Source organism: Microbacterium sp. NPDC057944 (assembly GCF_042887445.1).
In the GTDB taxonomy this organism is placed as follows: domain Bacteria; phylum Actinomycetota; class Actinomycetes; order Actinomycetales; family Microbacteriaceae; genus Microbacterium; species Microbacterium natoriense.
In genome coordinates, this window is record NZ_JBHVPJ010000002.1 from 413165 (window position 1) to 470835 (window position 57671).

The 57671-nt window shown below is 69.4% G+C and carries 54 protein-coding genes (2 of these 54 running past the window's edge); 47 read left to right on the forward strand and 7 right to left on the reverse strand.

The genetic code is table 11. From position 1 onward, the window contains the following. On the reverse strand, window positions 1–743 hold the 5' portion of the coding sequence (locus tag ACFVRO_RS11380) for an aminotransferase class I/II-fold pyridoxal phosphate-dependent enzyme (RefSeq protein ID WP_386952327.1). The gene continues 562 nt to the left of window position 1, outside the view; the window shows 743 of its 1305 coding nt (coding positions 1–743); its start codon is at window positions 741–743; the stop codon falls past the left edge of the window. A 93-nt stretch (window positions 744–836) separates the two neighbouring features. Between ACFVRO_RS11380 and pdxS the strand changes: the two genes are divergently transcribed. The 10 genes from pdxS (at window position 837) to ACFVRO_RS11430 (ending at window position 10981) form a co-directional block, all read left to right on the forward strand. Then, on the forward strand, window positions 837–1730 hold the full coding sequence (gene pdxS / locus ACFVRO_RS11385) for a pyridoxal 5'-phosphate synthase lyase subunit PdxS (protein WP_105677367.1): 894 nt from the start codon (window positions 837–839) through the stop codon (window positions 1728–1730). After that, window positions 1720–2319 carry a pyridoxal 5'-phosphate synthase glutaminase subunit PdxT gene (pdxT, locus tag ACFVRO_RS11390; RefSeq protein ID WP_386952330.1) on the forward strand — a complete coding sequence of 200 codons (600 nt, stop codon included), beginning with the start codon at window positions 1720–1722 and terminating at the stop codon, window positions 2317–2319. Before pdxS ends, pdxT begins: the two co-directional genes overlap by 11 nt. A gap of 62 nt (window positions 2320–2381) precedes the next feature. Beyond that, the gene (locus ACFVRO_RS11395) at window positions 2382–3140 is read left to right on the forward strand and encodes a YebC/PmpR family DNA-binding transcriptional regulator (protein ID WP_223586398.1); all 759 of its coding nucleotides are present in this window, start codon (window positions 2382–2384) and stop codon (window positions 3138–3140) included. A 60-nt stretch (window positions 3141–3200) separates the two neighbouring features. After that, the gene (gene ruvC / locus ACFVRO_RS11400) at window positions 3201–3773 is read left to right on the forward strand and encodes a crossover junction endodeoxyribonuclease RuvC (RefSeq protein ID WP_386954449.1); all 573 of its coding nucleotides are present in this window, start codon (window positions 3201–3203) and stop codon (window positions 3771–3773) included. Between the two features lie 9 nt (window positions 3774–3782). Beyond that, the gene (gene ruvA / locus ACFVRO_RS11405; RefSeq protein ID WP_105677362.1) at window positions 3783–4388 is read left to right on the forward strand and encodes a Holliday junction branch migration protein RuvA; all 606 of its coding nucleotides are present in this window, start codon (window positions 3783–3785) and stop codon (window positions 4386–4388) included. Then, complete coding sequence (gene ruvB, locus ACFVRO_RS11410) at window positions 4381–5406, forward strand: Holliday junction branch migration DNA helicase RuvB (protein WP_105677361.1); 1026 nt, start codon at window positions 4381–4383, stop codon at window positions 5404–5406. The genes ruvA and ruvB overlap by 8 nt, the downstream gene beginning before the upstream one ends. Window positions 5407–5480: 74 nt before the next feature. Further along, window positions 5481–5879: a preprotein translocase subunit YajC gene (gene yajC / locus ACFVRO_RS11415; protein WP_105677360.1), complete on the forward strand. Its 399-nt coding sequence runs from the start codon at window positions 5481–5483 to the stop codon at window positions 5877–5879. Between the two features lie 57 nt (window positions 5880–5936). Continuing rightward, window positions 5937–7667, forward strand: coding sequence for a protein translocase subunit SecD (gene secD / locus ACFVRO_RS11420; RefSeq protein ID WP_386952333.1), 1731 nt, complete (start codon window positions 5937–5939; stop codon window positions 7665–7667). After that, on the forward strand, window positions 7667–8656 hold the full coding sequence (gene secF, locus ACFVRO_RS11425) for a protein translocase subunit SecF (RefSeq protein ID WP_386952336.1): 990 nt from the start codon (window positions 7667–7669) through the stop codon (window positions 8654–8656). The genes secD and secF overlap by 1 nt, the downstream gene beginning before the upstream one ends. A gap of 69 nt (window positions 8657–8725) precedes the next feature. Next, window positions 8726–10981, forward strand: coding sequence for a bifunctional (p)ppGpp synthetase/guanosine-3',5'-bis(diphosphate) 3'-pyrophosphohydrolase (locus ACFVRO_RS11430; protein WP_105677356.1), 2256 nt, complete (start codon window positions 8726–8728; stop codon window positions 10979–10981). On the opposite strand, the gene ACFVRO_RS11435 is transcribed toward ACFVRO_RS11430, so the two are convergent. Together ACFVRO_RS11435 and ACFVRO_RS11440 are read right to left on the reverse strand one after the other, a co-directional pair. Further along, window positions 10968–11519, reverse strand: a complete 552-nt coding sequence (locus ACFVRO_RS11435; RefSeq protein ID WP_386952338.1) for a hypothetical protein — start codon at window positions 11517–11519, stop codon at window positions 10968–10970. The genes ACFVRO_RS11430 and ACFVRO_RS11435 overlap by 14 nt on opposite strands. 62 nt (window positions 11520–11581) lie before the next feature. Then, the gene (locus tag ACFVRO_RS11440) at window positions 11582–12946 is read right to left on the reverse strand and encodes a DUF349 domain-containing protein (protein ID WP_386952341.1); all 1365 of its coding nucleotides are present in this window, start codon (window positions 12944–12946) and stop codon (window positions 11582–11584) included. Between the two features lie 214 nt (window positions 12947–13160). Between ACFVRO_RS11440 and nirB the strand changes: the two genes are divergently transcribed. Genes nirB through ACFVRO_RS11460 form a run of 4 tightly spaced genes read left to right on the forward strand, consistent with a single transcriptional unit; the run spans window position 13161 to window position 17990 of the window. Then, complete coding sequence (gene nirB / locus ACFVRO_RS11445) at window positions 13161–15737, forward strand: nitrite reductase large subunit NirB (protein WP_386952344.1); 2577 nt, start codon at window positions 13161–13163, stop codon at window positions 15735–15737. Beyond that, window positions 15734–16105, forward strand: a complete 372-nt coding sequence (gene nirD, locus ACFVRO_RS11450) for a nitrite reductase small subunit NirD (RefSeq protein ID WP_386952347.1) — start codon at window positions 15734–15736, stop codon at window positions 16103–16105. The genes nirB and nirD overlap by 4 nt, the downstream gene beginning before the upstream one ends. Before the next feature lie 11 nt (window positions 16106–16116). Then, the gene (gene cobA, locus ACFVRO_RS11455; protein ID WP_386952350.1) at window positions 16117–16866 is read left to right on the forward strand and encodes a uroporphyrinogen-III C-methyltransferase; all 750 of its coding nucleotides are present in this window, start codon (window positions 16117–16119) and stop codon (window positions 16864–16866) included. Beyond that, window positions 16863–17990: a uroporphyrinogen-III synthase gene (locus tag ACFVRO_RS11460; RefSeq protein ID WP_386952353.1), complete on the forward strand. Its 1128-nt coding sequence runs from the start codon at window positions 16863–16865 to the stop codon at window positions 17988–17990. The genes cobA and ACFVRO_RS11460 overlap by 4 nt, the downstream gene beginning before the upstream one ends. A gap of 54 nt (window positions 17991–18044) precedes the next feature. On the opposite strand, the gene ACFVRO_RS11465 is transcribed toward ACFVRO_RS11460, so the two are convergent. Both ACFVRO_RS11465 and ACFVRO_RS11470 read right to left on the reverse strand, forming a co-directional pair. Then, on the reverse strand, window positions 18045–18932 hold the full coding sequence (locus ACFVRO_RS11465) for a formate/nitrite transporter family protein (RefSeq protein ID WP_386952356.1): 888 nt from the start codon (window positions 18930–18932) through the stop codon (window positions 18045–18047). Between the two features lie 143 nt (window positions 18933–19075). Continuing rightward, a complete protein-coding gene (locus ACFVRO_RS11470; RefSeq protein ID WP_105676345.1) occupies window positions 19076–19372 on the reverse strand; it encodes a hypothetical protein in 297 nt (98 codons plus the stop codon). Window positions 19373–19460: 88 nt separating this feature from the next. On the opposite strand from ACFVRO_RS11470, the gene ACFVRO_RS11475 reads away from it, so the two are divergent. The 15 genes from ACFVRO_RS11475 to ACFVRO_RS11545 all read left to right on the forward strand — a co-directional run bounded on the left by ACFVRO_RS11475 (window position 19461) and on the right by ACFVRO_RS11545 (window position 36494). Continuing rightward, entirely contained in the window at window positions 19461–20804 is a 1344-nt protein-coding gene (locus ACFVRO_RS11475; protein WP_341942121.1) for a replication-associated recombination protein A, read from the forward strand. Between the two features lie 49 nt (window positions 20805–20853). Then, complete coding sequence (locus ACFVRO_RS11480) at window positions 20854–22149, forward strand: acyltransferase (RefSeq protein ID WP_386952359.1); 1296 nt, start codon at window positions 20854–20856, stop codon at window positions 22147–22149. 162 nt (window positions 22150–22311) lie between these two features. Continuing rightward, a complete protein-coding gene (gene rpsD, locus ACFVRO_RS11485) occupies window positions 22312–22941 on the forward strand; it encodes a 30S ribosomal protein S4 (RefSeq protein WP_052674772.1) in 630 nt (209 codons plus the stop codon). Window positions 22942–23049: 108 nt separating this feature from the next. Then, window positions 23050–23238, forward strand: coding sequence for a hypothetical protein (locus tag ACFVRO_RS11490; RefSeq protein ID WP_105676339.1), 189 nt, complete (start codon window positions 23050–23052; stop codon window positions 23236–23238). A 64-nt stretch (window positions 23239–23302) separates the two neighbouring features. After that, complete coding sequence (alaS, locus tag ACFVRO_RS11495) at window positions 23303–25963, forward strand: alanine--tRNA ligase (RefSeq protein WP_386952361.1); 2661 nt, start codon at window positions 23303–23305, stop codon at window positions 25961–25963. Continuing rightward, entirely contained in the window at window positions 25960–26433 is a 474-nt protein-coding gene (gene ruvX, locus ACFVRO_RS11500; protein ID WP_386952364.1) for a Holliday junction resolvase RuvX, read from the forward strand. Before alaS ends, ruvX begins: the two co-directional genes overlap by 4 nt. A gap of 2 nt (window positions 26434–26435) precedes the next feature. Then, window positions 26436–27971: an endolytic transglycosylase MltG gene (mltG, locus tag ACFVRO_RS11505; RefSeq protein ID WP_386952366.1), complete on the forward strand. Its 1536-nt coding sequence runs from the start codon at window positions 26436–26438 to the stop codon at window positions 27969–27971. Next, window positions 27971–28783 (forward strand): shikimate dehydrogenase family protein, encoded by an 813-nt coding sequence (locus tag ACFVRO_RS11510; protein WP_386952369.1) that lies wholly within the window; start codon window positions 27971–27973, stop codon window positions 28781–28783. The genes mltG and ACFVRO_RS11510 overlap by 1 nt, the downstream gene beginning before the upstream one ends. Before the next feature lie 54 nt (window positions 28784–28837). After that, complete coding sequence (gene aroC / locus ACFVRO_RS11515) at window positions 28838–30067, forward strand: chorismate synthase (protein ID WP_341942126.1); 1230 nt, start codon at window positions 28838–28840, stop codon at window positions 30065–30067. Beyond that, window positions 30051–30569 (forward strand): shikimate kinase, encoded by a 519-nt coding sequence (locus ACFVRO_RS11520; RefSeq protein WP_386952372.1) that lies wholly within the window; start codon window positions 30051–30053, stop codon window positions 30567–30569. The genes aroC and ACFVRO_RS11520 overlap by 17 nt, the downstream gene beginning before the upstream one ends. Beyond that, on the forward strand, window positions 30566–31654 hold the full coding sequence (gene aroB / locus ACFVRO_RS11525) for a 3-dehydroquinate synthase (protein ID WP_386952375.1): 1089 nt from the start codon (window positions 30566–30568) through the stop codon (window positions 31652–31654). The genes ACFVRO_RS11520 and aroB overlap by 4 nt, the downstream gene beginning before the upstream one ends. Beyond that, window positions 31651–32094 carry a type II 3-dehydroquinate dehydratase gene (locus ACFVRO_RS11530; RefSeq protein WP_341942129.1) on the forward strand — a complete coding sequence of 148 codons (444 nt, stop codon included), beginning with the start codon at window positions 31651–31653 and terminating at the stop codon, window positions 32092–32094. The genes aroB and ACFVRO_RS11530 overlap by 4 nt, the downstream gene beginning before the upstream one ends. 75 nt (window positions 32095–32169) lie before the next feature. Next, window positions 32170–32730, forward strand: coding sequence for an elongation factor P (efp, locus tag ACFVRO_RS11535; RefSeq protein ID WP_386952378.1), 561 nt, complete (start codon window positions 32170–32172; stop codon window positions 32728–32730). 3 nt (window positions 32731–32733) lie between these two features. Further along, window positions 32734–33144: a transcription antitermination factor NusB gene (nusB, locus tag ACFVRO_RS11540; RefSeq protein WP_105676323.1), complete on the forward strand. Its 411-nt coding sequence runs from the start codon at window positions 32734–32736 to the stop codon at window positions 33142–33144. A 56-nt stretch (window positions 33145–33200) separates the two neighbouring features. After that, a complete protein-coding gene (locus ACFVRO_RS11545) occupies window positions 33201–36494 on the forward strand; it encodes an SNF2-related protein (RefSeq protein WP_386952381.1) in 3294 nt (1097 codons plus the stop codon). Between the two features lie 44 nt (window positions 36495–36538). Here ACFVRO_RS11545 and ACFVRO_RS11550 read toward each other — a convergent pair whose 3' ends face one another. Next, window positions 36539–37441, reverse strand: coding sequence for a DUF4349 domain-containing protein (locus ACFVRO_RS11550; RefSeq protein ID WP_386952384.1), 903 nt, complete (start codon window positions 37439–37441; stop codon window positions 36539–36541). Between the two features lie 184 nt (window positions 37442–37625). Between ACFVRO_RS11550 and ACFVRO_RS11555 the strand changes: the two genes are divergently transcribed. The 14 genes from ACFVRO_RS11555 (at window position 37626) to ACFVRO_RS11620 (ending at window position 54707) form a co-directional block, all read left to right on the forward strand. Continuing rightward, entirely contained in the window at window positions 37626–39203 is a 1578-nt protein-coding gene (locus ACFVRO_RS11555) for a Rieske 2Fe-2S domain-containing protein (RefSeq protein ID WP_386952386.1), read from the forward strand. 82 nt (window positions 39204–39285) lie between these two features. Next, window positions 39286–39816, forward strand: coding sequence for a bifunctional pyr operon transcriptional regulator/uracil phosphoribosyltransferase PyrR (gene pyrR, locus ACFVRO_RS11560; RefSeq protein ID WP_105676318.1), 531 nt, complete (start codon window positions 39286–39288; stop codon window positions 39814–39816). Next, window positions 39813–40778 (forward strand): aspartate carbamoyltransferase catalytic subunit, encoded by a 966-nt coding sequence (locus ACFVRO_RS11565; RefSeq protein WP_386952389.1) that lies wholly within the window; start codon window positions 39813–39815, stop codon window positions 40776–40778. The genes pyrR and ACFVRO_RS11565 overlap by 4 nt, the downstream gene beginning before the upstream one ends. Next, window positions 40775–42079 (forward strand): dihydroorotase, encoded by a 1305-nt coding sequence (locus tag ACFVRO_RS11570; protein WP_386952392.1) that lies wholly within the window; start codon window positions 40775–40777, stop codon window positions 42077–42079. Before ACFVRO_RS11565 ends, ACFVRO_RS11570 begins: the two co-directional genes overlap by 4 nt. Continuing rightward, on the forward strand, window positions 42076–42585 hold the full coding sequence (locus ACFVRO_RS11575; RefSeq protein ID WP_386952394.1) for a hypothetical protein: 510 nt from the start codon (window positions 42076–42078) through the stop codon (window positions 42583–42585). The genes ACFVRO_RS11570 and ACFVRO_RS11575 overlap by 4 nt, the downstream gene beginning before the upstream one ends. Further along, window positions 42582–43724 carry a glutamine-hydrolyzing carbamoyl-phosphate synthase small subunit gene (gene carA, locus ACFVRO_RS11580; RefSeq protein WP_386952397.1) on the forward strand — a complete coding sequence of 381 codons (1143 nt, stop codon included), beginning with the start codon at window positions 42582–42584 and terminating at the stop codon, window positions 43722–43724. The genes ACFVRO_RS11575 and carA overlap by 4 nt, the downstream gene beginning before the upstream one ends. Then, on the forward strand, window positions 43724–47011 hold the full coding sequence (carB, locus tag ACFVRO_RS11585; RefSeq protein WP_386952400.1) for a carbamoyl-phosphate synthase large subunit: 3288 nt from the start codon (window positions 43724–43726) through the stop codon (window positions 47009–47011). Before carA ends, carB begins: the two co-directional genes overlap by 1 nt. Then, the gene (gene pyrF, locus ACFVRO_RS11590) at window positions 47008–47853 is read left to right on the forward strand and encodes an orotidine-5'-phosphate decarboxylase (protein ID WP_386952403.1); all 846 of its coding nucleotides are present in this window, start codon (window positions 47008–47010) and stop codon (window positions 47851–47853) included. Before carB ends, pyrF begins: the two co-directional genes overlap by 4 nt. Continuing rightward, window positions 47846–48754, forward strand: coding sequence for a guanylate kinase (gene gmk, locus ACFVRO_RS11595; protein WP_341942138.1), 909 nt, complete (start codon window positions 47846–47848; stop codon window positions 48752–48754). The genes pyrF and gmk overlap by 8 nt, the downstream gene beginning before the upstream one ends. Window positions 48755–48819: 65 nt before the next feature. Continuing rightward, on the forward strand, window positions 48820–49077 hold the full coding sequence (rpoZ, locus tag ACFVRO_RS11600; protein ID WP_045258544.1) for a DNA-directed RNA polymerase subunit omega: 258 nt from the start codon (window positions 48820–48822) through the stop codon (window positions 49075–49077). Window positions 49078–49165: 88 nt separating this feature from the next. Continuing rightward, entirely contained in the window at window positions 49166–50359 is a 1194-nt protein-coding gene (metK, locus tag ACFVRO_RS11605) for a methionine adenosyltransferase (protein ID WP_386952406.1), read from the forward strand. A gap of 16 nt (window positions 50360–50375) precedes the next feature. Continuing rightward, a complete protein-coding gene (locus ACFVRO_RS11610) occupies window positions 50376–52334 on the forward strand; it encodes a primosomal protein N' (protein ID WP_386952409.1) in 1959 nt (652 codons plus the stop codon). Between the two features lie 19 nt (window positions 52335–52353). Beyond that, window positions 52354–53268, forward strand: coding sequence for a methionyl-tRNA formyltransferase (gene fmt / locus ACFVRO_RS11615; RefSeq protein WP_386952411.1), 915 nt, complete (start codon window positions 52354–52356; stop codon window positions 53266–53268). Window positions 53269–53357: 89 nt separating this feature from the next. Next, entirely contained in the window at window positions 53358–54707 is a 1350-nt protein-coding gene (locus ACFVRO_RS11620; RefSeq protein WP_386952414.1) for an RsmB/NOP family class I SAM-dependent RNA methyltransferase, read from the forward strand. Here ACFVRO_RS11620 and ACFVRO_RS11625 read toward each other — a convergent pair. Next, the gene (locus tag ACFVRO_RS11625; RefSeq protein WP_386952417.1) at window positions 54688–55452 is read right to left on the reverse strand and encodes a hypothetical protein; all 765 of its coding nucleotides are present in this window, start codon (window positions 55450–55452) and stop codon (window positions 54688–54690) included. The two genes, ACFVRO_RS11620 and ACFVRO_RS11625, sit on opposite strands and share 20 nt — an antisense overlap. 100 nt (window positions 55453–55552) lie before the next feature. On the opposite strand from ACFVRO_RS11625, the gene rpe reads away from it, so the two are divergent. The 4 genes in view from rpe to hisF are tightly spaced (at most 38 nt apart) and all read left to right on the forward strand, a layout consistent with a single transcriptional unit that may run on beyond the window. Further along, window positions 55553–56236: a ribulose-phosphate 3-epimerase gene (gene rpe / locus ACFVRO_RS11630; RefSeq protein ID WP_105676299.1), complete on the forward strand. Its 684-nt coding sequence runs from the start codon at window positions 55553–55555 to the stop codon at window positions 56234–56236. Further along, a complete protein-coding gene (locus ACFVRO_RS11635; RefSeq protein ID WP_105676298.1) occupies window positions 56233–56496 on the forward strand; it encodes a phosphoribosyl-ATP diphosphatase in 264 nt (87 codons plus the stop codon). Before rpe ends, ACFVRO_RS11635 begins: the two co-directional genes overlap by 4 nt. A 38-nt stretch (window positions 56497–56534) precedes the next feature. After that, complete coding sequence (gene hisG / locus ACFVRO_RS11640) at window positions 56535–57374, forward strand: ATP phosphoribosyltransferase (protein ID WP_105676297.1); 840 nt, start codon at window positions 56535–56537, stop codon at window positions 57372–57374. Beyond that, window positions 57374–57671, forward strand: partial view of an imidazole glycerol phosphate synthase subunit HisF gene (hisF, locus tag ACFVRO_RS11645; protein ID WP_386952420.1) — the 5' end (the start) only. Its footprint extends 464 nt past the window's final position; only the first 298 of its 762 coding nucleotides appear in the window; its start codon is at window positions 57374–57376; its stop codon lies off the right edge, out of view. Before hisG ends, hisF begins: the two co-directional genes overlap by 1 nt.

The window sequence follows — 57671 nt, forward strand, 5'->3', positions numbered from 1 at the left end:
TACGGGTGCGCGGCGAGCACGGTGCGCAGCTCCGCCGCTCGGCGGGCGCTGAGGCTGGCCCCGGTGGGGTTCTGCGCGCGCGGTGTGCAGATCACCGCGCGGACGCCGGCGTCGAGTGCGGCCCGCAGACCGTCGACCGTCATGCCCTCCTCGTCGACGGGCACGGGGACGGCTCGGTATCCGCCGAGCCGGACGGTGTGGATGCTGGCCAGGAAGCACGGATCCTCGAGCGCGACGGCGTCGTCGCGCATGAGAGCCTGCGCGAGCAGGCGCTCCACGGCATCCACGGCACCGCTGGTGATCGTGATGCGGAAGTCGGCGTCGCCGAGGTCTGCGGCGACCCAGTCGTGCGCCCACTCGTCGAGCCCGCGGTCGATCACGGGCTCTCCGTAGAGCACCGGGCGGCCGGCAAGGGTGGCGAGCGCGGGGGATGGGTCCGGGATCAGCCGAGGATCCGGGTTTCCGGTCCCGACATCGCGGAGCACCGTGTCGGCGGCGTACCCCTCCTGGGCGACGGACTCGTGTCCGGCGACGACGGTCCCCGCGCGGCCACGCGACACCACGAGTCCCGCCTGGGCCAGCTGACGATACGCGGCGACCGCCGTGTTGCGATTGACGCCGAGGGTCGAGGCGAGCTCGCGCACCGGAGGCAGGACGCTGCCCGCACGCAGCAGGCCGCGGTCGCGCAGCCCGCGCACGCTGTCGGCGATCTCCGCCGCTGTGCTCCCTGTGATGTCCGTCATGAGTCCTCGTGACCGATTCTAGGTCGTTCCGGACAGTGCTATCTTTTGACATAGATCAAAACGAGCTTTGGTTCATCCTGACAGGAGCCCCTTATGACCGAACAGACCACCACCGGATCCTCGCGCGTCAAGCGCGGGCTCGCCGAGATGCTCAAGGGCGGCGTCATCATGGACGTCGTCACCGCCGAGCAGGCGAAGATCGCCGAAGACGCCGGCGCCGTCGCCGTGATGGCCCTCGAGCGCGTTCCCGCCGACATCCGCGCCCAGGGCGGCGTGTCGCGCATGAGCGACCCCGACATGATCGACAGCATCATCGACGCGGTCTCGATCCCGGTCATGGCCAAGGCTCGCATCGGCCACTTCGTCGAAGCGCAGGTGCTGCAGGAGCTGGGCGTCGACTACATCGACGAGTCCGAGGTGCTCTCCCCGGCCGACTATGTCAATCACATCGACAAGTACGGCTTCACGGTGCCCTTCGTGTGCGGCGCCACCAACCTCGGCGAGGCGCTGCGCCGCATCAACGAGGGCGCGGCGATGATCCGCTCCAAGGGCGAGGCGGGCACCGGAGACGTCTCCGAGGCGATGAAGCACATCCGCAAGATCCGCGGCGAGATCGCCGCGCTCACCGCGCTCCCGAAGGACGAGCTGTTCGTCGCCGCCAAGGAGCTGCAGGCGCCGTACGAGCTGGTCGCCGAGATCGCCGAGACCGGAAAGCTCCCCGTCGTGCTGTTCGTGGCGGGCGGCGTGGCCACTCCCGCGGATGCCGCCATGATGATGCAGCTCGGTGCCGACGGCGTCTTCGTCGGCTCCGGCATCTTCAAGTCGGGCAACCCCGCAGAGCGCGCGAAGGCCATCGTCAAGGCCACGACGTTCTTCGACGACCCGAAGGTCATCGCCGAGGTGTCCCGCGGACTCGGCGAAGCCATGGTCGGCATCAACGTCTCCGACCTCCCCGCCCCGCACCGCCTCGCCGAGCGTGGCTGGTAGCCCGAAGGTCGGCGTGCTCGCGCTGCAGGGCGACGTGCGCGAGCACGCCGCCCTGCTCGCCGGTCTCGGCGCCGAGGTCGTGCTCGTGCGCCGTCCGGAGGAACTCGCGACGGTGTCGGGGCTTGTGATCCCCGGCGGCGAGTCGAGCGTGATCGACAAGCTCTCTCGGATCTTCGGTCTGCAGCAGCCCATCCGCGAGGCGATCGCCGCAGGGATGCCGGTGCTCGGCACCTGCGCCGGTCTCATCATGCTGGCGGATGCCGTGGTCGACGCGATCGACGGACAGGAGTCGTTCGGCGGGCTCGACGTCGTCGTCCGACGCAACGCCTTCGGCCGCCAGGTCGAGTCCTTCGAGGCGGAGCTCGATGTTCCCGAGCTCGGCACGGGGTCCGTGAAGGCGGCGTTCATCCGCGGACCGGTGGTCGAGAGCGTCGGAGAGGCGGCATCCGTCCTCGCCGCACTGCCGGACGGCCGCGTCGTCGCCGTCGAGCAGGGCGGTCTCCTCGGGCTCAGCTTCCACCCGGAGATCACGGGGGAGAGCCGCTTCCACGCGCGCTTCCTCGATCGGGTCGCGGCGCGCGCGGCGTGATTCGTTAGACTGGACGATGCCCTGGGCCAGGCGCCCGGGCGGATTCGACGAGCGGGAGACTTATGTCCGGGCATTCCAAGTGGGCCACGACCAAGCACAAGAAGGCGATCATCGATTCGCGGCGTGCGAAGTCGTGGGCGAAGCTCATCAAGAACATCGAGGTCGCGGCCAAGCTCGGCGGCGCCGACCTGCAGGGCAACCCGACGCTGTTCGACGCCGTCCTCAAGGCGAAGAAGACCTCCGTCCCGAAGGACAACATCGATCGCGCCATCAAGCGCGGCGCCGGTATCGGCGGCGAGGCCGTCGAGTACACCTCGATCATGTACGAAGGCTACGGACCCAACGGCGTCGCCCTCATGATCGAGTGTCTGACCGACAACAAGAACCGTGCGGCGGCCGAGGTGCGCACCGCGCTCAGCCGCAACGGCGGCACCCTCGCCGACCCCGGCAGCGTGGCGTACAACTTCAGCCGCAAGGGTGTCATCGTGGTGAGCTCTGAGGGCACCACCGAAGACGACGTCATGATGGCGGCGCTCGAGGCGGGCGCCGAGGAGATCGAGCCGCACGCCGAGGGCTTCGAGATCGTGACCGAGCCGACCGACATGGTCTCGGTGCGCTCGGCCCTCGTCGACGCGGGCATCGAGTACGAGTCGGCCGACGTCGAGTTCGTCCCGAACCTCAAGGTCGAGATCGACGCCGACACGGCGCGCAAGATCTTCCGACTGATCGACGCCCTCGAGGACAGCGAAGACGTGCAGAACGTGTTCAGCAACTTCGACCTGTCGGCCGAGGTGCAGGCGGAGCTCGAGAACGACGAGTGACGGGCGCGCCGGGCAGCCGGCGCCGCTGACCGCGCATAGCCTGGAGAGGTGACCTCCTCCATGTTGCGCGTCCTCGGCATCGACCCCGGTCTGACCCGGTGCGGTGTCGGCGTCGTCGACGTCGACCGCGCCCGTCGAGGGACGCTCGTGCACGTCGGCGTGATCCGCTCCGCCGTCGACGCGCCGATCGGCGAACGGCTCGCGACGGTGGCCGCCGGCATCCGCGAGGTGATCGCGGCGCACCGCCCTGACGCGGTCGCCGTCGAGCGCGTGTTCGCTCAGCAGAACAGCCACACGGTGATGGGCACCGCGCAGGCGAGCGGTGTCGCGCTCCTGCTGGCGGCTGAGGCCGGTCTTCCTGCGGCGACCCACACGCCGAGCGAGGTGAAGGCCGCGGTCACGGGCTACGGTTCCGCCGACAAGCGACAGGTGCAGGCGATGATCGCCCGCATCCTCCGTCTCGACGCCCCTCCGCAGCCCGCCGACGCCGCCGACGCGCTCGCGATCGCGCTGTGCCATGCCTGGCGCCGAGGGGCCGCGGGAGCGCCGGGGCAGGACGTGCTGACGCCCGCGCAGAAGGCCTGGGCGGATGCCGAGCGTGTCGCTCGAACGTATGTACGATCCGGTGCCTAGACTGGTGAGATGATCTCCTCGCTGCACGGCATCGTCCTGCACACGACGCCGGACCAGGTCGTCATCGAAGTCGGAGGAGTCGGGTTCTCCGTCGCCGTCCCCGCCGATGTCGCGCACACCGCCGCGATCGGGGAGCGGCTGATGCTGCACACGAGTCTCATCGTCCGTGAGGACGCCCTGTCGCTCTACGGGTTCGCGGATCGCAGCGAACTGGAGGTCTTCGGGCTGCTCATCAGCGTCACCGGGGTCGGACCGAAGTCCGCGCTCGGCGTCCTCTCGCACCTCACGGTCGACCAGATCGCCGAGGCCGTCACCGCGGAGGACGACGCGCCGTTCCGCCGCGTGTCCGGCATCGGTCCGAAGACCGCCAAACTGATCGTCGTGCAGCTCGCGGGCAAGGTGGCTCCCGTCGGGAGCCCGGCCAGGAAGCCCGCCGCCGGGGGAGTCGACGTGATCGATCAGGTCGCGGCGGCGCTCATCGGACTCGGCTGGTCCGAGAAGGTCGCCGTCGAGGCGGCGACCCAGACGGCCGCCGACGCCTCGGAGGCGGAGCGCTCGTCCGTCGCGTCGCTCCTGCGCCGCACCCTCGCGATGCTGGGGCCGGCGCGTGTCTGACGCGCGCGACGCGACCGAGCCGGTCGACGAGACCGAGCTCGCCATCGAGGGCGCGCTGCGACCGACCAGCCTCAGCGACTTCGTCGGTCAGCAGAAGGTCCGCGGCCAGCTGCAGCTGCTGCTGGACGCCGCCGGCATCCAGAGCCGCCCGGCCGACCACATCCTGCTCGCGGGCCCCCCAGGGCTCGGCAAGACCACCCTGGCCATGATCGTCGCCCACGAGAGCGGGCGTCCTCTGCGGCTCTCCAGCGGTCCGGCGATCCAGCACGCCGGTGACCTGGCCGCCCTGCTGTCGAGCCTGACCCCCGGCGAGGTCCTCTTCATCGACGAGATCCACCGCATGGCGCGCTCGGCCGAGGAGATGCTGTACCTCGCGATGGAGGACTTCCGCATCGACATCATGGTCGGCAAGGGCGCCGGGGCCACGAGCATCCCCCTGGAGCTCGCCCCGTTCACCCTCGTCGGCGCGACGACCCGCTCCGGTCTGCTCCCGAACCCGCTCCGGGACCGCTTCGGCTTCACCGGCCACCTCGAGTTCTACGACGAGTCCGAGCTGGAGCGCGTGATCGACCGATCCGCTCGCGTACTCGGAGTCGATCTGCCCTCCGACTCCCTCGCCGAGATCGCACGGCGCTCCCGTGGCACCCCCCGCATCGCGAACCGCCTCCTCCGGCGCGTCCGCGACTATGCACTCGTGCACGGCGGGGGAGAGGCGACCCTCTCCGGCGTCCGCGCGGCCCTCGAGCTCTACGACGTCGACTCGATCGGCCTCGACCGCCTCGACAGAGCAGTGCTGGAAGCGCTGGTCCGCCGGTTCAAAGGCGGCCCCGTCGGTCTCAGCACGCTCGCCGTCGCGGTCGGCGAGGAGGCCGAGACCGTGGAGAGCGTCGTGGAGCCGTACCTCGTGCGGATCGGCTTCCTCGGTCGCACTCCGCGGGGTCGGATCGCCATGCCGGAGGCCTACGCGCACCTCGGCGTCGCCCGTCGCACCGAAGACGGACTGTTCGATCACCTATAATCGCTGAAGACTTCCTTCCGATCCCCCCTGGTGCACGCCGTCGTCGGCGTGTGCGCGACTGAAAGGCATCCGCGATGGATCCCACACTCATCATGCTCCCGATCCTCGCGGTGCTGATCATCTTCATGTTCGTCAACACCCGCAAGCGTCAGAGGCAGATGAAGGCCGACCAGGAGGCCAAGGCGACGAAGACCGTCCCCGGCGCCAAGGTCCTGCTCCAGGGCGGCATCTTCGGGACGATCGTGGCCTACGACCCGATCGACCTGGACGAGCCGGCTCTGGTGGAGATCGCACCCGGCACGATCATCGAGGTGCACAGCCAGGCGATCCTGCGGGTCGTCGAGCCCAAGGACGCCATCGCGGACGACGTGACGGATGCCGTCGACGAGACGCCCGCCGCTGACGCCGCTCCCGGCATCGAGACGGCCGAGGAGACGCGCGCGCGTCTCGAGCGCGACGCGGACGACAAGTAATCCTCCTCAGGACCATGGCGCCGCACCGGCGCTCCGGCATCTCAGAAAGCTGATCACGTGGCTTCTTCCTCTCCGGTCCGTCACGCCTGGAGGGTCCTTCTCGGACTCGTCCTGGTGACAGGCGTCCTCTTCGGCATCAACGCGCTCGGCGTGTATGTGTTCAAGCAGAGCTCGTGGACCCCAGAACTCGCCCTCGACCTCCAGGGCGGCACGCAGATCGTCCTCCAGGCGCAGACCGAAGACGGCGCAGCGCCCTCGCAGGAGCAGATGGACCAGGCGGCCGCGATCATCCGGCAGCGTATCGACGCCTCCGGTGTGAGCGAGGCCGACATCACGACCGAGGGCGGCCAGAACATCGTCGTGCAGATCCCCGGTGTGGCCGACGAGGCCACGCGCGAGCGGATCAAGTCGAGCGCTCAGCTGGAGTTCCGCGCGGTGCTCTACACGACGGCCGCCGCGACGTCGTTCACCGGGGAGGACGGCAACACCACGCCGTATCCGACGCCGGACCCCTCGCTGAACGCCACCCCGACGGTGAAGCCGACGGACTCGAGTGACCTCGCGTGGGTCACCGACAAGCTGCAGGCCGAGTTCCTCGCCTACGACTGCGCGAACCCGCCGGCCGACGCCTCCCGGGCTCCCCAGGACCAGCCGCTGATCGCCTGCGACCCGAGCGGCACGGCCAAGTACCTCCTGGGCCCGGCCGAGCTCACCGGCACCGCGATCACCGATGCGACGGCCGGCCGCGACCCCAAGTCGGGCGCCTGGCTCGTGCAGTTGACCATGACGTCTGAGGGGGCCGACGCCTTCGGCAAGGTCAGCACGCGTCTATACCAGAACAAGCTCGCCAACCTCTCGCCGCGCGACCAGTTCGCGTTCGTGCTCGACGGCAGCGTGATCAGCGCACCGCAGATGAACGGGCAGATCCTCGACGGCCGCCCGAGCATCTCGGGCAGCTTCACCCAGGAGTCCGCGACCACTCTGGCCGACCAGCTCAAGTTCGGCGCCCTGCCACTCAGCTTCGTGGTGCAGAGCTCGGGAACCGTGTCGGCGACCCTCGGCACGCAGCAGCTGCAGATCGGCCTCATCGCCGGTCTCATCGGCCTCGCGCTCGTCGCGATCTACTCGCTGATCGTGTATCGGGCTCTCGGCGCCGTCATCGTCGCCTCGATCGCGGTGATGGGTGTGCTGACCTACATCATCATCTGCATCCTCGCGTGGCGCATGGGCTTCCGTCTCTCGCTCGCCGGCGTCGCCGGTCTGATCGTCTCGATCGGATTCGTCGCGGACTCGTTCATCGTGTACTTCGAACGAATAAGGGACGAGCTGCGCGACGGCAAGTCGATCACGGCAGCCGTGGAAGACGGCTGGGGCCGCGCGAAGCGCACGATCTACATCTCGAAGTCGATCAACATCCTCGCCGCCGTCGTGCTGTACATCCTGGCCGACGCGACGGTCAAGGGCTTCGCTTTCACCCTCGGCCTCACGACCCTGATCGACGTGTTCATCTTCGTGATCTTCACGCACCCGGTCATGCAGCTGCTCGTGCGCACCCGCTTCTTCGGCGGCGGACACAAGCTCTCGGGCCTCGACCCGGAGTCCCTCGGCGCGGTCTACCGCAGCCGCTCGCAGTACCGCGAGGTCTCGACGGCATCCGCCGGTCGCGGGGCGAAGAACGCGCGCTCGCGCGGAGAAGCAGATCGCAGGCAGACGATCGCCGAGCGCAAGCGCGCGGAGGCACTCGCCGGCGACAGAGCCGGCAGCGGCGGAAGTGAGGGGGCGAACTGATGGCTTCCATGAGTGAGTTCGGCAACAACCTGTATTCGGGAAAGACCTCTTTCCCGTTCGTCGCCAAGCGTCGACTGTGGTTCATCATCGCCATCGCGCTGGTGGTCGGGTCGATCCTCGTCCCGTTCATCCGCCCCGTGCAGTTCTCCATCGAGTTCACCGGCGGATCGCAGTTCACGGTCACCGCCCCGAACAGCATCGATCAGAGCACGGCGACCAAGGCCGTGCACTCGGTGGTTCCGGGCGCTGCGACGAAGGTCGTGGTCGTCAGCGGCAAGGACATCCGCGTCCAGACCGATCAGATGAGCGACGAGGAGACCCAGAAGGTCTCCGCGGCACTGGCGGAGCGCTACGGCGTCGACCTGGAGAGCGTCACGTCCTCGTTCATCGGCCCCGCGTGGGGTGAGAACGTCACCAAGCAGTCGCTGTGGGGACTCGCGATCTTCCTCGCGCTGACCTTCCTCATCCTCGCCCTGTACTTCCGCACCTGGAAGATGTCCGCTGCGGCGATCATCGGCCTGCTCGACGTCCTCGTCATCACGATCGGCGTGTACGCTCTCGCAGGCTTCGAGATCTCCCCGGCGGCCGTCATCGGCTTCCTGACGATCCTCGCCTACTCGCTGTACGACACGACCGTCGTCTTCGACAAGGTCCGAGAGAACACCACGGAAGACGGGGAGAAGTCCGGACGCACCTTCGGGGAGTCGGTCAACCTCGCCGTCAACCAGACGCTGGTGCGCTCGATCAACACCTCGGTCGTCGCCGCCCTGCCCGTCGGGGCGATCCTCTTCATCGGCGCCTTCTGGCTCGGTGCGGAGACGCTGACCGACATCTCGCTGTCGATCTTCGTCGGCATCCTGGTCGCGACGTACTCGACGCTGTTCGTCGCCGCTCCGCTCTACTCGCTGTTCCGCGAGAACGAGCCGCAGCTCATGGCGCGTGACGCGAAGATCCGCGAGGCTCGCGCCAAGGCGACCGTCGACGCGTGATCGTGCCCGTCCTGCGGGGCTCGGCCCCGCAGGACCCGCGTAAGATGTACTGATTGGGGAGGTGAGCGGATGGCGGAACCGCAGACGTCGTCGCAGGGTTCGAGCCTGCGACGCCTGGTTCCCCGCATCTTCTCCCGCGCGCCCCGGATCAATGATCTCGACAACCTGATCCGCACGGTCCGAGCGAATCATCCTCGCGGTGACTTCGCCGTGATCGAGCGCGCCTACGCGGTGGCCAAGGAGAAGCACGAGGGCCAGAAGCGTCAGAGCGGTGAGCCGTACATCACCCACCCGCTCGCGGTCGCGCAGATCCTCGCCGAGCTCGGCCTCGGACCCAGGGCGATCGCCGCGGCACTCCTGCATGACACCGTGGAGGACACCGGCTACGCGCTGAGCGAGCTCACCGCCGAGTTCGGCGACGAGGTCGCGATGCTCGTCGACGGCGTCACCAAGCTCGACAAGGTCAAGTACGGTGAGAGCGCCCAGGCAGAGACCGTCCGCAAGATGATCGTGGCGATGTCGAAGGACATCCGCGTGCTGCTGATCAAGCTCGCCGACCGACTGCACAACGCGCGCACCTGGGGCTTCGTGCCGCCCGAGAAGGCGGCCAAGAAGGCCAAGGAGACGCTGGAGATCTACGCGCCCCTGGCCAATCGACTCGGCATCCAGGCGATCAAGTCCGAGCTCGAGGACCTGTCCTTCGCGGTGCTGCACCCGAAGATCTACAACGAGATCCACAGCCTCATCGCGCAGCGCACGCCGCAGCGCGAGAAGTACCTGAACCAGGTCGTCCAGGAGATCGACGAGGATCTGCGTGACCTGCGCATCCGCGGCAAGGTCGTCGGACGCCCCAAGCAGCTGTACTCCGTCTATCAGAAGATGGTCGTGCGTGGTCGCGAGTTCGACGACATCTACGACCTGATCGGCATCCGGGTGATCGTGGCCTCCGTGCGCGACTGCTATGCGGTCCTCGGAGCGATCCATGCCCGCTGGACCCCGCTGCCCGGCCGGTTCAAGGACTACATCGCCACCCCCAAGTTCAACCTGTACCAGTCGCTGCACACCACGGTGATCGGTCCGGCCGGTCGCACGGTCGAGATCCAGATCCGCACGCAGGAGATGCACCAGCAGGCGGAGTACGGCGTCGCCGCCCACTGGATGTACAAGGAGCGGATGAACGGCGGCAAGGCCGAGGTGCGCGCCGCCGACGCCGACATGGCGTGGCTCGCGCACATCTCCGACTGGCAGGCGGAGACGGCCGACCCCGGTGAGTTCCTCGACTCCCTGCGCTTCGAGATCGGAGCCAAGGAGGTCTACGTCTTCACGCCGAAGGGACGTGTGATCGGTCTTCCGGCCGATGCGTCTCCGGTGGACTTCGCCTACGCCGTGCACACCGAGATCGGTCACCGCACGATGGGAGCGAAGGTCAACGGACGCCTCGTGCCCTTGGAGTCCGAGCTCAAGAGCGGAGACGTCGTCGAGGTCTTCACGTCGAAGAATCCCGACGCGGGTCCGAGCCAGGACTGGCTGGGCTTCGTCAAGAGCACACGGGCGCGCAACAAGATCCGTGGATGGTTCACGAAGGAGCGTCGCGAGGAGGCGATCGAGCAGGGCAAGGAGGCCATCGCCCGGGCGATGCGCCGGCAGAACCTCCCGCTGCAGCGCCTGATGAGCCAGGACTCCTTCGCAGAGGTCGCGCACCAGCTCCGCTACGAAGACGTCTCCGCCCTGTACGCCGCGGTCGGCGAGGGGCACGTCTCCACGCAGTCCGTGCTGGAGAAGGTCACCGCGCTGGTGGCGGCCAACGATCCGGCCACTGGTCCCATCGACCTCCCCGGGAGCATCCCGACCAGGGAACCCCGTGCCGGGGACTCCGGTGTGCTCGTGCGCGGAGCCGCCGACATCCTCGTGAAGCTCGCCAAATGCTGCACCCCGGTGCCGGGCGATCAGATCGTCGGCTTCGTGACCCGCGGCAGCGGCGTCTCGGTCCACCGGGCCGACTGCGTGAACGTGAAGGCCCTCAGCAGCGAGGAGGACAAGGACCGCTTCGTCGAGGTGTCCTGGGCGCCCACGACCAAGAGCGTGTTCCGCGTGCAGATCCAGGTCGAGGCGCTCGATCGCTCCGGGCTCCTCTCCGACGTCACCCGCGTGCTCAGCGAGCACCACGTGAACATCCTCTCCGCCACGGTCTCGACCACCGACGAGCGCCTCGCGCTCAGCCGGTTCGTCTTCGAGATGGGTGATGCCGTGCACCTCGATCGCGTCCTGAACGCGGTGCGGCGCATCGATGCGGTGTACGACGTGTACCGCGTCACCTCGTCCTGAGCCTCAGCCTCTCGAGAGTCGCGAGCGCGCCACGTGATCCGGGGACGCGCGTCCTCGCCGACAGGGAGCGCTCGGCCTCCTCGACGAGCGGTGGGCTCTCGGCCGCGAGCAGGCGCATCCAGACGAGCATCCGCGGGTCACGGGTGGTGGTGAGCGCGAGATCGACCATCGTCCTCACCGGAGTGGTCGTGAGGACTCCGCCGAGCACCTGGACATCGGATGCCGGTACGCGCGTGTCGTGGAGGATCAGCCGATGATCGGGGTCCGGTCTGAATCTCCTCTCCACGGCGCGGTGCACGTGGTGGGGTGTCGGGGGCGTGTCGCCGGCGCCGTGGATCCACGCGGCTGTCGGTCCCGAGGCCGCCGTGCCGGCCGGGACCAGTCCGGCGATCATGCGGGCCCTGAGCGCCGGCCCCTCGACGAGATCGGCGGGGATGTACCCCTCGCCGAGCTCGACCACGTGCCCGTCGAGCCGCGCGGAACTGAGCTCGGGCAGCGTCAGACGATCGCCGGGCAGATACACGAACGCGGGATGCATCACGCCAGTGTGGCGTACGGCATCCCGCGTCCGGGCGTCTCTGCGGAGATCTGTGGAGAGGCTCAGCCCCCGAGGGCGTTCAGCCAGGTGCGACGCGCCTCGAGAGCGTCAGCCGCGGTCTTGGCCGCCTTCTTGTCTCCGGCCTTCTCCGCCGCGGCGAGCTCGGCCTCGAGCTTCTCGATGGCCTCGACCAGCTGCGAGCTCATGTCGTTCGCGCGGGCCTTGGTCTCGGGGTTGTTCTTCTTCCAGTCGACCTCTTCGCGGGCCTTGAGCGCCTGCTCGATCACGCGCAGGCGGTCATCGAGAGCGCGCTCCTTCTCGCGGGGGAAGATGCGACCGACCTCGTCCCACTGACGCTGGATGCGGGTCAGCAGTGCGCGGGCGCTCTTGATGTTCGGCTCGTCGGCGACGGCCTTGGCGTCTTCGAGGAGCGCCTGACGGGCTTCGATCTTCGGAGCCGACTCGGCTTCCTCCGCCGCGGCCTCTTCGGCACGGGCCGAGTACAGCGCATCTCCTGCGGCCTTGAAGCGCGCCCAGAGCGCATCGTCGGCCTTGCGACCGGCGCGGCCGGCGGCCTTCCACTCGTCGAGGAGATTGCGGTACGACGGGATGCCGTCGGTCCCGCGGGGAGCGAGGGCCTCGGCGCGCTCGACGAGGCGGGTCTTCGCATCGCGGGCCGCCTTGTGCGCGTCGTCGAGTTCCGAGTAGAACGCGCGGCGCTGCTTGTCGACGACGGCGCGCGCATCGCGGAATCGCTTCCACAGCTGCTGCGAGACGCCCTTCGACAGACGAGGACCGTTCTGCTGGTGGGCCTGCCACTCGTCGAACAGCGCGCCGAGCTCGGCGGTCAGCTGCTTCCACTGCACCTTCGAGAGGTCGCGGGCGGCGATGGCCTCCGCGCGCTCGACGAGGGCGGTGCGCTCGGCGACGGCCTTGTCGACCAGCTCCTTGGCCTGGCGCGCCTCTTCGGCGGTGGCCTCGGACAGGGAATCGGTCAGGGCGTTCAGGCGGTCGCGGAGTCCGGCGAGATCGCCGACGGCCGCGGCATCCGTCGCCTCGGTCAGAACGTGGCCCGCCTGCTTCGCGAGATCGCCGGCCGAAACGCCGCCGGCCTGGTGGCGCTGCTCCAGCGCGTGCACCTTGAAGGCGATGTCGTCGTACTTGCGCACGAAGTAGGCCAGCGCCTCCTCGGGAGTGCCGTCGGGGTACTGACCGACGACGCGCCAGGTCTCGCCCTCGAGCACCTCGACGGTGCCGTCCTCCGACACGCGACCCCACTTCGCCACCTCCTCGGGAGTGGACGTGGGGGGCGTCGCGGCGGCTGCGACGGGCGCGACAGCGGCCGGCGACGGCAGCTTGCGCGGCAGCGGCGCGGCAGGGGGAGCGGGAACGGGGGGAGTCGGCTTCGAGGACTCGGGGGCAGACACGATGATTCTCCTTGCGCGGTACGGCCGCGGGAGGCGGAAAGGACGAACTTCAGCCTAGTACGAGGGGCACTCCCGTTGTGGCCCCGCGTTCTCACGCCGACGTTATCGATCTGTGAGGAGAACGTTCGATGCGCGAAACACGGCGCATCACCTCCGGGAAACACCGCGCTCCTATCGTCGCCAGCACGACAGTCCCCGCGTCGACAGGAGATCCATGGACGACATCGCCCCCGCAACCCCCGAGATCGTCGTCGTCGGGGCCGGCATGGTCGCGCATCGGTTCGTGGAGAGTCTGCTCAGCAGGACGGATGCCGCGATGCGCGTGACCGTGCTCGGCGACGAGGGACGGCATCCCTACGACCGGGTCGGACTGAGCGGCTTCTTCTCGGGCGCGGGCCCAGAGGATCTCGAACTCGACCGATCCGTGTTCGACGACGATCGCGTCGAGCTCGTGAGGGATGACCGCGTGCTGCGGCTCGATCGCGCCGCGCAGACGGTGACGACGCGATCCCGTCGCGTGCTCCGGTACGACACCCTGGTGCTCGCCACCGGCTCGTACGCCGCGAGGGTGGCGGTCGACGGGGCGGACCTGCCCGGATGCTTCGTGTATCGCACGCTCGACGACATGCAGCGGCTGCAGGAGTTCGTGTCGCGACGCGCAGGCATGCTCGGGCGCCCGCTTCGCGGCACCGTGATCGGGGGCGGACTGCTCGGTCTCGAGGCGGCAGGTGCGCTGCAGGGGATGGACGTCGACGTCACGGTGGTGCAGTACTCCGATCGGCTCATGTCCCAGCAGCTCGACGCGGTCGGCGCCTCCATGCTGCGTCGGCTCCTGGAGGCCCGCGGCATCACGGTGCGGACGGAGGCCCGCACGACCCGACTCGACCCCGACGAATCGGGAGCGGTGACCGCTCTGGAGTTCCAGGACGGCTCGTTCCTGCGCGCCGACGTCGTGATCTTCACCGTCGGCGTGCGTCCACGCGACGAGCTCGCCCGCAACGGGGGCCTGCGGGTGGACCCTCGCGGCGGTGTGCTCATCGACGATCGATGCACGACGTCCGACCGGAACATCCTCGCCATCGGCGAGGTCGCCAACTACGAGGGGCGCTGCGTCGGGCTCGTGGCGCCCGGGTACGCGATGGCCGAGGTCGCGGCGACCGGTCTGCTCGGAGGAGAGGCGGCGTTCCCCGGATACGACGACTCGTCCAAACTCAAGCTCTCGGGCGTGGACGTGGCGAGCTTCGGCGACGCCATGGCGACGACGCCCGATGCGCTCGACGTCGTCTACGCAGACCCGGTGGCGGGCGTGTACAAGAAGCTCGTCCTCTCGGACGACGCCCAGACCCTGCTCGGCGGCATCCTCGTCGGCGACGCGTCCGCATACGGAGCGCTGCGTCCGCTGGTCGGCGCGCGTCTGGGTGCTGACCCTGCCGCCTACCTGCTGCCGGAGAACGGCGACGAGCCCGCGCGAGCAGCCCTCCCCGACGAGGCGGTCGTGTGCTCGTGCGCGAACGTGACCGCCGGGCGCATCCGGAGCGCCGTGCACGAGGAGGGGTGTCGGGATGCCGCCGCCGTCAAGGTCTGCACCAAGGCGGGCGCCACGTGCGGCTCGTGCGCCCTGATGGTGAAGAAGCTGGTCGGACAGGAGCTCGTCGCGCTGGGTCAGACGGTCTCCCACGCGCTGTGCGAGCACTTCGAGCTGTCGCGGGCGCAGCTCTTCGACGCGGTGAGGGTCTCCGGGCTGAGCACGTTCAGCTCGATCGTCGAGCGCTTCGGACGAGGGCGCGGGTGCGACATCTGCAAGCCGGCGATCGCGAGCATCCTCTCGGTCCTCGTCGGATCGCACGTCCTCGACGGCGAGAACGCCACACTGCAGGACACCAACGACCACGTCATGGCGAACATGCAGAAGGACGGCACCTACTCGGTGGTGCCGCGTATGCCGGGCGGCGAGGTGACGCCGGACGGTCTGCTGGCGATCGGCGGCATCGCGAAGGACTTCGCCCTCTACACGAAGATCACGGGCGGCCAGCGCATCGACATGTTCGGCGCCCGTCTCGAACAGCTCCCGCTCATCTGGGAGCGGCTGGTGGATGCGGGATTCGAGTCGGGGCACGCGTACGGCAAGTCCCTGCGCACGGTGAAGTCCTGCGTCGGATCGACCTGGTGCCGCTACGGAGTGCTCGATTCCGTGGGGATGGCCGTGCGGCTCGAGCTGCGCTACAGGGGCCTCCGAGCGCCGCACAAGCTCAAGCTGGGGGTCTCCGGATGCGCCCGCGAGTGCGCGGAGGCGCGAGGGAAGGACGTCGGCGTCATCGCGACCGAGACCGGCTGGAACATGTACGTGGGCGGTAACGGCGGATTCGCTCCGAAGCACGCGCAGCTGCTCGCCTCCGATCTGGACGACGACGGGCTGATCCGCGCGATCGACAGGTTCTTCATGTACTACATCCGCACGGCCGATCGACTGCAGCGCACGGCGCCCTGGCTCGACGAGCTCGAGGGCGGGCTCGACACGCTGCGCTCCGTCATCTTCGACGATGCGCTCGGCATCTGCCGCGACCTCGACGAAGCGATGGCCCAGCACGTCGACCGGTACGAGGACGAATGGGCGGCGACACTGCACGACCCCGAGAAGCTCGCCAGGTTCCGATCGTTCGTGAACGCGGCTGACACTCCGGACCCCTCGCTCGCCTATGTCGCGGAGCGAGGGCAGATCCGCCCGGCGACGGCGGCGGAGAAGCGCGGCGGAGTCCTCATCGCCGGCACCGCTCTGGAGGTGCGCCGATGACCTCGCCTGCGGTGCGGGAGAGCATCCGGGTGTGCGGGCTCGACGACCTCGAGGTGGAGCGCGGACGCGCCGCCCTGGTCGACGACCTCCAGGTCGCGCTCTTCCGGCTGCGGGATGGATCGGTGCGCGCCGTCGACAACCTCGACCCGTTCACCGGCGCCCAGGTGATCGCGAGAGGGATCGTGGGCACTCGGGGGGACGCGGACACCGTCGCCTCCCCGCTGCACAAGCAGGTGTTCGATCTCGCCACGGGTGAGTGCCTCGACGCCCAGGGGAGAGAGATCGTCCAGGACGCGGCGCAGTCCGGTCTGCGGGTCTGGCCGGTCCGGGTCGTCGAGGGAGACGTCTTCGTCGAGGTGCCCCGGTGAAGCGGCGGCGCGTGGGACGGGTCGATCTGGTCGGAGGCGGCCCCGGCCCCGCGTATCTGATGACGCTCCGCGGATACCGGCTGCTCCAGGAGGCCGACGTGATCATCGCCGACCGCCTGGGACCGTTCGACGAGCTGCGCGCCGAGATCGACCCTGATGTCACGGTGATCGACGTCGGCAAGCGGCCGGGGCACCATCCGGTGCCGCAGGAGGAGATCAACGCGCTGCTCGTGGCGCATGCGAAGGCGGGGAGCAGGGTCGTGCGCCTCAAGGGCGGTGACCCCTTCGTGTTCGGACGCGGCGGCGAGGAGGTCATCGCGTGTCAGGTGGCAGGCGTCCCCGTGAGCGTCACTCCCGGAGTGAGCAGCGTGATCTCCGTCCCACAGGCCGCGGGCATCCCGGTCACCCATCGCGGTGTCGCCTCGGCGCTCCACGTGGTGAACGGTCAGGGCGAGATCACGCACAGCACGCTCGCGTCGATGGCCGATCCCGCAGTCACGACCGTGGTGCTCATGGGCGTGTCGGCCCTTCCGCGCATCGTGTCGACCGCCCTCGACTTCGGGGTCGATGCGGCGACGCCCGTCGCCATCGTCGAGAACGGGCTCACGGATCGTCAGCGGACGATCCGGGGCACACTGGGAGACGTGGTGAGACAGGCCGAGGACGCACGTGTGACCAACCCCGCGGTGATCGTGTTCGGTCAGGTCGCGCGGGCGGACCTCCTGCTCCCCGCCGCTCTGATCTCCACAGGCACAGCGTGAGTCCGACGCGTCCGCTCGAACACGCACTCGCCGGCTGCACGATCGTCGTCGCCGCCGATCGACGCTCCGCGGACCTGGCGTCCGCCCTCGAACGCCGCGGCGCCGCCGTGCACCGGGCGCCCGCGCTCAGCATCGTGCCCAACGCCGACGACGAGGAGCTGCTGCTCCGCACGGAGCGGCTCGTCGCCGCTCCTCCGGACATCGTGGTCGTGACGACCGGTGTCGGCTTCCGAGGCTGGATGGACGCCGCCCACGAGCACGGCGTCGATGAGCGACTGGACGCCGCGCTCGACGGCGCGCACTTCGTCGCGCGGGGGCCCAAGGCGCACGGCGCGATCCAGCAGGCGGGATTCTCCGCGGACTGGGTCGCGGAGTCCGAGACGTCAGCGGAGGTGGGGGAGTACCTGCTCGCGTCGGGCGTGTCGGGCAAGCGCATCGTCGTGCAGCACCACGGTGCGGGTGCGGACGGTCTCGACGAGCTCCTGGAGCGCGCGGGCGCCGACGTCGTCAGCATCACGGTGTACCGCTGGGGCCCGCCGCCGAACCCCGAGGTCGTGCGCCGTTCCACGCTGCAGGCAGCCTCCGGTGAGGCGGATGCCGTGCTCTTCACATCCGCCCCCGGAACGGCCTCATGGCTCGCCGTCGCTGCCGAGGCAGGGGCGATCGACCGGATCCGTCGACGCGCGGAGGCCGGACGGCTGCTGCTGGCGGCGGTGGGGCCGGTGACCGCGATCCCCTTGAAGGAAGCGGGCCTTCCGCTCACGATCGCCGAACGGGGTCGACTCGGCTCCCTCGCGCGGACCGTGATCTCTCACTTCGGCGGCGGTCGGGCGCCGTCGCTCGTCACGGACGTCGGCCGCGTGGAGGTGCGCAGCAGCGGTGCGCTCATCGACGGGCGCTTCATCGCGCTGTCGCGCACGGGCTCGGCGCTCCTGGAGGCACTGGCCGATGCCGGTGGCGGGGTGCTCACCAGAGCGGACCTCGGGAACGCACTGCCCGGAGGCGAGCGAAATCCCCACGCCGTGGAAGTCGCGATCGCACGACTCCGCGAAGCAGTGGGCGGGACGGATCTCATCCAGACGGTCGTCAAGCGCGGCTATCGTCTCGCCGTCAGCGACCGCTGAACACGACGACGATGGCCCGGAGCTGCATGCTCCGGGCCATCGTCGGTGAGGCGCTCAGATCGCTCCGACGACCTCGGGTGCGCGCTCCGGTGCGGTGCGCGGCGCGCGGCGCTCGCGTTCGGCGCGCTGGGCGCGGATCGGTCGGGCCGCGGCCGTCCTCCCGTAGGTGAGGTAGAGCGGGAGGCCCGCGAGGAGGAGCCCTCCGACGAGGTTGCCCACGACGGTCGGGATCTCGTTCCACACGAGGTAGTCCATGATCGTGAAGTCGGCGCCGAGGAGCAACCCGGAGGGGAACAGGAACATGTTCACGATGGAGTGCTCGAATCCCATGTAGAAGAACAGGGTGATCGGAAGCCACATGGCGACGATCTTGCCGAGCACGGTCGTGGAGACCATCGACATGATCACCGCCGTCGACACCATCCAGTTGCACAGGACTCCTCGGATGAAGAGGGTCAGCATGCCGGCGGCGCCGTGCTCCGCGTAGCCGACCGTGCGACCGTGTCCGATCTCGCCGATCGCGAGGCCGACAGGGCTCGGATCGGCCGAGAAGCCGTAGGTGAAGTAGATCGCCATGAGCAGCGCGACCAGGAGCGCCCCGGCGAAGTTGCCGAGGAAGACCAGTCCCCAGTTGCGCAGGACGGCGGTGACCGTCGCTCCGGGGCGACGGTCGAGGACGGCGAGCGGGGCCAGAGTGAACACCCCCGTGAGCAGGTCGTAGCCGAGGAGGTAGAGAAGCACGAAGCCGATGGGGAACAGGAGAGCGCCGAGGAGCGGCTGCCCGGTCTGCGTCGAGACGGTGACGGCGAAGGCGGCGCCGAGGGTGAGCACGGCCGCACCCATGAAGGCGCGGATGAGGGTGTCGCGGGTGGAAAGACGGAGCTTGTGGGCGCCGGCATCCACCATCAGGGTGACGAGCTCTGCGGGCGTGGCGTATGACATGGGCGGACCTCCACGAGGATCGAGGCGAGCGGATCGCTCGCTGTGCCCACACTCGTGCATACGCGTTTCGGACAGACGCCCGAGGCGTTACATCCGTGGTGCGATCCGCTCACACCGCGCGGCGGCGGGTGTGAGGTCGTCGGTCACTCCGCCGGGGTCTCCGCGGGCGTGGGCTCCTGCGAGGGCTGCACGGTCGGCGCATCCGTGGGGGAGACTGTCGACGTCGGGGTGGGGGTCGGCTCGGGGGCGGTCACCTGCGCGTGCACGAACTGGCTGGCGATGGCCGCGGCGACGACGAGTCCTCCGACGACGCCGGCGATCGTGTTGTCGCGCACCCGACGGCGGATCTGGCCGTCGTGCCAGGCGCCGCGCGCCGCATGCAACCGGGCGCGCTCCGCCTGGGCGCGTGTCTGTGCGCTCTTCGAACCGCGTGCCACCATGCCGTGCTCCCTTACTGGACGTGAATCGACGACGTCGCCTGAGAGCCTATCGCCGCGAGTGTCCCTCTCCCGCATTAGCCTGGAGAGCATGACATCCGCTGCCGCACTGCTCTCAGGGCAGACGCCCCTCGCCGTGCGCATGCGACCCGTCTCGCTCGCCGAGGTCGCCGGTCAGAAGCACCTGCTCAGAGCGGGGTCGCCGATCGTCGCCCTCGCCGATCCCGCGGCGACCTCGCCCGGAGCCGTGTCGATCATCCTGTGGGGGCCGCCCGGCACCGGCAAGACGACCCTGGCGCAGGCGATCGCGCGCTCGTCCGGTCGCCGGTTCGTCGAGCTCTCGGCGATCACGGCCGGCGTGAAGGACGTGCGGGAGGTCATGCAGGAGGCGATCACCCAGCGCGACCTCTACGGCCAGACGACGATCCTCTTCCTCGACGAGATCCACCGGTTCACCAAGGCCCAGCAGGACGCCCTCCTGCCTGGAGTCGAGAACGGGTGGGTCATCCTCATCGCCGCGACGACCGAGAACCCGTCGTTCTCGGTCATCTCGCCACTGCTCTCCCGTTCCCTGCTGCTGACGCTGCAGCCGCTCACCGACGACGACATCGGGGTGCTCGTCGACAGGGCGGTCGCCGACGCGCGCGGACTGAACGGCGGCGTGTCCCTCTCCGACGAGGCGCGGTCGGCGCTGGTGCGGCTCGCATCCGGCGACGCCAGGCGTGCTCTCACCGGGCTGGAGGCCGCGGCTGCGGTGGCGCTGTCCCACGGCGAGAGCGACGGCGACGCCGACGGCGTTCCCGTGGTCACCGCCGACGACGTGGCGCAGGCCGTCGACAAGGCGCTGCTCCGCTACGACCGGCAGGGCGATGAGCACTACGACGTGATCAGCGCGTTCATCAAGTCGATCAGAGGATCGGATCCGGATGCCGCGCTCCACTACCTCGCACGGATGATCGAGGCGGGGGAGGACCCGCGCTTCATCGCCAGGCGGCTCGTGATCTCGGCGTCGGAAGACGTCGGCCTCGCCGACCCGCAGGCCCTGGTGATCGCCGTCGCGGCCGCAGACGCCGTCGCCTTCATCGGCATGCCGGAGGGGCGCATCCCGCTCGCGGAGGCGACCGTCTACCTCGCGACGACGGCGAAGTCCAACGCCGCGTACGTCGGCATCGACGCGGCGATCGCCGACATCCGCTCCGGCGGCTTCGGCCGGGTGCCGCTGCATCTCAGAGACGCGCACTACCCGGGGGCGAAGCGTCTCGGGCACGGCAAGGGCTACGTGTATCCGCACGACAGCGAGTACGGCATCCTTCCGCAGCAGTACCTGCCGGACGAGCTCGACGGGCGACGGTACTACGAGCCCAAGAACCTCGGAGCCGAGCGCGACATCTCCGCGCGTCTGGAGCGGATCCGCAAGATCCTCGGGGATCGCTGAGCGGAGCAGCATCCGCCGTCCTGCGCCGCCTTCCCTCTACAGTGGGCTCGTGCCAGGCAGACTCACCCGCATCCCTCCCGATCGCGATCTCTCGATCGACTTCGTCCGCGCGATCTGCCTGCCCGTCGTCGTGCTGCTGCATGCGCTGCAGATGGGCATCGACGGGGATCCTCTCCGCGCCTTCAACGCGCTGGCGGAGTGGACCCCGCTGGCCGGGCTGACCTGGGTGGGCATGATCATGCCCACCTTCTTCATCGCCGGCGGGTTCGCCGGCATCACCACGTGGCGTCGGCTGCGTCATCGCGGGGAGACAGCGGGGGAGTACATCCGCGTGCGCGCGCTGCGTCTCGCCCGGCCCGTGCTGTTGGCGATGCTCGGGGTATTGGTCGTGATCGGCGTGATGGCGGCGAGCGGGGCGGATCCGGAGTTCCTGCGCACGTTCGCGTTCCGCCTGGCCGAGCCGCTGTGGTTCATCGCGGTCTATGCGATCTGCACCTCTTTCGTGCCGCTGATGGCGTGGTTTCATCGCCATGCCGCCTGGGCGACCTATCTCTCGCTCGCGGCTCTCGTCGTGGCGGTGGACCTCGCAGGACGGTATCTGGGGCTGCCGCTCGGCGCGCTGAACTGGCTCTTCCTGTGGCTGTTCGTGCAGCAGCTGGGCTTCGGGGTGCGGGACCAGTGGTACTCCCGCCGTCCGCGGTGGCTGCTCCTCCTGCTGGCGGCAGTCGCGTACGGGCTCATGTGCGTCGCGGTCTTCGGCATGGGGTACGACCCGGACATGATCGCCAACCTGAATCCGCCGACCGTGCTCCTCCTTCTGCTCGGGCTCGCCCAGGTCTATCTGTTCACCCTGCTGCAGCCGGCGATCCGCGCCCTCATGCGCAGACGGGCCGTCCTCGTCGTCATCGGCGCGCTGGGGCTGTACGGCATGGTGATCTATCTCTGGCACACCGTCGCGATGGCCGTGGTCGTGGGCGGGCAGCTCGCGCTCGGCCTGCCGTTCCCGACCGTGCTGACGCCGGAGTGGTGGCTCACCCGCATCCCCTGGCTCACCGCGATCATCGTCGTGATCGGGGTGTTCTGCGTCGTCGTCCCGCCCATCGAGAAGCGGTGGCCGAAGGAGAGGGCGCGCGTCATGCCGCTGTGGGCGGCGGCCGTGTGCACCCTGCTGCTCGTCGTCGCCGTCGGCTGGGTGCTCACGCAGGGGTATCTGGCTCCCGGCACCGCGGGCGCGCTGCTCGCCCTCGTGGCTGCGATCGTCTGGCTCACCGTGGGCGGTCCGGGGCCGCGGCGGAGCGTCGAGCCGATGGAGGATGCGGGGAACCCCGGTGTTCCGCGGGAGTGATCGGCGATCTGTTAGACTTGATCGGCTCGAAACCGAGTTTTCGGGCATCTCCTCGTTCACACCCCACCTTGCTGGCGCCCCGGCGTGCGCTCCAAGGCAGAACGCGGGCGATACGTCCGCGAGTCGCGAAAGCCGCGACCGCGTCATCGGAAGGACAGCTTCGTGACCACGAAGTCCCAGGACCGCCGCAAGGTCCGTCTCAGCCGCGCCCTCGGCGTGGCCCTCACCCCGAAGGCCGCCCGCTACCTCGAGAAGCGTCCCTACGCTCCGGGTGAGCACGGCCGCACGAAGCGCAAGGCCGACAGCGACTACGCCGTCCGTCTGCGTGAGAAGCAGCGTCTGCGCGAGCAGTACGGCATCCGCGAGAAGCAGATGCGCAACACCTTCAACGAGGCTCGCCGCCAGGAGGGTCTGACCGGTGAGAACCTGGTCGAGCTCCTCGAGATGCGTCTCGACGCCCTCGTGCTGCGTTCGGGCTTCGCCCGCACCACCGCGCAGGCCCGTCAGCTCGTCGTGCACCGTCACATCCTCGTCGACGGCCAGCTCGTCGACCGCCCGTCGTTCCGCGTGAAGCCGGGTCAGCTCATCCACGTCAAGGCCAAGAGCGAGGGCACCGAGCCCTTCCAGGTCGCAGCAGCCGGCGGTCACGCCGAGGTCCTGCCTCCCGTACCCGGCTACCTCGAGGTCGAGCTCGACAAGCTCCAGTCGCGCCTGGTCCGTCGCCCGAAGCGCGCCGAGGTCCCCGTGACCTGTGAAGTGCAGCTCGTCGTCGAGTACTACGCGGCTCGCTGATACAGCGTTTCTCACACAGGAGGCGTCGGGGTCACCCGACGCCTCCTGTCGTTTGCGCATACGATGGGATGACCGCGCCTTCGCGGGTCTAATGGCAAGGATGACGACATGAAGAACGTGCTGTGGTTCCTGATCGGCGTGATCGGCGGCTTCGTCGCGGCCCACTTCATGAACAAGGACCCGCGCGGCCACGACATCCTCGCCGAGGTCGACGCCCGGATCAACGAGTTCACGGCGATCATCGGTGACGCGTACCGCGAGCAGGAGGCACGGCTCACCGAGCCGGCCGACGACTGAGACCCGCGCTCCACCACGCGGCACCCTTCCCCTCCCTTCACACGCAAGGACACCCGGCACAGCTATGAAAACTGCGGAGATCGCGCAGCGCTATCTCGATTTCTTCGAGAAGAACGACCACCTCATCGTCCCGTCGGCTTCGCTGGTCAGCGACGACCCGTCCCTGCTCTTCACCGTCGCCGGCATGGTGCCGATGATCCCGTACCTCACGGGTGTCGTCCCCGCGCCGCATCCCCGCATCGCGGATCTGCAGAAGTGCATCCGCACCAACGACATCGAAGAGGTCGGCCGCACGGCACGCCACGGCACGTTCTTCCAGATGCTCGGCAACTGGTCGTTCGGCGACTACTTCAAAGAGGGTGCGATCCGCTACGCGTGGGAGCTGCTGACCTCGTCTGAGGCCGACGGCGGCCTCGGTTTCGACGAGAAGGACCTCTGGGTCACCGTCTACGAGACTGATGACGAGGCGGAGGCGATCTGGCGCGACATCATCGGCCTGAAGCCCGAGCGCATCCAGCGTCTGGGCCGCGCCGACAACTACTGGAACACCGGTCAGCCCGGCCCCGGCGGACCCGACAGCGAGATCTTCTTCGACCGCGGCCCCGCCTACGGCAAGGACGGCGGACCGGCGGCCGACGACTCGCGGTTCCTGGAGATCTGGAACCTCGTGTTCATGCAGGACTTCATCGAGAACATCCGCGGCAAGACCGAGTTCGACATCGTGGGCGAGCTGCCGATGAAGAACATCGACACCGGCATGGGGCTCGAGCGTGTCGCGTTCCTCAAGCAGGGCGTCGAGAACATGTACGAGACCGATCAGGTGCGCCCGGTGCTCGACCGCGCCGTCGAGCTCTCCGGTCGCACGTACGGCTCCGTGCACGAAGACGACGTCCGCTTCCGTGTCGTCGCGGATCACGTGCGCTCCTCGCTCATGCTGCTCTCCGACGGCGTGCGTCCGTCGAACGAGGGCCGCGGGTACATCCTGCGTCGACTGATGCGCCGCACGGTGCGCTCGATGCGGCTGCTCGGCGTCGATGAGCCGGTCTTCCCTGAGCTCTTCGCGACCTCTCGCGACGCCATGAAGTCCGCATATCCCGTGCTGGAGCAGGACTGGTCGACGCTGTCGGCATCCGCGTTCGCGGAGGAGGAGACGTTCCGCCGCACGCTCGCCCAGGGCTCGACGATCCTGGACCTGGCGCTCGACGAGACGAAGAAGGGCGGCGGCACGACCCTCAGCGGCCCCGAGGCCTTCCTGCTGCACGACACCTACGGCTTCCCGATCGACCTCACCCTCGAGGTCGCCGAGGAGGCGGGGCTCGATGTGGACCGCACCGCGTTCGACGGGCTCATGCAGGAGCAGCGCCAGCGTGCGAAGGCCGATGCCCGCAACCGCAAGCGCCAGCTGGCGGACATCTCGGTGTACCGTGAGCTCCGCTCGCTCGGCGAGACCGGTTTCGACGGCTACACCGCGCTCGAGGTGGAGTCCCGCATCCTGGGCATCCTCGTCGACGGGCAGCCGGTGAAGAGCGCAGCGGAGGGCCAGATCGCCGAGGTCGTGCTGTCGGAGACCACGCTGTACGCCGAGTCGGGCGGCCAGGTCGCCGACAGGGGGACGATCGTCGGACCGGGGTACGAGCTCGAGGTCCTCGACGTCCAGCGCCCGGTTCCTGGGCTCATCAGCCACACGGTCGAGGTGAGCCGCGGTTCCGTGGCGGTGGACGATGCGGCGACGACCGTGGTGGATGCCGCGAACCGTCGTGCGGCACGCCAGGCGCACTCCGCCACCCACCTCGTGCACGCCGCTCTGCGTGACACCCTCGGCAAGACCGCGACCCAGGCGGGCTCCCTGAACCGCGCCGGCTACATGCGCTTCGACTTCGCGTGGTCGCAGGCGCTCTCCGCCGAGACCCGCACCGAGATCGAGGAGATCACGAACCGCGCGGTGCAGGACGCGCTCGAGGTCACCACCCGCATCGTCTCGCTGGACGAGGCCAAGGAGGCCGGCGCCATGGCGCTGTTCGGCGAGAAGTACGGCGACGTCGTGCGCATGGTCGACATCGGCGGCCCGTGGTCGCGTGAGTTGTGCGCCGGCACGCACGTGAGCTCCAGCGCCGAGATCGGGCTGGTCAGCATCGTCGGGGAGTCGTCGGTCGGCGCCTCCAACCGCCGCATCGAGGCTCTCGTCGGTCAGGACGCGTTCCGCGAGCTCGCAGCAGAACGCGCTCTCGTGTCGCAGCTGAGCGCCTCGCTGAAGACGCCGCGTGAGCAGCTGCCGGAGCGCATCGCCGACCTGTCGGCGAGCCTGAAGGCCGCGGAGAAGCGCATCGCCCAGTTCGAGGCGAAGGAGCGCGCCGGTCAGGTTCCGGCGATCGCCGATGCCGCCGCCCGCGTGGGCGATTTCCTGCTCGCATCGCAGTCGCTCGGGGAGCTGGCCTCTGCCGACGATCTGCGCGATCTCGTGATCGGAGTCCGCGATCGCCTGGGGTCGGCTGCTGCCGTCGTCGCGCTCGGCGCGGTCGTGAACGGCCGCCCCGTCGTGGTCGTCGCCACCAACGACGCGGCTCGCGTGTCCGGCGCCAAGGCCGGGGCGCTCGCGAAGCGCGCCGCCGGGGTGCTCGGAGGCGGAGGCGGCGGTCGCGATGACGTCGCCCAGGGCGGTGGAACGGATGCCGCGGCTCTGCCCGCGGCTCTCGACGCCGTCTCCCAGGAGCTGCACGCAGCGTGAGCGGGTTCCGCCGCGGAGTGCGGATCGGCATCGACGTCGGCAAGGCGCGCGTCGGGGTCGCCAGGTGCGATCCCGACGGCATGCTCGCCGTCCCCGTCGAGACCGTGCCGCGCTCGGAGACGTCGATCGACAGGATCGCTGAGATCGCCGCCGAGTACGAGCCGCTCGAGTTCGTGGTCGGCCTGCCCGTGAACATGCAGGGCGCAGACACCGCATCGACGACGGATGCGAGGGAGTTCGCCGAGGCGCTGCAGAGGCGGACGGGCACCCCGGTGCGTCTCGTGGACGAGCGTCTGAGCACCGTGTCCGCACACGCCGCGCTCCGTTCTTCGGGGAGAAATCAGAAGAACTCTCGTAGCATTGTGGATCAGGTCGCCGCCGTGGTGCTTCTGCAGCAGGCGATCGACACGGAGAAGAGCACGGGGAAAGCGCCCGGTGCCGCGATTCCGTTCGACGAGGAGTCCCACTGATCATGCCCGAACGTGAGAGTGCCGCCCCCCAGCACGATCCGGAAGCGCGCCTCGGCGAGCTGTTCGAGAATCTCCCCGCGCCGACGCACCAGATCCCGACGGTGGACAACACCCCTCCCGCCCCCGGATCCCGTCGTGCCGCCCGCGAAGCCGCATCCTCCGGTGCACCCATTGCGTCGAACGGCCCGGCAGGGGAGCAGCCTGCGGCCCCCGGCCCCACGCCTGCGGCCGAACCGCCCCTCGCATCGACCGGGTCCGCCCCGAGCAGCCCGCCCGTGGCGTCGTCTGATTCCGCGCCAGCGGCGGCCCAGGAGCCCGCTACGGTGCGATCCGCGGCGCAGGAACCGATCGCCTCGACCCCGGTGCCTCCCGTCGTTCCCGCACCGGCCCCCGACAAGCCCGCGGGCGGCGGACTCGAAGACCTCTTCCACCACGTCGACGAGGACGATCACCGGGCAGCGCCCAAGAAGAAGCGCCGCACCGGATGCCTGGTCGCGCTCATCATCGTCCTGGCGCTCATCGGAGGCGTCGTCGCCGGGGGAGTCTGGGCGATGAACACCTACGGCGACAAGATCAACGAGATCATGGGCTGGGGCGACCCCAAGGACTGGGAGCCCGGGCTGGCCTCCGGCGAGGCCATGGTCACCATCCATGACGGAGACACCGGCAAGCCGGTCTCGGCCGCGCTCTTCGAAGCCGGGGTCACCCGCACGAAGGACGTGTTCTACGACTACCTCGTCGACGAGAACATCGCCGTCACCTTCTATCCGGGCATCTACCGTCTGCAGGAGAAGATGACGGCCGCCGACGCCCTGGAGGCGCTGAAGAACCCGGAGAACAAGCTCGAGAACACCGTCGGGGTGAACGAGGGCGGGACGATCGCCTCGATCCTGCCGGGGATCTCGGAGTCGCTGGGCTTCCCTCTGGCCGATCTGCAGGCCGCGGTCGCCGATCCGTCGGCGTACGGCGTCAGCGCCCAGAGCCTCGAAGGCTGGCTCTTCCCCGCCGTGTACACCTTCGATCCGGGTGTGACGCCGGTCCAGGTCATCCAGCGCATGGTCGACCGCACCCGCGAGTCCCTCACGAAGGCGGGCGTGCCTGATGCGGATGCCGAGCGCATCCTCACCATCGCCTCGATCATCCAGCGCGAGGGGCGCACGGACGACTTCGCGAAGGTGTCGCGGGTCATCCAGAACCGCCTCGACATCGACATGAAGCTGCAGATGGACTCGACGGCGCAGTACGGATACGGCTCCCTGCACGAGGGAGTGGTGTCGAGCTCGGCCGAGGCGCTCAAAGACCCAAACCCGTGGAACACGTACGTCAACACGGGGCTTCCCGTGACGCCGATCGCGAGTTCGAGCGACGCCGCGATCGACGCCGCCATGCACCCCGCTGACGGGCCGTGGCTCTACTTCGTGACGATCAACCTCGCGACGGGGGAGACGGTGTTCTCCACGACATACGAGGAGCACCAGGCGGCGATCGAGAAGTGGGACGCCTGGTGCAAGGCGAACCCCGACGGCGGCTGCAGCTAGTGAGCCGAACCCGTCTGGCGGTGTGGGGTGACCCCATCGCCCATTCGAAGTCCCCTCAGCTGCACGCTGCGGCGTACGGCGTCCTCGGGCTCGACTGGTCGTACGACCGTCGCCGGGTGACGGAGGGCGAGTTCGCGGGTGCGATCCGCTCCCTCGACGACTCCTGGCGGGGCCTGTCGCTGACGATGCCGTTGAAGGACGAGGCGTATCGGATCGCCGACGTCCGCGACGCGCACGCCGAGGTCACGGGAGTCGCGAACACGCTGACGCTGGGCGCCACTGTCCACGCGTTCAACACCGACGTCGGTGGCATCATCGACGCGCTCGGCGAGAGCGGGATCACGACCGTCGAGCGCGTTCGGCTGCTCGGCGCCGGGGCGACGGCGGCATCCGCCCTCGTCGCCGTCGCGGACATGGGCGCGCGATCGGCGGACGTGCGGGCCCGTCGGCCCGAGAGCGCGTCGAGCCTTCGCGAGCTGGGTGCGCGGCTGGGCGTGGAGGTGACGGTGCTCCCGTTCACGGAGACGGCGGATGCCGTCGAGCTGACGGTGTCGTCGTTGCCGGGCGGCACCGCGCTGCCCGAGGACGTCGTCGCGCCGCTCGCCGTGGCAGGCGGTGCGCTGTTCGATGTGGCGTACGCGCCGTGGCCGTCGGCTCTCGCGACGAACTGGGGCGAGGCGCCGGCCATTCCCGGTCTGGGAATGCTGCTGCATCAGGCCGTGCGGCAGATCCGCGTCTTCGTGTACGGCGATCCCGGTGTCCCGCTGCCGGATGAGCAGGACGTCGTCGCCGCGATGCGCGCCGCGCTCTAGCCTCTCCGCGACATGCGGCGCGGATCGGGTCGAAACGCGTGGGAGACTAGAGCAATGCTCCGCGTGCTCACGGCCGGCGAATCGCACGGCCCAGAACTCATTGCCGTCATGGAGGGTCTGCCCTCCGGCGTCCCGGTGTCGTCCGAGGCCATCCAGGCCGACCTCGCCCGTCGCAAGCTCGGCTACGGCCGCGGTTCGCGCATGAAGTTCGAGCAGGACGAGCTGACGATCTCCGGCGGCGTGCGGCACGGCAAGACTCTCGGCAGCCCGATCGCGCTGCGCATCGGCAACACCGAGTGGCCGAAGTGGATCGAGGTCATGAACCCCGAGCCCGTCGAGCTCACCGACAAGTCCCGCGGCCGCAGCGCCCCGCTCACGCGTCCGCGCCCGGGGCACGCCGACCTCGTCGGCATGCAGAAGTACGACTTCGACGAGGCGCGTCCGATCCTCGAGCGCGCCAGCGCCAGGGAGACCGCCGCCCGCGTCGCGCTGGGCGCCATCGCCCGCTCCTTCCTCGGCGAGCTCGGCATCCGCCTGGTCAGCCACACGCTCTCGATCGGCCCCGTGCAGGTGCCCTCGGGCTCGCCGCTGCCGACGCCCGACGACGTCCAGGCGCTCGACGCCGATCCGCTGCGCTGCTTCGACCCCGCGACCTCTGCGCTGATGGTCGCCGAGGTCGACGACGCCAAGAAGGACGGCGACACCCTCGGCGGCATCGTCGAGGTGCTCGCCTACGGCCTCCCGCCGGGGCTCGGCTCGCACGTGCACTGGGACCGTCGCCTCGACGCGCGACTCGCCCAGGCGCTGATGAGCATCCAGGCGATCAAGGGCGTGGAGGTCGGCGACGGCTTCGAGACCACCCGCCGCCGCGGCTCCGCGGCCCACGACGAGCTGTTCGCGACCGCGGACGGCATCTCCCGAGGCTCCGACCGGGCCGGCGGCACCGAGGGCGGGATGTCGACCGGCACCGTCCTCCGCGTCCGTGCGGGCATGAAGCCGATCGCGACCGTCCCGCACGCCCTGCGCACGATCGACGTCGCCACGGGCGAGGACGCCACCGCCCACCACCAGCGTTCCGACGTCTGCGCGGTCCCCGCGGCCGGCGTGGTCGCGGAGGCGATGGTGGCGGTCGAGCTCGCGAACGCCGTGCTCGAGAAGTTCGGCGGCGACAGCATCCGCGAGACCCGGCGCAACCTCGACTCGTACCTGGAGAGCATCCCGGCCGAGCTGCGGACGACTCCCGCATCCGAGGCGGCGCTCATCGCGCATGACGAGCGCGGCTGATCCTCTGACGCTGGTACTGGTCGGCCCGATGGGGGCCGGCAAGACCAGCGTCGGTCGACGGGTCGCGCGCACGCTGGGGGTCGCGTTCATCGACACCGACAAGCGCATCGCAGCCGTGCACGGACCGATCCCGGTGATCTTCTCCGAGCACGGGGAGGCGCACTTCCGGGCGCTCGAACGTGAGGCGGTCGCGACGGCGCTCGACGAGGGCGGCGTCGTCTCCCTCGGCGGCGGTGCGGTGACGGATGCGGCCACGCGGGAGCTCCTGCGCACGCATCAGGTGGTCTACCTGACCGTGAGTGCGGAGGCGGTCGCGGACCGGATCACCGGCGGGGGGCGGCCCCTGCTGGCCGGAGACGACCCCGTGCAGCGGTGGAGACAGATCTTCGAGCAGCGCCGGGGTCTGTATGAAGAAGTGGCATCGGCGACCTTCGACACGTCGCGTCGTCCGATGCAGAGGATCGCGGACGATATCGCCGCATGGAGGAGAGAACAGCGATGAGCACGACGACCATCAGCGTCACGGGCGACGACCCCTACGACATCCTCATCGGGCGGGGCATCCTCGACAGCGTCTCGGCGGCGCTCGACCCGGCCGTGCGGAAGGTCCTCGTGGTGCATCCGCCCACGCTCGCCGCGCGGGCCGCGGAGCTGCGCGATCGCCTGCTCGCCGACACGGCGAACGGGCCGCGCGAGGTGCTGCTCGCCGAGGTCCCCGACGCCGAGCAGGGCAAGCGCATCGAGGTGGCGGCGTTCTGCTGGCAGGTCATGGGGCAGGCCGACTTCACCCGCACGGACGCGGTGATCGGCTACGGCGGGGGAGCGGTCACCGACCTCGCGGGCTTCGTGGCCGCGACCTGGCTGCGCGGGGTGCAGGTCGTGCAGGTGCCGACGACCGTTCTGGGTCTGGTCGATGCCTCGGTCGGCGGGAAGACCGGGATCAACACCGCCGAGGGCAAGAACCTCGTCGGCGCGTTCTGGGCGCCGAGCACGGTGATCGGCGACCTCGACGAGCTCGGCAGTCTGAGTGCGAACGAGGCGACCGCCGGCTACGCCGAGGTCGTGAAGGCCGGGTTCATCTGGGCGCCGGAGATCCTCGACATCATCGAGGCCGATCCGTCGCGCGCCGTCGACACCACGACCCCGGAGTTCCGCAAGGCGGTCGAGCTCGCGATCGACATGAAGGCCAGGGTCGTCTCGGACGACTTCCGCGAGGCGGGTCAGCGCGAGATCCTCAACTACGGGCACACCCTCGGGCACGCCATCGAGCACGCGGAGCGCTACAAGTGGCGTCACGGCGCCGCGATCTCCGTCGGCATGATGTACGCGGCCGAGCTGTCGCGGCTCGCCGGGCGGCTGTCCGACGACTCCGCCGAGCGCCATCGCACGGTGCTGGAGTCGCTGGGGCTCCCGACGACCTACCGTGCGGGGGCATGGAAGCAGCTGCTCGCCACCATGCAGCGCGATAAGAAGACCCGAGGGGGGATGCTGCGCTTCATCGTCCTCGACGAGATCGGCAAGCCGACCGTGCTGCAGGCGCCCGACGAGTCGCTGCTGTTCGCCGCGTACCAGGAGGTCGGGGCGTGAGCGCACCGCGCCGTCTGCTCCTGGTCAACGGGCCGAACCTCAACCTCCTCGGCACCCGTGAGCCGGGCATCTACGGCTCGGCCACCCTCGCCGACGTCGAGCGGCTCTCTGCAGAGGCCGCTGCCGAGGTCGGCTTCGACCTGCGCGCGCTCCAGAGCAATCACGAGGGCGTGCTCATCGACGCCATCCACGCCGCGCGCGAGGACTGCGCCGGCATCGTGATCAATCCCGGCGGCCTCACGCACACCTCCGTCTCGCTCCGCGACGCCCTCACCGGCGTCGGTCTGCCGTTCGCCGAGGTGCACATCTCCGACGTGTACGCCCGGGAGGAGTTCCGGCACCACTCCTACCTCGACGACGTCGCCGCGGTGCGGGTGGTCGGCCGAGGCGTGGACGGCTACGCCGACGCCGTGCGGGAGCTCGCAGCGCTCATCCCGTAGAATCGACTGTCGGCTCGCGCTTCGACCAAGCCCGGCCACCCGCGAACTTCACACCACGAACGGAACTCTCAGCGCATGGCATCTACCGCAGACATCAAGAACGGCGTCGTCCTCTCCATCGATGGGCAGCTCTGGAGCGTCATCGAGTTCCAGCACGTCAAGCCCGGCAAGGGCGGCGCGTTCGTCCGCACCAAGCTGAAGAACGTCGTCTCCGGCAAGGTCGTCGACCGCACGTACAACGCGGGCGCGAAGATCGAGATCGAGAACGTCGACCGCCGCGACTACACCTACCTGTACACCGACGGCGACGGCTACGTGTTCATGGACCAGACCGACTTCGACCAGATCACGGTCGGCGCGGCCACGGTCGGCGACGCGAAGAACTTCCTGCTCGAGAACCAGCAGGTCACGATCGCGCTCAACAACGGCAACCCCCTCTACATCGACCTTCCGGCGTCCGTGGTCCTGGAGATCACGTACACCGAGCCGGGTCTGCAGGGCGACCGCTCCTCGGCTGGCACCAAGCCGGCCACGCTCGAGACCGGCTACGAGATCCAGGTGCCGCTGTTCGTCGAGGCCGGCACCAAGGTCAAGGTCGACACCCGCACGGGTGACTACCTCGGTCGCGAGAAGTAAGGCGTGAGCGCCCGGACGAAGGCGCGCAAGCGCGCACTCGACATCATGTTCTCCGCGGACGTGCGCGGAGACGAGGTCTCCGTGGCCCTGGCCGCCGAAGCCAAGCGCGCGGCGAGCGAGCCGGCCCGTGAGGCGTCGTGGCTGTACGCCCGCGAGATCGTCGACGGGATCATCGATCACCGCGACGAGATCGACGAGCACATCACCACGCACAGCCGGGACTGGAAGCTCGAGCGGATGCCGGCCGTCGATCGCGCTCTGCTGCGCATCGGCGTGTGGGAGATCCTCTACAACGACCAGGTGCCCACGGCCGTCGCGATCGACGAGGCCGTCGAGCTCGCCAAGGAGTTCTCGACCGACGACTCCGGCGCGTTCGTGCACGGAGTCCTCGCCAGGGTGGCTCGCGCCGCCTGAGTCGCCACCCGAGTCGCTGCGTCCGCATTGTCCGACGCAGCGGGAAGGATGCTGGCATGCCCGCACCTCACGTCGATCTCCGCGATCTCATGCAGATCACGGATGCGGGAGGCTATACGCGCGGACTGGCGTACTTCCGTGAGGGCAACGTCCTCGATCTGATCTGGCACGAGGATCGCCAGGAGCTCGAGGCGTATGTGAAGGGCAGTGCAGGAGCGCAGTACCTGTGCGAGGTCACCTTCATCTCGTCCGGTGGCAAGAGACGAGTCCGCTCCACGCGTTGCTCGTGCCCGGTCCGCACGGCGTGCAAGCACGTCGTGGCCGCGCTGCTCGCGTCGAACGTGCACGAGTACGCCCAGCAGGCGGGGGCGAGGGCCGTCGATCCGGTGGCGGAGCCCGCTGCGGAGGCTCCCGCGGCTCCCGCAGCCTCGTGGCGATCGCTCATCGGTCCCGCGGTCGCCGCGCACACCCAGTCGCTCGCGCTCGGCGTCGAGCTGCGCCATCGCGAGTCGCGCGGCGACAACCACTGGGCGCCGAGGGCGGTGCGCCCCGCGACGCCTCGAGATCTCGCCAAGCCGTCGGGAGAGCTTCTGCTCGCGATCCGTCCGCTGATGCGCAGCCACCAGACCGGCTCGTGGATCCAAGGGCACGCGGGCTGGGATGTGGTGCGTCGGGACGTGTCGCAGTTCGGCAGGGTCCAGAACCGCTGGTTCGGCGACCTGCTCAGCATCTCCCGCGACTCGCTGCTCTCGGGGAACGCCGGCGAGTGGCTGGTCGTCGACCAGATCGAGTCGACGCTGCTGTGGGGCCATCTGCGTGCTGGGGCGGCGCTGGGCATCCCGTTGGTGCCGAGTCAGAAGAGCGCGACGGTGCGCCTCGCCGAGCGGGCCGAGGTGGCCGCATCCATCACCCGCCCCGACGGCGGCGATCTGCGCGTCGCCGCGGAGGTGGCGATCGACGGCCGAGCCGTCCCCTCAGCCGAGGTGCATCCGATCGGACGCACGGGCGTGTACTCCGCCACCCTCATCGGCAGTCGGATGGAGATCGTCCTCGCCGAGGCGCCGCTCAGCGAGCAGATGCACGCACTGCTGAGCGCGCGGCTGCCCATCGAGGTTCCCGCCGAAGAGGAGTCCGCGTTCGTCGAGAACGCGTACCCGCTGCTGGCCAGGCGAGTGCCCGTCCGCACGGCCGGCGCGGTGTCGCTGCCGGAGATCCCGGCGCCGGAGGCGGTGCTGAATCTCGCCTTCGAGCGGGGCGATGTCGTGAGCTACTCCTTCGAGTGGTCGTACGGCGGGTTCGGCAGGGTCCCCTTCGAGGCGGGGAGTGCTGCGGTGCGCGATCCTGCGGCGGAGTCGGAGAAGCGCGCCCTGCTCGAATCCGTCTGGCAGGAGCACTCGACCACGCGCTTCGCGCCGACCGGTTCCTTCCACGACATCGATGCCGCGGCCTTCGTCGCGCAGGTGGTTCCCGCGTTCGAGGCCGTCGGCGTCATCGTCGCGACCACGGGCACGCGCAAGGAGTACCGGGAGCTGACGGGAGACCCCGAGGTCAAGGTGACGACGCTCGAGACCACCGACTCCGACTGGTTCGACCTCGGGATCCTCGTCACGATCGACGGCAGGAGCATTCCCTTCGGGCCGCTCTTCACCGCGCTCAGCAAAGGCAGGAAGAAGCTGCTGCTCTCCGACGGCGGGTACTTCTCGCTCGCGCATCCGGCGCTCGACCGGCTCAGGGAGCTGATCGACGAGGCCGGAGAGCTCGACGAGTGGGAGACCGGTCCGCGGATCAGCCGCTATCAGACCGACCTCTGGGAGGAGTTCGAGGACCTGGCCGACGAGGCCCAGCCGGCGGTGAGCTGGCGCTCGACGGCGGAGGGACTCCGCCAGGCGACCGGAGTGCCACCGACGCCGGTGCCGTCCGGCCTGCACGCCGAGCTCAGGCCGTACCAGAAGACGGGCTTCGACTGGCTGGCGTTCCTCTGGAGGCACCGGCTCGGCGGCATCCTCGCCGATGACATGGGACTCGGGAAGACGCTGCAGCTGCTGACCTTCGTGCAGCACACCAAGGAGAAGGGGGAGAAGCGGGCGTTCCTCGTGCTCGCCCCCACCTCGGTCCTCAGCACCTGGAAGTCCGAGGCTGCGCGCTTCACCCCGGGGCTGCGGGTCGAGATCGTCGACAGCACGAGCGGGCGTCGCACAGGCCGGCTGGCGGATGCCGCGGCATCCGCCGACATCGTCGTGAGCTCGTACACGGTCGCTCGACTCGATGAGAGGGAGTTCGGCTCGGTCGACTGGGCGGGGCTGATCCTCGACGAGGCGCAGTTCGTGAAGAACCCGAAGACCAAGCTGCACAGAGCCATCTCGGCCTTCCGTGCCGATGTCACCTACGCGGTCACCGGCACCCCGATGGAGAACAGCCTCTCCGAGCTCTGGTCGCTCCTGAAGCTCGCCGCGCCCGGGCTCTTCCCGTCGGCGCGGAAGTTCCGCGATCGCTACATCCAGCCGATCGAGAAGGGCAAGGTGCCCGAGAACGAGGAAGGCGGCGAGTACCGCCAGCGCCGGCTCGCCCAGCTGCGCCGTCGCATCCGCCCGCTCATGCTCCGCCGCACGAAGGAGCTCGTCGCATCGGATCTGCCCCCGAAGCAGGAGCAGGTGCTCGAGGTCGAGATGAGCCCTGCGCATCGCGCGCTCTACGACGTCGTGCTGCAGCGGGAACGTCAGAAGGTCCTCGGCCTGCTGGACGACCTCGATCGCAACCGGTTCATCGTGTTCCGCTCGCTGACGCTCATGCGGATGCTGAGCCTCGCGCCGGAGCTCATCGATGAGAACGATGCGCACATCGGATCGAGCAAGCTCGACACCCTGCTCGAACGCGTCGTCGAGCTGCAGGCCGAGGGGCACCGCGCCCTGGTGTTCAGCCAGTTCACGTCGTTCCTCGACCTCGCCGCGGCGCGTCTCGATGCGGCCGGTATCCCGTACGCGCACCTCGACGGCTCCACGCGCCGCCGCCAGGATGTCATCGACGGATTCAAGTCGGGACAGCAGCCCGTGTTCCTGATCAGCCTGAAGGCCGGCGGATTCGGACTGACGCTCACCGAGGCCGACTACGTGTTCCTGCTGGACCCGTGGTGGAATCCCGCCGCCGAGGAACAGGCGATCGACCGCACGCACCGCATCGGCCAGACCAGCCAGGTGTTCGTCTATCGGATGATCTCGTCGGGGACGATCGAGGAGAAGGTGCTGGAGCTCCAGCAGCGCAAGGCGCGTCTCTTCACCGCGGTGATGGACGACGACGAGCTCTTCGCGCAGTCGCTCACCGCCGACGATATCCGCGGTCTTTTCGACGAGTAGAAGACGCCGATCGCGGTGGTCGTCCAGGTCCGCCGTCGGCAGGCTCAGTGCGGAGCGGGCACGTCATCCATCACCGCGAACAGCTCCGCGTCCGGCGCCGGGCGCGGCGGTTGCGGCCGGGCGGCCTGACGGCGTCGGCTGCGGATGACCAGCCAGATCACGACGGCGGCGATCGCAGCGAGCAGGACGAGCCAGGGGAGTGCCACGCCGATGCCGATCAGCATCGCGCCCCAGAAGGCGACGAATCCGTCCCAGCCGATCGTGAGCGCGTCGCCGAAGTCCTTCGGGGCGGTCTCGACCGGCACGTAGTCAGACATGAGGCTCAGCGTGATGGACGACATGGCCACCTGGTCCTCCAGGGAGCGGGACTGGGCCTCCAGCCCCTCCAGCTCGCTCTGGCGCTCGGCGATCGCGGACTCCAGCTCGATCAGGTCCGAGGTCTCGGATGCCGTGCCGAGCCAGTCCGTGTAGCGCGCGATGGAGGCGCGAAGAGTGGTTATCCTGGCGTCGAGGTCGCGCTGCGTCGCGCCCACCTCTGTCGACTCGAGCGCGGTCTCCTTCACGGCGCCCAGCGCGGCGAGGTCGGTGCGGACCTCTTCGATGGCGTCTGCCGGGATCCGCAGCGTGAGCTCGGCAGTGGCCTGTCCGCCGTCCTCGGCGGCGCGTTCGGTCCTTCCGCTCACGCGGCCCCCCGCGTCCGACACGATCGACGTGGCGTCCGCCGCCGCGGCGATGGGATCGTCGGCGACGATAGAGATCCGCCCGGTGATCACGACCGCGGTGTCCGGCTCGTCGGCCTCGTTCGATGACGCCGCCTCCTGCACCGGGGCCCGACCTCCGCTGGCCGATTCCGCGCCTCCCGACCCGCCGGCGGCGCAGCCGGCGAGGCCCAACCCCGCCAGCGAAGCGAGGACGAGCGCTGTCAGCAGTCTCCGTGTCGTGTTCATAGGGGCAGGGTAGTGAGCGGAGACCGGCGTGCAGCAGGGAGTTCGATCACGATCCGGTCAGGGTTGCGTAACGAGTCCGCAACGTGCGCGCCGTGGCTGCTGGGGGTGCGTATTCACGGCCGGTCTCCGAGGTCGTCCAGGCGGTCGCCGGTAGACTCTACGGGTCCACTTCGAGAGGAATGCAATGCGGATCACGGGACTCGGCCACGCGGGAATGTTCATCGAGACGGTCGGCGGCAACATCATCTGCGACCCCGTGCTGGGCCCCTCGTTCTTCGGATCCTGGTTCCCGTTCCCCGACAACCGCGCCCTGGACTGGGAGCGCTTCGGAAGGGAGGCGGACTTCCTCTACATCTCGCACAGGCACCGCGACCACTTCGATCCGAAGCTGCTGGAGCGGTACATCCGCAAGGACATCGAGGTGCTCCTGCCCGAGTACCCGATCGACGATCTCGAACAGGACATCCGCGCTCTCGGCTACACGAACATCACCTACGCGCCCGCGGGGGAGATCATCGAGCGCGGGGAGCTCAAGATCATGATCACTCCGCTCCGCGCCCCCAGCGACGGTCCGATCGGCGACTCCTCCCTCAGCGTCGACGACGGCACGGGGTCGATGCTGAACCAGAACGACTCGCACCCCCTCGACCTCGAGAAGCTGCTCCACTTCGGAACCCCTGACGCGTACTTCACCCAGGTCTCCGGCGCCATCTGGTGGCCGATGGTCTACGACCTTCCGCTCGACGCCAAGCAGAACTTCGCGAAGCTCAAGCGCGACGCGCAGAACAAGCGCGCCATGTACTACATCGAGAAGGTCGATGCCCCGCACGTCTTCCCCATGGCGGGTCCCCCCATGTTCCTGCGCGACGACCTGTTCGACTTCAACGGGCTCGGCAAGAACGGCGAGTCGATCTTCACCGATCAGAAGCAGTTCCTCGCCCACATGAAAGAGCTCGCGCCGCAGTACGACGGCCAGCTGTTCATCCCCGGGACGGTCGTCACCGTCGAGGGCGGCGAGGTCGCGACCGCGCAGACGCTGTACTCGGATGCCGAGATCGCCCACATCTTCGATGAGAAGTGGGACTACCTCGAGGAGCAGCGGGCGAGCAGGCAGCAGGAGATCCGTGACGAGGAGGCGTCCCGCGCGGAGATCATCCCGCCCGCGGAGATGCTCGAGGCGATCAAGACCTGGTGGGAGCCGCTGCTCAAGAAGTCGCGCACCATCCGGCTCGGCGTCGGCGGCTGCGTGCGGTTCCGCATCGGCGATCTCGACATGGTGGTCGACTTCCCTCGGGCGAAGGTCCGCGAGTACGCGGGGGAGGAGTGCATCTACTGGTACACGATCCCCGCAGACCTCGTCTCCACGAACATCGTCGACCACGAGATCGACTGGTCGAACTCGATCTTCCTGTCGATGCAGTTCTCCGTCGGCCGCAGCGGGAAGTTCAACGAGTTCCTGACGACCTTCCTCAAGTGCCTCTCGGTCGATCGGATCGAGTACGTCGAGAACTGGTACCAGGAGCAGACCGACCAGACCGAGGACGCCGAGGTCAGCGGGTGGGTCGTGCAGCGGCGCTGCCCGCACCTGCGCGCTGATCTCACCCGCACGGGCACGGTCGATGAGGACGGCATCCTCACCTGCAGCATGCACGACTGGAAGTGGGACCTGAAGTCCGGGCGCTGCCTGTCGACCAGCGGCCACCCGATCCGCGCGAAGCGCATCGACGAGTCCGCCGACGAGGAGCTGCTCCCCACGAGCTGACGTCCAGGGGCCCCGGCTCCGATAGACTGGATCTGCAAACAACCTTTAAGACCGTCCTGTGAGGCGGAGAAGGGAGTGGCTGATGAGTGCACGCACTGTGCTGCACCACGCCGACATCTCGCGGGCTCTGACCCGCATCGCCCACGAGATCCTCGAGTCCAATCGAGGCGCCGAGGACCTCGTCCTCCTGGGCATCCCGACTCGCGGGGTCACCCTCGCCCGTCGCCTGGCGCTGGTGATCAGCGAGATCGCCCAGACGCCGGTGCCCTCCGGTGCGCTCGACGTCACGCTGTTCCGCGACGACCTCTCGAAGCATCCGACGCGGTCTCCGCATCCCACCGAGATCCCGGCCGGCGGCATCGACGGCAAGACCGTGGTGCTCGTGGACGACGTGCTCTTCTCCGGACGCAGCATCCGTGCGGCCCTCGACGCCCTGCAGTCGATAGGCCGGCCGTCGATCGTCCGTCTCGCGATCCTCATCGATCGCGGGCACCGTGAGCTGCCCATCCGCCCCGACTTCATCGGCAAGAACATCCCGTCCTCCCGCCAGGAGCGCGTCAACGTGCGTCTGATCGAGAACGACGGCGCCGAGGAGGTGACGATCGAGGCATGAGGCACCTGCTCGACACCAAGAACCTCGACAGGGTGACCGCCCTGCGCGTCCTCGACGTCGCCGAGGACATGGCCGACACCCAGTCGCGCGAGGTCAAGAAGCTGCCGACCCTGCGTGGCAAGACCGTCGTGAACCTCTTCTTCGAGGACTCCACGCGCACCCGCATCTCGTTCGAGGCCGCAGCCAAGCGCCTCTCCGCCGACGTCATCAACTTCGCCGCGAAAGGGTCGAGCGTGTCCAAGGGCGAGAGCCTGAAGGACACCGCGCAGACCCTCGAGGCCATCGGAGCGGATGCCGTCGTCGTGCGGCATCCCTCGTCGGGCGCGCCGCAGACGCTCGCCACCAGCGGGTGGATCTCCGCCGGGGTCGTGAACGCCGGCGACGGCACGCACGAGCACCCCACGCAGGCTCTCCTGGACGCGTACACGATCCGCAAGCGCCGGTTCGGCGCCGACAGCCGCGGGCGCGATCTCAGCGGCATCCGCGTGGTCATCGTCGGCGACGTGCTGCACTCGCGCGTCGCTCGCTCCAACGTCTGGCTGCTCAGCACCCTGGGCGCGGAGGTCACTCTGGTCTCGCCGCCGACCCTCGTTCCGCAGAACGTCTCCCTCTGGCCGGCGAAGGTCGTCTACGACCTCGATCAGGTGCTGGCCGATGGGCCGGACGCCGTGATGATGCTGCGCATCCAGCTGGAACGCATGAACGCCGCGTATTTCCCTACTGAGCGGGAGTATTCCAGGCGCTGGGGCCTCGACGCACTGCGCGTGGCCGGTCTCCCGGACGGTAGCATTGTGATGCACCCCGGGCCCATGAACCGCGGGTTGGAGATCTCCTCTGAAGCCGCCGACTCCGCACGTTCCACCGTGCTGGAGCAGGTGACGAACGGAGTGTCCATCCGGATGGCTGTGCTGTACCTGCTGCTGGCAGGAGAACGAGACGACGAACGAGGGGGAGACCTGTGAGCGAGACCCTCGTCATCACCGGCGCGCAGCTTCTCGGTGCCGAGAGCGCCGACATCATCGTGGAGAACGGGGTGATCTCCGAGATCGGCTCCGGCCTCACCCGCGCGGGTGCTCGCGTGATCGACGCCGCAGGGCTGGTGGCCCTGCCAGGTCTCGTCGATCTGCACACCCACCTCCGCGAACCCGGCTACGAGGCCTCCGAGACGATCCTCACCGGTACCCGCGCTGCGGCGGCCGGCGGATTCACGGCGGTCTTCGCCATGCCGAACACCTCGCCCGTCGCCGACACCGCCGGCGTGGTCGAGCAGGAGCTCGCTCTCGGCGAGGCCGCCGGCTTCGCGACCGTGCAGCCGATCGGCGCGGTCACCGTCGGCCAGAAGGGCGAACGCCTCGCCGAACTCGGCGCCATGGCGACGTCCAGGGCGCAGGTGCGCGTCTTCAGCGACGACGGCTTCTGCGTCTTCGATCCGCTGATCATGCGCAGGGCGCTGGAGTACGTGAAGTCGTTCGACGGCGTCATCGCCCAGCACGCACAGGATCCTCGCCTCACCGAGGGCGCGCAGATGAACGAGGGCACGGTCTCCGCCGAGCTCGGACTCGCCGGCTGGCCCGCGGTCGCCGAGGAGTCGATCATCGCGCGCGACGTGCTGCTCGCCGAGCACGTCGGCTCCCGGCTGCACGTCTGCCATCTCTCGACCGCCGGGTCAGTGGACATCATCCGCTGGGCGAAGAAGCGGGGCATCAACGTCACCGCCGAGGTCACCCCGCATCACCTGCTCCTCACGGACGAACTGGTGCGCGGCTACGACGCGCGATACAAGGTCAACCCGCCGCTGCGTCGTCAGGAGGACGTGCTGGCCGTGCGCGAGGGCCTCGCCGACGGCACGATCGACATCGTCGCCACAGACCACGCCCCGCATCCCAGCGAGCACAAGGCGTGCGAGTGGCAGGCCGCGGCCAACGGCATGGTGGGTCTGGAGAGCGCACTGCGGGTCGTGCACCAGTCGATGGTGCAGACCGGCCTCGTCGGCTGGGCGGATGTCGCCAGGGTCATGAGCGCCGCGCCGGCGAGGATCGGTCGTCTGTCGGGCCACGGCACGCCGCTGGAGGTCGGGCAGCCCGCGCAGCTCGCGCTCTACGACGCCTCGATCGCCGGGGTGTTCACGGAATCCGACCTGCACGGCCGCAGCGTGAACTCGCCCTACCTGGGCCGCGACCTGCCGGGGCGCGTGAAGTTCACCGTGCACGGCGGCGTCGTGACGGTCGCCGACGGCGCAGTGGTCGCGGAGCTCGGCGCGTGACCCGCGAGGTGGCGATCGCCGTCACGATCGTCCTGGCGCTGCTGGTGCTGGGCGCGATGACCTTCGCCTGGCGTCGACGTCTTCGTCGGGACTCGGGGCTCTCCGCTCCGCTCGGGGTCCCCGAGCACGCAGAGGTCACCCATCGCCGCGAGGTGCTCTACGTCTCGACCACGAAGCACGATCAGCCTCTCGAACGGCTGACCATCTCCCCGCTGGCGTACCGCGCCCGAGGAGAGGCCGCCGTCACCGACCGCGGACTCGCACTCTGCCTCGACGGGGCTCCGACGGTGTTCGTCGCGGCATCCCGACTCGTCTCGGTCGACCGCGCGACGGTCACGATCGACCGCGTCGTCGAGCCGGGCGGTCTGGTCCGAGTCGCCTGGAACGCCGACGACGACACGATCGTCGACTCCTATCTGCGCGTCGCCGACGGCGACCCTACCACCTTCATCACCGAACTGCAGCGGCTCGTCCCCGCCGCCCCCGATTCAGGAGCCACATCATGACCTCCCTGCCAGAACCCGCCGTCCTCGTCCTCGAAGACGGCACCCGCCACACCGGCCGCGCGTACGGAGCCATCGGCACGACGCTCGGAGAGGTCGTGTTCGCGACCGGCATGTCCGGATACCAGGAGACGCTCACCGACCCGTCCTATGCGGGCCAGATCGTGCTGCAGACGGCACCGCACATCGGCAACACCGGCATGAACGACGAGGACCCCGAGTCCCGACGCATCTGGGTGGCCGGGTACATCGTGCGCGACCCCTCGCGCGTCGTGTCGAACTGGCGTGCGAACGCCTCGCTCGACGAGACGCTCGTCGAGGACGGCGTGGTCGGCATCAGCGGCATCGACACCCGTTCCATCACCCGTCACATCCGGTCGGCCGGCTCCATGCGCGGCGGCATCTTCTCCGGAGAGGCCGCCGGCCTCGACGCGGAGGAGCAGGTGCGCATCGTCCGCGAGGTACCGCAGATGGCTGGGCAGAACCTGTCCGCTCAGGTGTCGGTCGACGTCGCCACGGTGACCTCGGCGATGGGACAGCGCATCGGCAATCTCGCCGTGCTCGACCTCGGCGTCAAGCAGGCCACGATCGACAACCTCGCGGCCCGCGGCTTCGAGGTGCACGTGCTGCCGCAGAACTCGACGATCGACGACATCCGCGCGGTCGACCCCGTCGCGGTCTTCTACTCGAACGGACCCGGTGACCCTGCCGCCTCCGACGCGCACGTCGGGCTGCTCCGCAGCGTGCTCGACGACGGACTGCCGTTCTTCGGCATCTGCTTCGGCAACCAGCTGCTGGGGCGCGCCCTCGGTCTGGGCACGTACAAGCTCCCGTTCGGGCACCGCGGCATCAACCAGCCCGTCCGCGACAAGTCCACGGGGCGCGTCGAGATCACCGCTCACAACCACGGCTTCGCCGTCGAGGCGCCCCTGGACGGCGCGTTCGACAGCCCGAACGGCTACGGCAAGGTCGAGGTCAGCCACATCGGCCTCAACGACAACGTCGTGGAGGGCCTGCGTGCCCTCGACATCCCCGCGTTCTCCGTGCAGTACCACCCGGAAGCCGCGGCCGGACCGCACGACGCCAACTACCTCTTCGACCGATTCGCGGCGATGGTCCGCGAGAACAAGGACGCCAAGTAATGCCCAAGCGCGACGACATCACCTCCGTCCTCGTCATCGGATCCGGCCCGATCGTCATCGGTCAGGCCTGCGAGTTCGACTACTCCGGCACCCAGGCGTGCCGCGTGCTCCGCGAGGAGGGCGTCCGCGTCATCCTCGTCAACTCGAACCCGGCGACGATCATGACCGATCCCGACTTCGCGGACGCGACGTACATCGAGCCGATCACCCCCGAGGTCATCGAGACGATCATCGCGAAGGAGCGGCCCGACGCCATCCTCCCGACGCTCGGCGGACAGACCGCCCTCAACGCCGCGATGGAGCTGGACGCCCGCGGCATCCTCGCCAAGTACGACGTCGAGCTGATCGGCGCCAAGGTCGATGCCATCAAGAAGGGCGAGGATCGCCAGATCTTCAAGCAGCTCGTCCTCGACGCCGGTGCCGACGTCGCACGCAGCGTCATCGCGCACACGATGGACGACCTGCTCGCGGGCGCCGCCGAGCTCGGGTACCCGCTGGTGGTCCGTCCTTCGTTCACGATGGGCGGCCTCGGCTCCGGCTTCGCATACGACGAGGAGGACCTCCGTCGCATCGGCGGCGCGGGTCTGCGGGACTCGCCGACCACCGAGGTGCTCCTGGAGGAGTCCATCCTCGGCTGGAAGGAGTACGAGCTCGAGCTCATGCGCGACACGGCCGACAACACCGTCGTGGTCTGCTCCATCGAGAACGTCGACCCGGTCGGCGTGCACACGGGCGACTCCATCACGGTGGCCCCCGCCCTCACGCTCACCGACCGCGAGTACCAGAAGCTCCGCGACATCGGCATCGACATCATCCGCGCCGTGGGCGTCGACACGGGCGGCTGCAACATCCAGTTCGCCGTCGACCCCTCCAACGGACGCATCATCGTCATCGAGATGAACCCGCGCGTCTCCCGCTCGAGTGCGCTCGCCTCGAAGGCGACGGGCTTCCCCATCGCGAAGCTCGCGGCCAAGCTCGCGCTGGGATACCGCCTCGACGAGATCCCGAACGACATCACCGGGGTCACCCCGGCGAGCTTCGAGCCCACGCTCGACTACGTCGTGGTGAAGGTCCCGCGCTTCGCCTTCGAGAAGTTCCCCGCGGCCGACGCCACGCTCACCACGACCATGAAGTCGGTCGGCGAGGCGATGGCCATCGGCCGCAACTACGCGACGGCTCTGCAGAAGGCGCTGCGCTCGCTCGAGAAGCGCGGATCGAGCTTCCACTGGGGCGCGGAGGACCGCACGGTCGACGAGCTCCTGGAGATCTCGAAGATCCCGACGGACGGTCGCATCGTCACGCTGCAGCAGGCGCTGCGCAAGGGAGCGACCGTCGAGCAGGCCTTCGAGGCGACGGCCATTGATCCGTGGTTCCTCGACCAGATCGTCCTGATCAACGAGGTCGCCGAACTCGTCCGCACCGCGGAGGAGCTGGATGCCGCCACCCTCCGCTACGCGAAGGAGCACGGCTTCTCCGACGCCCAGCTGGCGCAGCTCCGCGGCACGACGGAGGCCGAGGTCCGCGGCGTGCGCCACGGACTGGGCATCCGCCCCGTGTACAAGACGGTCGACACCTGCGCGGGCGAGTTCCCCGCGCTCACGCCGTACCACTACTCGAGCTACGACTTCGAGTCGGAGGTGGCGCCGTCCGAGCGGACCAAGGTCGTCATCATCGGGTCCGGTCCGAACCGCATCGGTCAGGGCGTCGAGTTCGACTACTCCTGCGTCCACGCGTCCTTCGCCCTGTCGGATGCCGGGTTCGAGACCGTCATGGTCAACTGCAACCCGGAGACCGTGTCCACCGACTACGACACCTCCGACCGCCTCTACTTCGAGCCGCTGACGCTCGAGGACGTCCTCGAGGTGCTCGACGCCGAGGCTGCGAGCGGCACGATCCTCGGTGTCGTCTGCCAGCTCGGCGGCCAGACGCCCCTCGGCCTCGCCAAGGGCATCGAGGCGGCCGGGTACACCGTGCTCGGGACCAGCCCCGCCGCGATCGACATCGCCGAGGAGCGCGAGCTGTTCTCGCAGCTCCTCGACAAGGCGGGCCTCCTGGCGCCGCGCCACGGCACCGCGATCGACGCGGACGGAGCCGTGGCCGTGGCCGAGGAGATCGGCTACCCCGTGCTCGTGCGCCCGAGCTTCGTGCTCGGCGGACGCGGCATGGAGATCGTCTACGGCACCGATGCGCTGCGCGACTACTTCGTCCGCACCGCGGGGGAGGTCGTGATCGAGGAGGGCAAGCCGCTCCTGGTCGACCGCTTCCTCGACGACGCGATCGAACTGGACGTCGACGCGCTGTACGACGGCGTCGAGCTGTACATCGGCGGCGTGATGGAGCACCTGGAGGAGGCCGGCATCCACTCCGGCGACTCCAGCTGCACCCTGCCCCCCGTGTCGCTCGGCCGCGCCGACGTCGACCGTGTCCGTGAGGCGACGCTGGCCATCGCCGAGGGCGTGGGGGTGCGTGGTCTGCTCAACGTGCAGTTCGCGATCAGCGCCGGCGTGCTCTACGTGATCGAGGCGAACCCGCGCGCGAGCCGCACGGTGCCGTTCGTCTCGAAGGCGCTCGGGATCCCGCTCGCGAAGGCCGCCAGCCGCATCATGGCGGGCTCCACGATCGCCGAGCTGAAGGGCGAGGGGATGCTCCCCGCGCAGGACGGATCGCGCGTGCCGCTCGGCTCCCCGGTCGCCGTCAAGGAGGCCGTTCTGCCGTTCAAGCGGTTCCGCACGGCCGACGGCAAGACCGTCGACTCGATCCTCGGCCCGGAGATGCGCTCGACCGGCGAGGTCATGGGCATCGACCGCGACTTCCCGACGGCGTTCGCGAAGAGCCAGGCGGCCGCATACGGCGGTATGCCGACCTCGGGCACGGTGTTCATCTCGGTGGCCGACTCCGACAAGCGCGCGGTGATCCTTCCGGCGCACCGTCTGCAGCAGCTCGGGTTCACGATCGTTGCGACCGAGGGCACCGCAGAGATCCTGTCCCGCAACGGCATCGCGGTGACCGTGGTGGAGAAGTACAGCGAGACCCAGGAGTCCGGAGCGCGGAACATCGTCGACCTCATCAACGAGGGCGAGATCGACATCGTCGTGAACACGCCCTCCGGTGGGGCGGCGCGCGCCGACGGCTACGAGATCCGCGCGGCGGCCGTCGCCGCGGACAAGGCGCTCTTCACGACCATGGCGGTGCTGGGCGCGGCCGTGAGCGGAATGGACGCCGCACACGAGGGGTTCGAGGTCCGCAGCCTGCAGGAGTACGCCGTCGACCGGAAGGCGACGGTGTGAGCGTACGCTTCGGCGAGCGGGTCCGTGCGGCGCTGACCGCACGGGGCCCGCTCTGCGTCGGCATCGATCCGCATGCGGCACTGCTGGACGCGTGGGGTCTGCCCCAGGATGCGGACGGCGTGCGAGAGTTCGGTCTGCGGACGGTGGATGCCGCAGCCGATCGTGTGGGCATCGTGAAGCCGCAGGTGTCGTTCTTCGAGCGCTTCGCCTCGCGGGGGATCGCCGCTCTGGAAGACGTGCTCGCCGCGGCGAGAGCGGCGGACCTGATCGTGATCGCGGACGCCAAGCGCGGCGACATCGGCACGACGATGGATGCCTATGCGGCCGCCTGGCTCACTCCGGGCTCCCCGCTGGAAGCAGATGCGCTCACCGTGAACCCGTTCCTCGGAGTCGGGGCCCTGGGCGGAGCGTTCGACCTCGCGGCGGCGGGCGGCAAGGGGATCTTCGTCCTCGCTTCCACGAGCAACACGGAGGCCGAGCTGCTGCAGCGATCGGTGTCGGCGACAGGCAGAACCGTATCCGCCGACATCATCGCCGACGTGTCGGCCCGCAACCGGGAGACCGTGCAGGCAGGGGAGTGGGGCGACGTCGGATTCGTCGTCGGCGCCACCGTCGACTGGGCGGATGCCGGGATCTCCGCGTTCTCCCCGGTCGCACCCCTCCTCGCACCCGGCTTCGGCGCACAGGGGGCGACGCCTGCCGATCTCGTCGCCCGGTTCGGACCGATGAGCGACGCCGTCATCGCGAGCGAGAGCCGCAGCATCCTCTCGGCGGGCCCCGACGGCCTGTCCGCCGCCATCGACGCTCGCGTCGCAGAGTACTCGGAGTCGACACGTGGCTGAGAACCGTTCCGTACCCGAGGTCGATCGGGCAGCCGCAGCGCGCCGGGCCGTCGAGCGCCGTCGCGCGCGCGCATCGCTCAAGCGCGACCTCACCATGCGCGTGATCACGCCGCAGAAGGTCCTGGAGCGTGCGATCGCCGACGCCGACTCGGTCGAGGGATCCATGCGGATCACCGACTTCCTCCTGGCGCTGCCCGCGATCGGCGCGGGCAAGCGCGACCGCATCCTGGACGAGCTGCAGATCTCACCTGTCAAGCGCCTGGGGGGTCTCGGCGTGCGACAGCGCGTCGTGCTGGCCGAGTGGCTCGACGGGCGCTTCCCCGTGCTGGAGCCGCGAGGGGGACGCAGCCGTCTGCTCGTGCTGGCCGGACCCACCGCGGTCGGCAAGGGCACGGTCGCGGCGCACATCCGTGAGAACAACCCCGAGATCCACCTGTCGGTGTCCGCGACGACCCGCGCCCCGCGCCCCGGCGAGATCGACGGAGTGCACTACTACTTCGTCGACGATGCGGAGTTCGACCGTCTCATCGCCGAGGGCGAGCTCCTCGAGTACGCGGTCGTGCACAACCGGTCCCGCTACGGCACCCCGCGGGCACCGATCGACGCCGCGCTGGCCGATGGCCGGACCGTCCTCCTCGAGATCGATCTGCAGGGAGCGCGCCAGGTGCGCAAGGCCGAGCCGGCCGCGACGCTGATCTTCCTGCTGCCGCCGACCTGGGACGAACTCGTCCACCGCCTCGTCGGCCGCGGCACCGAGAACGCCGAGGAGAGGGCCCGCCGCCTGCGCACTGCGAAGGTGGAACTCGCCGCCCAGAACGAGTTCGATCACCTCATCGTGAACGAGGACGTCGCCACCGCGGCCGCGGAGGTCGTAGAATTGTCCTCAGGCTCTGCGCGCTGAGTGCTTTCGCGCGCCCATTGCACCGTCTTCGCGACGAACCCGTCGCCTTATCAGGAGGTCCCATCATGGCCGGACACCACAACAAGGGCATCATCGATCCCCCCATCGACAACCTGCTCGACCGTGTCGACTCCAAGTACGAGCTCGTCATCTACGCGGCGAAGCGCGCGCGTCAGATCAACGACTACTACTCCGACCTGCACGAGGGCAACCTCTTCGACAACGTGGGGCCGCTCGTCGACTCGTCCGTCGAGGACAAGCCGCTGACCATCGCGCTGCACGAGATCAACGAGGACAAGCTCCGCCTGCGTCACGCAGAGTGATATTCGGAGCCGCGCCGCCGCATTGTCGGCGGCGCGGTTCAGAATGGGTTCACACCCTCACATCCTTCGATCCCGTTCTGGAGTCCTGATGAGCGCGCTGCGTCTGTTCACGTCCGAGTCCGTCACCGAAGGGCACCCGGACAAGATCTGCGACCAGATCTCCGACAGCATCCTCGACGCGCTCCTCGCCAAGGACCCGGGCTCCCGCGTGGCCGTGGAGACGCTGGTCACGACCGGCCTCGTCCACGTCGCCGGCGAGATCCGCACCGAGGCGTACGTCGACATCCCCACGATCGTCCGCGATGTCGTGAACGGCATCGGCTACACCTCGAGCGACACGGGCTTCGACGGCTCCTCGTGCGGCGTGAGCGTCTCGGTGGGCGAGCAGTCGGGCGACATCGCGAGCGGCGTCGACAACGCACAGGAGCACCGCGACGGCACGTCGACCGACCCGCTGGACGGTCTCGGCGCAGGGGACCAGGGCATCATGTTCGGCTTCGCGACGAACGAGACCCCGCAGCTCATGCCGATGGCCGCGTGGACGGCGCACCGCCTCGCGGAGCGCCTGACCGAGGTCCGCCGATCCGGGCTGCTGCCCTTCCTGCGCCCCGACGGCAAGACCCAGGTCACGCTGGGCTACGACGGCTTCACGCCGAAGACCGTCGACGCCGTCGTGCTGTCCACGCAGCACAATCCCGACATCTCCCAGGACGACCTCAAGGCGCAGGTCCGTGAGCACGTCATCGATCCTGTGCTGGCGACGACGGGTCTCGATCTCGACGACGTCACCTTCTACATCAACCCCGCCGGTCCGTTCGTGACCGGAGGACCGAAGGGCGACGCCGGTCTGACCGGGCGCAAGATCATCATCGACACCTACGGCGGCGCCGCGAGGCACGGCGGCGGCGCCTTCAGCGGCAAGGACCCGTCCAAGGTCGACCGCTCCGGCGCGTACGCGACCCGCTGGGTCGCGAAGAACGCCGTGGCGGCGGGTCTCGCGGAGCGGCTCGAAGTGCAGGTCGCCTACGCGATCGGCGTCGCGAGCCCCGTCGGCCTGTACGTCGAGACCTTCGGCACCGGTGCGGTGTCGGACGACGCCATCATCGCCGCGATCACGAAGGTCTTCGATCTGCGCCCGCAGGCGATCATCGAGGAGCTCGACCTCCTGCGTCCGATCTACGCGCAGACCGCCGCCTACGGGCATTTCGGCCGGGAGCTGCCCGATTTCACGTGGGAGCGCACCGACCGCGCCGAAGAGCTTCGTCGCGCCGCCGGGCTCTGACGGCGAGTCGCCTCTGATGACGACGCAGAGCCGACGCATCGCGCGCGTGCTCCTGGACTCGCCGCTGCCGCAGCTCGATCGGCTCTTCGACTACTCGCTGCCCGACGCGCTCGGCGACGTGCCGCTCGGGGTGCGCGTCCGGGTGCCGCTGCGCACCGCAGGACGCGTGATCGACGGGTACGTCGTCGAGATCGACACGGAGGACGATGCGGATCGCCCCCTGTCCGAGGTGGACAGCATCGTGTCGACGGTCGCCGTCCTCCCCGAGCGTCTGCACAGCCTCGCCCGCCGGGTCGCCGACCGTGCGGCGGGCTCGGCATCCGATGTCCTCCGGCTCGTGATCCCGAAGCGTCAGGTCCGCGTCGAGAAGGCCTGGACGGCGGATGCGCCCGCCGTCATCCCCTCCGCCGACGCGCAGGCCAGCGCCGACGACGTGGTCTCCGCCTACGACGGCCTCGCCGACGTGCTCGATGACGGCGGTCGCGCAGCCGTCGAGGCCATTCCCCAGCTGCAGGCGGACACGCCGGGGTGGGCTCTGCTGCTGGCTTCGGCGGCGACGAGGATGCTGGCGTCCGGCCGTTCGAGCATTCTCGTGGTCCCCGACCACCGGGACCTCGATCGGCTTCTCGCTGCTCTCGAGCGGCTCGTGCCGGCGGAGGCGGTCGCGCGCTACGACTCACGGCAGACGAACCCCGACCGGTACCGCTCGTTCCTCCGCTCTCTCGAGGACGCGCCGTGCATCGTCGTCGGCAACCGCTCCGCGGTCTACGCGCCGACGAGGGCCGGTCTCGTCGCCATCTGGGATGACGGCGACCCGCTGCTCGGCGAGCCGCTCGCCCCCTATGCGAACGCTCGCGATGTGGCTCTCCTCCGCCAGGGTGAAGAGGGATCCGCGCTGATCTTCGCCGGCCACACCCGGACGACCGACGTCGAGCGACTCGTCGCGCACGGGTGGCTGCAGGACGTGAGGGCCGCCCGCCGCGTGATGCCGCGCGTGATCCTCGCCACCCCGCAGGAGATGGAGCAGCAGTCGCCGCAGCGGATGCCGTCGTCGGCCTTCCTCTCGGCGCGTACCGCGGCATCCGAGGGGCCTGTCCTCGTGCAGGTGTCCCGACCAGGATTCGCCCCCTCGCTCGTGTGCGCCGAGTGCCGGGCCCCTGCGCGATGCGCCCACTGCGGCGGACCCCTCGGAGCGGCGCACCGGGGAGCGGTGCCGGTGTGCGGCTGGTGCGGCCGGGGAGCGCGGGCGTGGGCCTGCCCCTCCTGCTCGTCGACGCAGCTGCGTCTCGCCTCCTCAGGCAGCGAACGGACCGCCGACGAGCTCGGCCGTGCGTTCCCCGGCATCCGCGTGATCGTCGCCGACAGCGCGCACCCGGTCGAGCGCGTGGCCGACAAGCCCGCGCTGGTCGTCGCCACCAGGGGAGCGGAGCCCCTCGCAGACGGCGGCTACCGCGCCGTCGTGCTGCTGGACGGTCCGCGTATGCTGCAGGCCCCCGATCTCCGCATCGGAGAGGCCTGCCTTCGCTGGTGGTCCAATGCCGCGGCCCTCGCCGCGCCAGGGGCGCCCGTGCATCTCGTAGGCGTCGACGGTGGGGTCGCCCGCGCTCTCGCGACCTGGAATCAGGCTGGCTATGCGCGCGCCGAACTCGCCGAGCGCGCCCCCCTGCACATGCCGCCGTCTGCCAGAGTCGCGCTGGTCGAGGGCACCCAGGCGGCGGTCGGACGGGCGCTCGAATCGCTGGCCGAACTCGCTCTGCCCCGGGATGCCGTGCTGGGACCCGTGCCCATCGAGTCCGACGACGTCCCGCAGCGGGTGCGTGCTCTCGTGCGGTTCGACTACGGCGCTGGCAGCCGTGTCGCGGCGACCCTGCGGGCGTCGGTGGTCGCCGAAGCCGTCAGCACCCGTCGCCGCAAGGGGCGCACGAACCGCAGCACACTCTCGGTCCGCCTCGATATCCTCGATCCAGAGCTCTAACCCTTCCGGAGAACCTTTCATGCGCCTCGTCTTCGCCGGCACGCCGTCGGCTGCCGTACCCACCCTGCGCCGCCTCGCGGCGGATCACGACATCGCCGCGGTCGTCACCCGGCCCGATGCGCCGCTCGGACGCAAGCGCGTCCTGACGCCGTCGCCGGTGGCCCAGGCCGCCGACGAGCTCGATCTCCCGATCATCAAGACGGCGCGCCTCGACGACGACGCCACCACAGCCATCACCGCCCTCGGTGCGGAGCTCGGTGTGATCGTGGCGTACGGAGGCCTCGTCCGCGAGCCGTTGCTGTCCGCGCCGGTGCACGGATGGATCAACCTGCACTTCTCCCTCCTGCCCGCCTGGCGCGGCGCCGCGCCGGTGCAGCGGGCGCTGATCGCCGGAGACGCCGAGCTCGGGGCGAGCGTGTTCCAGCTGGTTCCCGCCCTCGACGCGGGCGACGTCTTCGCGATGCGCACGGTGGACGTCCCCGCTGATGCGACGGCGGATGCCGCGCTCGACGCACTGGCGATCGACGGTGCGGCGCTCACTGCAGACGTCGTGGCGGGCATCGCCGACGGCACCGCTCGGGCGGTTCCGCAGACCGGGCAGGAATCCCTCGCTCCCAAGCTCTCCCTGGAGGACGGCCTTCTCGACTGGACCCAGCCACTGGAGAAGGTGTTCTCCCGGTTCCGCGGCGTGACTCCCGAACCGGGGGCCCACACGACCGTGGAGGGCGTCAGGGTGAAGATCCTCGACGCGGCGCCGACCGCGGAGAACCCGCTGGAGCCGGGGGAGATCGTCTCGACCAAGAGCACCCTGCTCATCGGCACAGGCTCGGCGCCTCTCGCGGTCACCCGTGTGCAACCGGCGGGCAAGGGCGCCATGAACGCCGTCGACTGGTGGCGCGGCCAGCGCTCCGAGGGTCTGCGAGCAGGGCTGTGAGCGGCGAGCGCCAGCGTGACGGATGGTCGTCCCCGCGACGCCCTTCTCCGCAGAACAGATCGCAGTCAGCGCGTGGACCAGTGCGGACCGTGCAGCCCGCTCGACGCGTCGCCTACGACGTGCTGCGCGCCGTGTCGGATGCCGATGCGTACGCCAACCTGATGCTGCCGTCCGTGATCGCCGACGCGCAGCTGAACCCGCAGGACGCCGCACTCGCAACCGAGCTCACCTACGGAACGCTCCGCCGCCGCGGCACCTACGACGCCATCATCGCGGCTGCCGCTGATCGACCGGCGTCCGACATCGATCCGGCCGTCCTCGACGCGCTGCGGCTCGCGACGCATCAGCTGCTCGCGACGAGGGTCGCCTCGCACGCTGCGGTGAACGAGTCGGTCAACCTGGTCGCCTCCGTGCAGGGGCGCGGAGCGGCGAGCTTCGCCAACGCGGTGCTGCGCCGCATCTCCCGGGAGACGCCGGGGGAGTGGCAGGACCGCATCGAGGCCGATGCCCGCTCCGACGACGAGCGACTCGCACTGCGCAGCGCGCACCCGGTCTGGATCATCCGAGCCTTGCGTCGCGCACTCGCGGCGGAGGGGCGCGCTGAGGAGCTCGAGACCCTTCTCGAGGCCGACAACGTGTCGCCCGAGGTCACTCTGGTCGCTCTGCCGGGGCTCGCTCCCACGGGGGAGCCGCGGCGTCCCTACGCTCCGACGGCGTTCGGATCGCCGGGTGGAGACCCGCACCGCATCGTCTCGGCATCCGGTGGCACCGTTCGTGTGCAGGACGAGGGCTCGCAGCTGGTCGCCCTCGCCCTCGCCGACGCCGCCCCGATCAGAGACGGCGAGCGCTGGCTCGACCTCTGCGCGGGCCCCGGTGGCAAGACGGCGCTTCTGGCGGCGATCGCCCATGAGCACGGCGCCGTTCTCGAGGCCAACGAAGTGGTCCCGGCGCGCGCAGGTCTCGTCCGCAATGCCCTCAAGCCCGTCCCCGGCGAGGTGATCGTGCACGAGGAGGACGGTCGTGCCTTCACGGCCGCGCACCCCGGCCGATTCGACCGCATCCTCGTGGACGCGCCCTGCACCGGTCTCGGGGCGCTGCGGCGCCGACCGGAGGCGCGATGGCGAAAGTCGCCCGCCGACGTGGCCGAGCTCGTGCCCCTGCAGACCGAGTTGCTCTCCGGAGCGATCGACGCGCTCGCCCCCGGTGGGATCGTCGCGTACGTCACCTGCTCACCGCACCTCGCCGAGACGACGGGTGTCGTGCAGGACGTGCTGCGCACGCGTACGGATGTCGAGGAGATCGACGCCCGCGCGATCGTCGCCGGTGTGTCGGACTCACCCATCGATCTCGGCGACGACGGGTCAGGGCGCGTGCAGCTCTGGCCCCACCGTCACGGAACCGACGCGATGTTCCTCGCGCTCATCCGGAAGCGGTCCTGAGCGCGGTTCTGCTTCGAGACGTGATCGCCACGGTGAGGATCATCACGAGGGCAGTTCCGATCGCGACCCACCCTGACCCCATTCCCATCCCTCCTTCAGCGTTGGGCTTGCCGAGCCAGTCGGCCACCGAGGCTCCGAGCGGCCGGGTGAGCACGTACGCGGCCCAGAACGAGAAGACCGGACTCCACCGGAGCAGACGGAACCCGAGTGCCGGGATCAGGATCAGGATCCCGAAGAGCAGTATCGACGGCAGATACCCGAGCTGCAGGCCGATCGCTGCAAGGTCTCCTGCTGCGGTGCCGAGCGCGAAGGTCGCGACGACGGCGGACCAGTAGAAGAGCTCGCGGCGCCGTGTCGTCACCTCGTGGACAGAGAGGGTGCCTTCGACGCGCCACCACAGGAGGAACACGAGGGTGAGGGCGACGGCGTACACGATGGTGGTCAGGACATAGGGAAGCCCGAGGACGACGTGCACCGCGTCGGCGGCCATCGTCCCGAACACTCCCACCATCGCCACTGTGGTCCAGTAGACCGCCGGCACGTATCGCCCTCTGCTCAGCTGCCACAGGAGCGCGGCGACGAACAGCACGAATCCGAGAAGCACAGCGAGTACAGGGGGCATCGCCCTGATGGAGAAGTCAGATGCCGCCTCGCCGAGTGCGGTGGATGCGGCTTTCGCGATCCAGAAGCCGATGGTGATCTCCGGGACTCGGCGGGGGCGCATGTCGACCGTCCGTTCGTTCATCGTGTCTCCTGCTCTTGCTCCTGCGCGGCCACACGGCCGGATCGGCGACGACGGTATCCGCCTCGTCTAGGTGTGTGCTGACACCAGGGATAATGGGCGCATGGCCGACCTTCCCGCTGCCCCCCGCATCAACCCCAGCATCCTCGCCGCGGACTTCGTGAACATGCAGCGCGATCTCGCGAAGATCGCGTCAGCCGACTTCGCGCACGTCGACGTCATGGACAACCACTTCGTGCCCAACCTCACGTTCGGGCCGCAGATGGTCGAGCGCATCCAGGCGACGAGCCCGATCCCGCTCGACGTCCACCTGATGATCACGGATCCCGACCGCTGGGCGCCGGGGTACGCCGAGCTGGGGGCGGCCAGCGTCACCTTCCACCTCGAGGCGGCGTCGGATCCGGTCGCACTCGCCCGGAGGCTCCGCAGCATCGGCGCACGCGCGGGGGTGGCGGTCAAGCCAGGGACCCCCGCTGACGGGCTCTACGACATCCTCGACGAGTTCGACCAGATCCTCGTGATGACGGTCGAGCCTGGATTCGGGGGACAGGGGTTCATGGGCGAGACCATGCCCAAGCTGCGCGGGCTCGCCGATGAGGCGAAGCGCCGTGGATCCTCCGTCTGGCTCCAGGTCGACGGCGGCATCGCCGACAGCACGATCGAGATCGCCGCGGCCGCCGGCGCGGACACGTTCGTCGCCGGTTCGGCGGTCTACGGCGCCGATGACGTCGAAGCGGCCGTCACCCGGCTGAGAGAGCTCGCCAGAGCCGCTAGCCTGGAATCGTGAAGACTTTCGACGAACTGTTCGCGGAGCTCAGCCTGAAGGCGGAGACTCGCCCCGAGGGATCGGGTACGGTCGCCGAGCTCGACGGCGGGGTCCACACGATCGGCAAGAAGATCGTGGAGGAGGCCGCCGAGGTGTGGATGGCGTCCGAGTACGAATCCGACGAGGCCGCTGCCGAGGAGATCTCGCAGTTGCTGTACCACCTCCAGGTGATGATGATCGCGAAGGGACTCTCCCTCGCGGACGTCTACCGACATCTGTGATGCGCTCCGACACTTCCGATCCGATCTGAAAGCCGATCATGCTGCGCATTGCTGTTCCCAACAAGGGCTCTCTCTCCGAGACCGCCGCCGAGATGCTCGCGGAGGCCGGCTATGCCGGTCGTCGCGACCCGAAGACCCTGCACGTCATCGACGCCGAGAACGACGTCGAGTTCTTCTTCCTCCGTCCCCGTGACATCGCGACCTACGTCTCCTCCGGCGCCCTCGACGTGGGCATCACCGGCCGCGACCTGTTGCTCGACGTGCAGCGGTCTGCTCGTGAGATCGAGCAGCTCGGCTTCGGCGGGTCGACGTTCCGCTTCGCGGGCCCTCCCGGTCGCTTCACCTCCGTGGAGGACCTCAACGGCGTGCGCGTCGCCTCCGCATACCCGGGTCTTGTCGGCGCGTTCCTCCGTGAGCGCGGTGTCGACGCCGAGCTCGTCCAGCTCGACGGCGCGGTCGAGTCGGCTGTGCGGCTCGGTGTGGCGGATGCCGTCGCCGACGTCGTCTCCACCGGCACGACGCTGCGCCAGGCCGGCCTCGAGATCTTCGGTCCGGTCATCCTCGAGTCCGAGGCTGTCCTGATCAGCCGCCCCGGCGAGGCCGAGGGCACCGACACGCTGCTGCGCCGTCTGCGCGGCGTCATGGTCGCGCGGCGGTTCGTGCTGCTCGACTACGACCTCCCCGCAGACCTCGTCGACCAGGCCGTGGCCATCGCCTCCGGCCGCGAGTCCCCGACCATCTCGCCGCTGCGTGACCCCTCCTGGGTCGCCGTGCGCGTGATGGTGCCTAGTCGTGGCGTCAATCAGGTGATGGACGACCTCTACGCGCTCGGGGCACGCGCGATCCTCGTCACCGCCATCCACGCCGCGAGGCTCTGATGACGCTCGCCAGTCGCGTCATCCCGTGCCTCGACGTGGCCGATGGCCGCGTCGTCAAGGGCGTCAACTTCGAGAATCTCCGTGACATGGGCGATCCGGTGGAGCTCGCGCGGCACTATGCGGCGCAGGGTGCTGACGAGATCACCTTCCTCGACGTCACCGCGACCGTCGACGCCAGGGCCACGACGTACGACGTGGTGCAGCGCACCGCGGAGCAGGTGTTCGTCCCTCTCACCGTCGGCGGGGGAGTCCGCAGCGTCGATGATGTGGCGCGGCTCCTGGCCGTCGGCGCCGACA

Bases quoted from the DNA above. Each gene is read 5' to 3' on its own strand.
- pdxS (WP_105677367.1), top strand. From the start codon at position 837: ATGACCGAACAGACCACCACCGGATCCTCGCGCGTCAAGCGCGGGCTC.
- ACFVRO_RS11395 (WP_223586398.1), top strand. From the start codon at position 2,382: ATGTCCGGGCATTCCAAGTGGGCCACGACCAAGCACAAGAAGGCGATC.
- ruvC (WP_386954449.1), top strand. From the start codon at position 3,201: ATGTTGCGCGTCCTCGGCATCGACCCCGGTCTGACCCGGTGCGGTGTC.
- ruvA (WP_105677362.1), top strand. From the start codon at position 3,783: ATGATCTCCTCGCTGCACGGCATCGTCCTGCACACGACGCCGGACCAG.
- yajC (WP_105677360.1), top strand. From the start codon at position 5,481: ATGGATCCCACACTCATCATGCTCCCGATCCTCGCGGTGCTGATCATC.
- secF (WP_386952336.1), top strand. From the start codon at position 7,667: ATGGCTTCCATGAGTGAGTTCGGCAACAACCTGTATTCGGGAAAGACC.
- ACFVRO_RS11430 (WP_105677356.1), top strand. From the start codon at position 8,726: ATGGCGGAACCGCAGACGTCGTCGCAGGGTTCGAGCCTGCGACGCCTG.
- ACFVRO_RS11435 (WP_386952338.1), bottom strand. From the start codon at position 11,519: ATGCATCCCGCGTTCGTGTATCTGCCCGGCGATCGTCTGACGCTGCCC.
- nirB (WP_386952344.1), top strand. From the start codon at position 13,161: ATGGACGACATCGCCCCCGCAACCCCCGAGATCGTCGTCGTCGGGGCC.
- nirD (WP_386952347.1), top strand. From the start codon at position 15,734: ATGACCTCGCCTGCGGTGCGGGAGAGCATCCGGGTGTGCGGGCTCGAC.
- ACFVRO_RS11465 (WP_386952356.1), bottom strand. From the start codon at position 18,932: ATGTCATACGCCACGCCCGCAGAGCTCGTCACCCTGATGGTGGATGCC.
- ACFVRO_RS11470 (WP_105676345.1), bottom strand. From the start codon at position 19,372: ATGGTGGCACGCGGTTCGAAGAGCGCACAGACACGCGCCCAGGCGGAG.
- ACFVRO_RS11475 (WP_341942121.1), top strand. From the start codon at position 19,461: ATGACATCCGCTGCCGCACTGCTCTCAGGGCAGACGCCCCTCGCCGTG.
- ACFVRO_RS11490 (WP_105676339.1), top strand. From the start codon at position 23,050: ATGAAGAACGTGCTGTGGTTCCTGATCGGCGTGATCGGCGGCTTCGTC.
- alaS (WP_386952361.1), top strand. From the start codon at position 23,303: ATGAAAACTGCGGAGATCGCGCAGCGCTATCTCGATTTCTTCGAGAAG.
- mltG (WP_386952366.1), top strand. From the start codon at position 26,436: ATGCCCGAACGTGAGAGTGCCGCCCCCCAGCACGATCCGGAAGCGCGC.
- aroC (WP_341942126.1), top strand. From the start codon at position 28,838: ATGCTCCGCGTGCTCACGGCCGGCGAATCGCACGGCCCAGAACTCATT.
- ACFVRO_RS11520 (WP_386952372.1), top strand. From the start codon at position 30,051: ATGACGAGCGCGGCTGATCCTCTGACGCTGGTACTGGTCGGCCCGATG.
- aroB (WP_386952375.1), top strand. From the start codon at position 30,566: ATGAGCACGACGACCATCAGCGTCACGGGCGACGACCCCTACGACATC.
- efp (WP_386952378.1), top strand. From the start codon at position 32,170: ATGGCATCTACCGCAGACATCAAGAACGGCGTCGTCCTCTCCATCGAT.
- ACFVRO_RS11545 (WP_386952381.1), top strand. From the start codon at position 33,201: ATGCCCGCACCTCACGTCGATCTCCGCGATCTCATGCAGATCACGGAT.
- ACFVRO_RS11550 (WP_386952384.1), bottom strand. From the start codon at position 37,441: ATGAACACGACACGGAGACTGCTGACAGCGCTCGTCCTCGCTTCGCTG.
- ACFVRO_RS11555 (WP_386952386.1), top strand. From the start codon at position 37,626: ATGCGGATCACGGGACTCGGCCACGCGGGAATGTTCATCGAGACGGTC.
- pyrR (WP_105676318.1), top strand. From the start codon at position 39,286: ATGAGTGCACGCACTGTGCTGCACCACGCCGACATCTCGCGGGCTCTG.
- ACFVRO_RS11565 (WP_386952389.1), top strand. From the start codon at position 39,813: ATGAGGCACCTGCTCGACACCAAGAACCTCGACAGGGTGACCGCCCTG.
- carA (WP_386952397.1), top strand. From the start codon at position 42,582: ATGACCTCCCTGCCAGAACCCGCCGTCCTCGTCCTCGAAGACGGCACC.
- carB (WP_386952400.1), top strand. From the start codon at position 43,724: ATGCCCAAGCGCGACGACATCACCTCCGTCCTCGTCATCGGATCCGGC.
- rpoZ (WP_045258544.1), top strand. From the start codon at position 48,820: ATGGCCGGACACCACAACAAGGGCATCATCGATCCCCCCATCGACAAC.
- metK (WP_386952406.1), top strand. From the start codon at position 49,166: ATGAGCGCGCTGCGTCTGTTCACGTCCGAGTCCGTCACCGAAGGGCAC.
- ACFVRO_RS11610 (WP_386952409.1), top strand. From the start codon at position 50,376: ATGACGACGCAGAGCCGACGCATCGCGCGCGTGCTCCTGGACTCGCCG.
- fmt (WP_386952411.1), top strand. From the start codon at position 52,354: ATGCGCCTCGTCTTCGCCGGCACGCCGTCGGCTGCCGTACCCACCCTG.
- ACFVRO_RS11625 (WP_386952417.1), bottom strand. From the start codon at position 55,452: ATGAACGAACGGACGGTCGACATGCGCCCCCGCCGAGTCCCGGAGATC.
- rpe (WP_105676299.1), top strand. From the start codon at position 55,553: ATGGCCGACCTTCCCGCTGCCCCCCGCATCAACCCCAGCATCCTCGCC.
- hisG (WP_105676297.1), top strand. From the start codon at position 56,535: ATGCTGCGCATTGCTGTTCCCAACAAGGGCTCTCTCTCCGAGACCGCC.